At 38.1% G+C, this 57,671-nt stretch carries 48 protein-coding genes, 1 tRNA gene and 3 pseudogenes (1 of these 52 running past the window's edge); 44 read left to right on the top strand and 8 right to left on the bottom strand.

Annotation, left to right across the window (positions count from 1 at the left end; all coding sequences use genetic code 11):
- Window position 1 precedes the first annotated feature (1 nt).
- The 3 genes from spxA to LA20531_RS08920 all read left to right on the top strand — a co-directional run bounded on the left by spxA (window position 2) and on the right by LA20531_RS08920 (window position 2,178).
- On the top strand, window positions 2-400 hold the full coding sequence (spxA, locus tag LA20531_RS08910) for a transcriptional regulator SpxA (protein WP_056939462.1): 399 nt from the start codon (window positions 2-4) through the stop codon (window positions 398-400).
- A gap of 94 nt (window positions 401-494) precedes the next feature.
- Window positions 495-1,241: an adaptor protein MecA gene (locus LA20531_RS08915; RefSeq protein ID WP_056939463.1), complete on the top strand. Its 747-nt coding sequence runs from the start codon at window positions 495-497 to the stop codon at window positions 1,239-1,241.
- A gap of 76 nt (window positions 1,242-1,317) precedes the next feature.
- On the top strand, window positions 1,318-2,178 hold the full coding sequence (locus LA20531_RS08920) for a competence protein CoiA (RefSeq protein WP_056939464.1): 861 nt from the start codon (window positions 1,318-1,320) through the stop codon (window positions 2,176-2,178).
- Here LA20531_RS08920 and LA20531_RS08925 read toward each other — a convergent pair.
- Window positions 2,175-2,792, bottom strand: coding sequence for a DsbA family protein (locus LA20531_RS08925; protein WP_056939465.1), 618 nt, complete (start codon window positions 2,790-2,792; stop codon window positions 2,175-2,177). The two genes, LA20531_RS08920 and LA20531_RS08925, sit on opposite strands and share 4 nt — an antisense overlap.
- 85 nt (window positions 2,793-2,877) lie before the next feature.
- Entirely contained in the window at window positions 2,878-3,486 is a 609-nt protein-coding gene (locus LA20531_RS08930) for a CYTH domain-containing protein (protein ID WP_056939466.1), read from the bottom strand.
- Between the two features lie 73 nt (window positions 3,487-3,559).
- On the opposite strand from LA20531_RS08930, the gene yjbM reads away from it, so the two are divergent.
- The 4 genes from yjbM to LA20531_RS08950 all read left to right on the top strand — a co-directional run bounded on the left by yjbM (window position 3,560) and on the right by LA20531_RS08950 (window position 7,767).
- Complete coding sequence (gene yjbM / locus LA20531_RS08935) at window positions 3,560-4,192, top strand: GTP diphosphokinase (RefSeq protein ID WP_056939467.1); 633 nt, start codon at window positions 3,560-3,562, stop codon at window positions 4,190-4,192.
- Window positions 4,189-4,989 (top strand): NAD kinase, encoded by an 801-nt coding sequence (locus LA20531_RS08940; protein ID WP_056939468.1) that lies wholly within the window; start codon window positions 4,189-4,191, stop codon window positions 4,987-4,989. Before yjbM ends, LA20531_RS08940 begins: the two co-directional genes overlap by 4 nt.
- Window positions 4,982-5,887, top strand: a complete 906-nt coding sequence (locus LA20531_RS08945; RefSeq protein WP_056939469.1) for an RluA family pseudouridine synthase — start codon at window positions 4,982-4,984, stop codon at window positions 5,885-5,887. The genes LA20531_RS08940 and LA20531_RS08945 overlap by 8 nt, the downstream gene beginning before the upstream one ends.
- Before the next feature lie 104 nt (window positions 5,888-5,991).
- Window positions 5,992-7,767 (top strand): oleate hydratase, encoded by a 1,776-nt coding sequence (locus LA20531_RS08950; RefSeq protein ID WP_056939470.1) that lies wholly within the window; start codon window positions 5,992-5,994, stop codon window positions 7,765-7,767.
- A 37-nt stretch (window positions 7,768-7,804) separates the two neighbouring features.
- Here the strand turns inward: LA20531_RS08950 and LA20531_RS08955 are convergent, their stop codons facing one another.
- Entirely contained in the window at window positions 7,805-8,497 is a 693-nt protein-coding gene (locus tag LA20531_RS08955) for a TVP38/TMEM64 family protein (RefSeq protein ID WP_056939471.1), read from the bottom strand.
- Window positions 8,498-8,588: 91 nt separating this feature from the next.
- Window positions 8,589-9,617, bottom strand: coding sequence for a lactonase family protein (locus tag LA20531_RS08960; RefSeq protein ID WP_056939472.1), 1,029 nt, complete (start codon window positions 9,615-9,617; stop codon window positions 8,589-8,591).
- Window positions 9,618-9,767: 150 nt separating this feature from the next.
- On the opposite strand from LA20531_RS08960, the gene LA20531_RS08965 reads away from it, so the two are divergent.
- From LA20531_RS08965 to LA20531_RS09030, 14 genes are all read left to right on the top strand, one after another.
- The gene (locus LA20531_RS08965) at window positions 9,768-12,524 is read left to right on the top strand and encodes a cation-translocating P-type ATPase (RefSeq protein WP_056939473.1); all 2,757 of its coding nucleotides are present in this window, start codon (window positions 9,768-9,770) and stop codon (window positions 12,522-12,524) included.
- Window positions 12,525-12,604: 80 nt separating this feature from the next.
- Window positions 12,605-12,985 carry a PTS glucitol/sorbitol transporter subunit IIA gene (locus tag LA20531_RS08970; protein WP_056939474.1) on the top strand — a complete coding sequence of 127 codons (381 nt, stop codon included), beginning with the start codon at window positions 12,605-12,607 and terminating at the stop codon, window positions 12,983-12,985.
- 16 nt (window positions 12,986-13,001) lie between these two features.
- Window positions 13,002-14,204: an AI-2E family transporter gene (locus LA20531_RS08975; protein ID WP_056939475.1), complete on the top strand. Its 1,203-nt coding sequence runs from the start codon at window positions 13,002-13,004 to the stop codon at window positions 14,202-14,204.
- A 50-nt stretch (window positions 14,205-14,254) separates the two neighbouring features.
- Window positions 14,255-14,815 carry a tRNA (cytidine(34)-2'-O)-methyltransferase gene (locus LA20531_RS08980; RefSeq protein WP_013437462.1) on the top strand — a complete coding sequence of 187 codons (561 nt, stop codon included), beginning with the start codon at window positions 14,255-14,257 and terminating at the stop codon, window positions 14,813-14,815.
- Window positions 14,815-15,204, top strand: coding sequence for a DUF1149 family protein (locus LA20531_RS08985; protein WP_056939476.1), 390 nt, complete (start codon window positions 14,815-14,817; stop codon window positions 15,202-15,204). The genes LA20531_RS08980 and LA20531_RS08985 overlap by 1 nt, the downstream gene beginning before the upstream one ends.
- Window positions 15,205-15,224: 20 nt before the next feature.
- Window positions 15,225-17,660, top strand: a complete 2,436-nt coding sequence (locus LA20531_RS08990) for an FtsK/SpoIIIE family DNA translocase (protein WP_056939477.1) — start codon at window positions 15,225-15,227, stop codon at window positions 17,658-17,660.
- On the top strand, window positions 17,647-18,861 hold the full coding sequence (locus LA20531_RS08995; protein WP_056939478.1) for a M16 family metallopeptidase: 1,215 nt from the start codon (window positions 17,647-17,649) through the stop codon (window positions 18,859-18,861). Before LA20531_RS08990 ends, LA20531_RS08995 begins: the two co-directional genes overlap by 14 nt.
- Window positions 18,858-20,108 (top strand): M16 family metallopeptidase, encoded by a 1,251-nt coding sequence (locus LA20531_RS09000; protein ID WP_056939479.1) that lies wholly within the window; start codon window positions 18,858-18,860, stop codon window positions 20,106-20,108. The genes LA20531_RS08995 and LA20531_RS09000 overlap by 4 nt, the downstream gene beginning before the upstream one ends.
- 6 nt (window positions 20,109-20,114) lie before the next feature.
- Window positions 20,115-20,843, top strand: coding sequence for an elongation factor P 5-aminopentanone reductase (gene ymfI, locus LA20531_RS09005; RefSeq protein ID WP_056939480.1), 729 nt, complete (start codon window positions 20,115-20,117; stop codon window positions 20,841-20,843).
- Window positions 20,844-20,910: 67 nt separating this feature from the next.
- Window positions 20,911-22,026, top strand: coding sequence for a helix-turn-helix domain-containing protein (locus LA20531_RS09010; RefSeq protein WP_056939481.1), 1,116 nt, complete (start codon window positions 20,911-20,913; stop codon window positions 22,024-22,026).
- 22 nt (window positions 22,027-22,048) lie between these two features.
- The gene (gene pgsA, locus LA20531_RS09015; protein ID WP_013437469.1) at window positions 22,049-22,609 is read left to right on the top strand and encodes a CDP-diacylglycerol--glycerol-3-phosphate 3-phosphatidyltransferase; all 561 of its coding nucleotides are present in this window, start codon (window positions 22,049-22,051) and stop codon (window positions 22,607-22,609) included.
- Between the two features lie 188 nt (window positions 22,610-22,797).
- Complete coding sequence (recA, locus tag LA20531_RS09020) at window positions 22,798-23,892, top strand: recombinase RecA (RefSeq protein WP_056939482.1); 1,095 nt, start codon at window positions 22,798-22,800, stop codon at window positions 23,890-23,892.
- A gap of 116 nt (window positions 23,893-24,008) precedes the next feature.
- On the top strand, window positions 24,009-25,640 hold the full coding sequence (gene rny, locus LA20531_RS09025) for a ribonuclease Y (RefSeq protein ID WP_013641657.1): 1,632 nt from the start codon (window positions 24,009-24,011) through the stop codon (window positions 25,638-25,640).
- Between the two features lie 104 nt (window positions 25,641-25,744).
- Complete coding sequence (locus tag LA20531_RS09030; protein ID WP_056939483.1) at window positions 25,745-26,911, top strand: glycosyltransferase family 4 protein; 1,167 nt, start codon at window positions 25,745-25,747, stop codon at window positions 26,909-26,911.
- Between the two features lie 33 nt (window positions 26,912-26,944).
- On the opposite strand, the gene LA20531_RS09035 is transcribed toward LA20531_RS09030, so the two are convergent.
- On the bottom strand, window positions 26,945-27,607 hold the full coding sequence (locus LA20531_RS09035; RefSeq protein WP_056939484.1) for a YigZ family protein: 663 nt from the start codon (window positions 27,605-27,607) through the stop codon (window positions 26,945-26,947).
- A gap of 46 nt (window positions 27,608-27,653) precedes the next feature.
- Here LA20531_RS09035 and LA20531_RS09040 point away from each other — a divergent pair, with 46 nt between their 5' ends.
- The 20 genes and pseudogenes from LA20531_RS09040 (at window position 27,654) to whiA (ending at window position 51,402) form a co-directional block, all read left to right on the top strand.
- A complete protein-coding gene (locus LA20531_RS09040) occupies window positions 27,654-28,940 on the top strand; it encodes an ATP-dependent helicase ComFA (RefSeq protein WP_056939485.1) in 1,287 nt (428 codons plus the stop codon).
- The gene (locus LA20531_RS09045; RefSeq protein ID WP_056939486.1) at window positions 28,937-29,632 is read left to right on the top strand and encodes a ComF family protein; all 696 of its coding nucleotides are present in this window, start codon (window positions 28,937-28,939) and stop codon (window positions 29,630-29,632) included. Before LA20531_RS09040 ends, LA20531_RS09045 begins: the two co-directional genes overlap by 4 nt.
- Before the next feature lie 80 nt (window positions 29,633-29,712).
- A complete protein-coding gene (hpf, locus tag LA20531_RS09050; RefSeq protein WP_056939487.1) occupies window positions 29,713-30,258 on the top strand; it encodes a ribosome hibernation-promoting factor, HPF/YfiA family in 546 nt (181 codons plus the stop codon).
- Window positions 30,259-30,400: 142 nt separating this feature from the next.
- Complete coding sequence (gene secA / locus LA20531_RS09055; RefSeq protein WP_056939488.1) at window positions 30,401-32,800, top strand: preprotein translocase subunit SecA; 2,400 nt, start codon at window positions 30,401-30,403, stop codon at window positions 32,798-32,800.
- 56 nt (window positions 32,801-32,856) lie between these two features.
- Window positions 32,857-33,973 (top strand): peptide chain release factor 2 gene (gene prfB, locus LA20531_RS09060; protein WP_099202340.1). Its coding sequence is split into 2 segments (ribosomal slippage): window positions 32,857-32,928 and window positions 32,930-33,973, totalling 1,116 coding nucleotides; the frame shifts between segments, so codons are not numbered across the junction.
- An 8-nt stretch (window positions 33,974-33,981) separates the two neighbouring features.
- Window positions 33,982-34,260, top strand: a complete 279-nt coding sequence (locus LA20531_RS09065; protein WP_056939490.1) for a hypothetical protein — start codon at window positions 33,982-33,984, stop codon at window positions 34,258-34,260.
- Window positions 34,261-34,275: 15 nt separating this feature from the next.
- A complete protein-coding gene (gene hprK, locus LA20531_RS09070; protein ID WP_056939491.1) occupies window positions 34,276-35,244 on the top strand; it encodes an HPr(Ser) kinase/phosphatase in 969 nt (322 codons plus the stop codon).
- Complete coding sequence (lgt, locus tag LA20531_RS09075) at window positions 35,237-36,076, top strand: prolipoprotein diacylglyceryl transferase (protein ID WP_056939492.1); 840 nt, start codon at window positions 35,237-35,239, stop codon at window positions 36,074-36,076. The genes hprK and lgt overlap by 8 nt, the downstream gene beginning before the upstream one ends.
- 46 nt (window positions 36,077-36,122) lie before the next feature.
- Window positions 36,123-37,142, top strand: a complete 1,020-nt coding sequence (locus tag LA20531_RS09080; protein WP_056939493.1) for an NAD(P)H-dependent glycerol-3-phosphate dehydrogenase — start codon at window positions 36,123-36,125, stop codon at window positions 37,140-37,142.
- A 76-nt stretch (window positions 37,143-37,218) separates the two neighbouring features.
- The gene (trxB, locus tag LA20531_RS09085; RefSeq protein ID WP_056939494.1) at window positions 37,219-38,148 is read left to right on the top strand and encodes a thioredoxin-disulfide reductase; all 930 of its coding nucleotides are present in this window, start codon (window positions 37,219-37,221) and stop codon (window positions 38,146-38,148) included.
- 120 nt (window positions 38,149-38,268) lie between these two features.
- Window positions 38,269-38,490, top strand: a complete 222-nt coding sequence (locus LA20531_RS12020) for a hypothetical protein (protein ID WP_162252722.1) — start codon at window positions 38,269-38,271, stop codon at window positions 38,488-38,490.
- 58 nt (window positions 38,491-38,548) lie between these two features.
- Window positions 38,549-39,244, top strand: a pseudogene (locus tag LA20531_RS09090) (glycogen/starch/alpha-glucan phosphorylase); the annotation flags it as partial.
- Window positions 39,244-41,037: a glycoside hydrolase family 13 protein gene (locus LA20531_RS09095; protein ID WP_056939497.1), complete on the top strand. Its 1,794-nt coding sequence runs from the start codon at window positions 39,244-39,246 to the stop codon at window positions 41,035-41,037. The pseudogene LA20531_RS09090 and the gene LA20531_RS09095, both read left to right, overlap by 1 nt.
- Before the next feature lie 108 nt (window positions 41,038-41,145).
- Window positions 41,146-42,870, top strand: a complete 1,725-nt coding sequence (locus LA20531_RS09100) for a phospho-sugar mutase (protein ID WP_056939498.1) — start codon at window positions 41,146-41,148, stop codon at window positions 42,868-42,870.
- A 101-nt stretch (window positions 42,871-42,971) separates the two neighbouring features.
- Window positions 42,972-45,020, top strand: coding sequence for an excinuclease ABC subunit UvrB (uvrB, locus tag LA20531_RS09105; protein WP_056939499.1), 2,049 nt, complete (start codon window positions 42,972-42,974; stop codon window positions 45,018-45,020).
- Complete coding sequence (gene uvrA / locus LA20531_RS09110; RefSeq protein ID WP_056939500.1) at window positions 45,010-47,850, top strand: excinuclease ABC subunit UvrA; 2,841 nt, start codon at window positions 45,010-45,012, stop codon at window positions 47,848-47,850. The genes uvrB and uvrA overlap by 11 nt, the downstream gene beginning before the upstream one ends.
- A 58-nt stretch (window positions 47,851-47,908) precedes the next feature.
- Window positions 47,909-48,451: an HdeD family acid-resistance protein gene (locus LA20531_RS09115; RefSeq protein ID WP_056939501.1), complete on the top strand. Its 543-nt coding sequence runs from the start codon at window positions 47,909-47,911 to the stop codon at window positions 48,449-48,451.
- Window positions 48,452-48,539: 88 nt separating this feature from the next.
- Window positions 48,540-49,421: an RNase adapter RapZ gene (gene rapZ / locus LA20531_RS09120; protein WP_056939502.1), complete on the top strand. Its 882-nt coding sequence runs from the start codon at window positions 48,540-48,542 to the stop codon at window positions 49,419-49,421.
- Between the two features lie 8 nt (window positions 49,422-49,429).
- Window positions 49,430-50,467, top strand: coding sequence for a gluconeogenesis factor YvcK family protein (locus tag LA20531_RS09125; protein WP_056939506.1), 1,038 nt, complete (start codon window positions 49,430-49,432; stop codon window positions 50,465-50,467).
- The gene (gene whiA, locus LA20531_RS09130; RefSeq protein WP_056939503.1) at window positions 50,467-51,402 is read left to right on the top strand and encodes a DNA-binding protein WhiA; all 936 of its coding nucleotides are present in this window, start codon (window positions 50,467-50,469) and stop codon (window positions 51,400-51,402) included. The genes LA20531_RS09125 and whiA overlap by 1 nt, the downstream gene beginning before the upstream one ends.
- A gap of 50 nt (window positions 51,403-51,452) precedes the next feature.
- Here whiA and clpP read toward each other — a convergent pair whose 3' ends face one another.
- Window positions 51,453-52,037, bottom strand: coding sequence for an ATP-dependent Clp endopeptidase proteolytic subunit ClpP (gene clpP, locus LA20531_RS09135; RefSeq protein ID WP_056939504.1), 585 nt, complete (start codon window positions 52,035-52,037; stop codon window positions 51,453-51,455).
- A gap of 189 nt (window positions 52,038-52,226) precedes the next feature.
- Between clpP and LA20531_RS09140 the strand changes: the two genes are divergently transcribed.
- Window positions 52,227-53,855 carry an SH3-like domain-containing protein gene (locus tag LA20531_RS09140; protein WP_056939505.1) on the top strand — a complete coding sequence of 543 codons (1,629 nt, stop codon included), beginning with the start codon at window positions 52,227-52,229 and terminating at the stop codon, window positions 53,853-53,855.
- Window positions 53,856-53,914: 59 nt separating this feature from the next.
- On the opposite strand, the pseudogene LA20531_RS09145 reads toward LA20531_RS09140, so the two are convergent.
- Window positions 53,915-55,349: pseudogene (locus LA20531_RS09145) on the bottom strand (APC family permease).
- A gap of 463 nt (window positions 55,350-55,812) precedes the next feature.
- On the opposite strand from LA20531_RS09145, the pseudogene LA20531_RS09150 reads away from it, so the two are divergent.
- A pseudogene (locus LA20531_RS09150) lies at window positions 55,813-57,025 on the top strand (IS110-like element ISLhe4 family transposase).
- A 234-nt stretch (window positions 57,026-57,259) separates the two neighbouring features.
- On the opposite strand, the gene LA20531_RS09155 reads toward LA20531_RS09150, so the two are convergent.
- Window positions 57,260-57,331, bottom strand: a tRNA-Arg gene (locus LA20531_RS09155).
- Between the two features lie 239 nt (window positions 57,332-57,570).
- On the opposite strand from LA20531_RS09155, the gene LA20531_RS09160 reads away from it, so the two are divergent.
- Window positions 57,571-57,671 carry the beginning of a sugar-binding transcriptional regulator gene (locus LA20531_RS09160; protein ID WP_056940717.1) on the top strand. 931 nt of this gene lie beyond the right edge of the window, so only the first 101 of its 1,032 coding nucleotides appear in the window; the start codon lies at window positions 57,571-57,573; its stop codon lies off the right edge, out of view.

Below are 57,671 nucleotides of genomic sequence, written 5' to 3' on the forward strand. Positions count from 1 at the left end.
TATGGTAGATTTATATGTATCTCCTAGTTGTACTTCATGCCGTAAAGCCAGAGCTTGGCTTGAAAAGCACAATATTCCTTTTAAGGAAAGAAACATCTTTTCTGAGCCATTAACTAAGAAAGAATTGTTGAGAATCTTGCGCATGACCGAAAATGGTACAGAAGAAATCATTTCTACCCGCTCAAGAGCTTTTCAACAATTGAAAATCAATTTAGATGATTTATCAATTGATCAGTTACTTGATTTAGTAGAAAAGAATCCAAGTCTCTTGAGAAGACCAATCATCATGGATGATCGTCGACTTCAAGTAGGTTATAATGAAGATGAAATTCGTCGATTCTTGCCACGCAATGTGCGTCGCTTAGAATTGGCTGAAGCACAAAAAATTGCAGATTTATAAAATTTTCGAAAGTGTTAGTGTTAATGCTAACACTTTTATTTTAGACAAAAAGTACGCTACAATATACTATGATGATTCATGGAGGTGAGATCCTGTGCAAGTAGATCATATTAATGAAAATACAATTAGGGTCAGAATTGATAAGGAAGAATTAGCACGTCGCGGCCTTAAAGTCCTTGATCTTTTGGGTGATAAAGATAAGATTCAACAATTCTTTTACTCAATCCTTGCAGAAGTTGATACAGATCATACCTTTACCAAGGGTGTGCCTGTAACTTTCCAAGTAATGCCAAATAATGGCGGCCTTGATTTAATGATTACTAAAGTTCAACCCGAAGACGCAAATAATTTGCGTAAGATGATGGGTGATTCAATGAGCGATGATAGTGATTCAACACAGGCGGACTCCGATTCAAGAAGAAGCTTTTTCGATCTTGATCCAAAAGACGATTTAAATACCGAAGTTGATCCGCTAACGCAAGAAGAAAATGAAGCTAATGCCAGTGCAGCTGGTAATAATAATGAATATTGGAAGTTCCAAAGGAGTCATGCATATCAATTTACTGAGTTAGGCAATGTAATTGAACTAGCTGATAATTTGAGAGTGAGCGATTTGGCTTCAAGTTTGTATTATCAACGTGGTCAATACTATTTGGAATTGGCTTTTCTTGATGAAGATTATGCTGAATTAAAGCCTGCTGATGCTTGGGCAATTGCCAATGAATACGGCATTAAGATTGATGATGAAGAAATGAACACAGTTAAAGAAACTGGTAAGTGCTTGATGAGTCAAGACGCTTTAGGTCATATTCGCTATTACTTTCTTAAACAAGCTAAATAATTAAGAATTTATAAAGAAAAAGAGACGGAAGAAAAATCCGTCTCTTTTTTGCGTAATAAAACATGGGTGAAAAAATATGTATGCAGCCATGTTAGATAAAAAATTAGTGCTTGCGGTAAGTGAAGCTTACCTTGTTAATTCAAGACAAAAGAAATTAAATCAAGAAATATATCGTTGTCCGCACTGCAATAAGAAAGTAATTCTGATTGTTTCGGAGAAAAAATCTGCTTTTTTCAAACATTTGACTAGTTACACTAATTTAATGGGTGAAAAAGAAGAACATCATCAATCAAAAATGCTGTTTAAAGCGGCATTAACTGCTGCGGGATTTGATGCGGCAGTAGAAATACCACTAGCCGATGGTCAGCTTAGAGCAGATGTGTTAGCTGCTGAAAATTTAGCATTCGAAATTCAGTGTGCTCCGTTAAGTGATGCTGAATTTAAACATCGGCATTCTTTATATCAGAAAATTGGCGTAACTGATATTTGGGTCGTAGGACAGCTCCACTATTTAAAGCACAGTTTAAAACATACGCAATTGATCTTTTTTAGGAGAAACAAAAGATGGGGTAACTATTATTTAGAAGTTAATCCAGCAAAGAATTGCTTTTGTCTAAAATTTAATGTTTTGCAAGAAGCAGTTACGAAAAAGCTTCGCTATCAAACTAAATACTTCGTACTCGATGAAATAGGTATTAGACAGTTCTGGAATTTTAGGCCGAAGTTGAAAAAGTATGTGGGCAATCCCGTTAACCAAAGAAAATATGTCCAGCGTCAGATTAAGCAGAAAAGCAAATTGGGTTTAAAAGTAGCAGAGCTGCTTTATCAACAGAAATTAAGCTTAGAGGATTTACCTAATAGTATCTTTATTAAATATCGCAATCCTGGAGATGAGAATGTATTAATCAATTACTTACAAAAAAAGTGTCTTAATTAGATGAGACGCAAGTGATTTTGCAAGGGTAGAAAATCGGAAAAGTCTTTTTCACAGCCCGGCATTAGTAGGGTAACCAAATCTTGTTGACTAACTGGGCCATCCAATAGCACGCCGTTTTGATCATCATTTTCATCAAATAAAACGATGGTTGGCGTAGATTTAACGTTCCATTGGTTGGCTAGTTTTTGATCGTCTTCAATTGAGGCTTTTAGATAATCTCCCTGTTTGATGGCATTAATCGTTGACGCTTTAATGTTCAACTTGTCGATGATTTTTTGGAACAATTCCGGTGTATATACTGAAGCATCTTTACTTAGATGTTTTTGCAATTCGTATAAATATCTGCGTGCCTTCTTGTTGCCATAGCTTAATTTAATAGCATGGTAGTTGCGCAAAGCTTCGTAAGTTGCAGTAGAAATACTGCTGATATCCGATGATTTTTGGCCATCTTGGCGTCTGCGAATCATATCATCTTTAACTAAACAAACATTAGCAATGGGAATGTAGTGGTAGCAAACATCAATCCCTAATTCATCAACAGTATTGCGAATTAGTTTTTCTGTATCAAAACAGTAAATCCCTATTGGATTGATGAATAGAAAAATCTCAAACATACTCTCGACCTCTTTGTGGTTTATTCATTGTTACTTTAGCAAGAAAAAAAATCAGTGACAAAAAATATGCTTTATTTTCTATATACTATTTTCTGTGAGCGCTTGCGCGGGCAATTTTATTTTGATTAGTGTTGGCTTTTGTTTGCTTAAAGCCATAATCATGCTCAAGTTCAGTTTGCACTTGTTTGATTAAAGCCGGATCGGTGTTTTCAATTTCCAATTCAAAATCTTGATAGCCATCAGGATAAGATGTAGCATCTAAAGTTAGTTCACAATTTTGTAGGCCGTTCATTAAAATACGACGGGTTTTACTCCAAGTGAAAAGTTGTAGTTGCTCTTTTTGGTCAGAGAAGTGTTGGTCAAGGTAGTCTCCAATGTTGCCTTGAAAATCAACGTGTTCTTGTGCAACTAGCTTTTTGGCTTGGGCATGAGTTAAATTGTCGTTGATTTCGATAACTTCATGGAATTTCTTTTGGACAGGATTAAGGTCAGGCACCTTCATTGTTTGTTCCGCATGATCAGCGTAAATTCTAATTCTGAGGCTGATGCGATGATCTTTTAACAAGTCGTCTGGCGTATCAAAATAATAATTTTCCTGAACAAAATCTGCTTTAATGGGAAAACTATTGACGATTTTTTGATAGACATCTTGTGCTAATAACGTTTTTGCTTCGATTTCACGATTTTTACTCATAATTTTTCCTCCAAACTTACGACTTAATTATATGTTAAAATTATATTGTTTGCTAAGAAAGGGATGTTTTCTCATGGACATAGATTGGGATACTTTCTTGTGGCCTTATGATGAAGCAGTTCGCGAATTAAAGGTTAAATTTCGTTCCCTTAGACAAGGCTTTTTAACTAGGGGAGAACATTCACCAATTGAATTTGTAATTGGTAGAGTAAAAACAGTAGATTCAATTAAAGAAAAAATGACTCGAAGAGTAATCAGTCCTGACGTGATTGAGACTGACATGCAAGATATTGCCGGAATTCGAATCGTTACTCAGTTTGTGGATGATATCTACAAGGTAGTTGATTTGATTCATGCTCGCGATGACATGGAGGTAGTTGAAGAGCGTGATTACATTCAAAATGCCAAGCCTTCAGGTTATCGTTCCTACCATATGGTAATTAACTACACGGTATATTTGCCAGAGGGTCCTAAGACTTTAATTGCAGAAATTCAAATCAGAACTTTAGCAATGAATTTCTGGGCTACTGTTGAGCATACTTTGAATTATAAATACAAGGGTGTTTATCCAGACGATATTTCTAAGAGACTAAAGTCTACCGCTGAAGCTGCTTATAAGCTTGATGAAGAAATGTCATCAATTAAGGATGAGGTCCAAGAAGCTCAAAAGATTTTTACCAAAAACAAGGGTAAGGAAAAATCATGAAAGTAACAATTGCGCATAATAACTATGATAAGACGCTGCAAACAGTGGCCTATTTGAAAAAATTGCTTAAAGAAAAAGGCGTCATTTTTGATGCTAAATATCCGGATGTGGTAATTAGTGTTGGAGGAGACGGGACACTGATCAACGCTTTTCATCGTTATGAAAATCAAGTTGATTCTGTGCGCTTTGTTGGTGTTCACACAGGGCACCTAGGCTTTTATACTGATTGGCGTAATTATGATGTCGATAAAATGGTTGACGCATTGCTGTTAACTGATGGCGAAGTTGCTAAATATCCATTGCTTGAAATTAAGACGCTAACGGAATCTGGTGAAACGCGTTATCATCTAGCAGTCAATGAATCTGCCGTTAAAAGAGTATCGCATACGCTGGAAGCTGATGTTTATATCAACGATGAATTGTTTGAAAACTTCCGTGGTGACGGCCTCTGTGTTTCAACTCCTACAGGTTCGACTGCTTACAGCAAGTCGCTAGGTGGTGCGGTTATCCATCCTCGCTTAAAAGCACTGCAAATGACAGAAATTGCTTCAATCAACAACCGTGTGTTTAGAACATTGTCTGCTCCAATCGTGATTGCACCTGATCAATGGATTACAATTGTTCCTAACGCAGATCACTTTGTAATGACAGTAGACGGGGCCAGAATTGATGTTAGAAATGCCAAGAAGATTGAATATCGTATTTCACATCATTCAATTCAATTTGATCGTTTTGGTCACCATCATTTCTGGTCACGTGTACAAGACGCATTTATTGGAGACAGTAAAAATGACTAGTTTATTTAAACTAATTGTGCAAGAAAGAGACCCAAAAAAATTGGGCTCTTTTTTGTTAAAAAAAGGATTTTCACATCAAGCATTGAAACATGCTCGATACAATAATGGCTTAATTTTGGTCAATCATAAAAGACGATATACCAGCTTTCGCTTGAAAACGAATGATGAAGTGATTTTTGTGACTGGCGAAGAAAAGAAAAATGATTTTTTAAAGCCGTCTAATAATCCGGTAGAGCCAGTTTTAGAAACGAAGAATTATATTATTTTGAATAAACCAGCAGGTGTGTTGTCAATTCCATCACGCTATGAGGATAATGATGCCATCGTTAATCGTTTGATGGGCTATTTTACTTGCAAGGGAGCAAAAGATTTAAAGCCACACGTAATTACAAGGCTAGATCGTGATACGTCAGGTTTAGTGCTGGTCGGTAAAAATGCTGTAGCCCATGCCCGTTTTAGTAAGATTGGCAAAGAGCGATTTATCAAAAAATATCATGCGATTGTGCATGGCAACTTTGAATCTACTGAATTAACTGGTTTAATTGATGAACCAATTGGCAAAATCGATTCAGGTGTAAAACGAGGGGTAATTCCAGATGGTAAATCTGCTCAGACAGAGTACAAGGTGCTTAAACAAGTGCCGGGAGCTAGTCTAGTGGAATTGCGCTTATTAACTGGTAGAACGCATCAAATCCGTGTTCATATGGCCTATTTAGGTCATCCCCTTTATGGCGATCAATTATATGGAGTAAAGGATTCTTTTTCCCGTCAGGCTTTAAACTGTTTTTATTTAAGCTTTCCTGATCCTGTTAATAGCGAAAAAGATAAAACCGTTGAAATTTCTGATCCAAGTGATATGCAAAATCTCTGGCAAAAGCTAATTAATAAAAAATTCTAAAGCTATTAGAATTCACTACTAAAAAACTTGCATAAAGAAAACGTTTTCTTTAAAATTAGAAGTGTAATATAAAACTATTCGTGTACAGAAAAGAGGACATCTTTATGTATTATTCCAATGGTAATTATGAAGCCTTCGCAGATCCTAAAAAGCCTGAAGGTGTAGATAAAAAGTCTGCTTACATTATTGGTAGTGGATTGGCTGGTCTTTCTGCAGCAGTATTCTTAGTACGTGATGCCCAAATGAAGGGTGAACGTATTCATGTCTTAGAAGAACTTCCTGTAGCAGGGGGTTCGCTTGACGGTGCTGATCGTCCAAATGCCGGATTCGTTGTTCGTGGTGGACGTGAAATGGAAAACCACTTTGAATGTTTGTGGGATATGTATCGTTCAATTCCAAGTTTGGAAATTCCAGGTGCATCATACCTTGACGAATACTACTGGCTTGATAAAGAAGACCCTAACTCATCAAATTGTCGTTTGATTTACAACCGTGGTGATCGTTTACCAAGTGATGGTCAATATGGTTTGGGCAAATGCGCTAACGAAATTGTTAAATTGATCATGACCCCTGAAAAGGAACTTGAAGGAGAAACAATTGAAGAATTCTTCAGCGATGACTTCTTTAAGACTAACTTCTGGTCATACTGGTCAACTATGTTTGCCTTTGAAAAATGGCACTCAGTAGCTGAAATGCGTCGTTATGCAATGCGTTTTATCCACCACATTGATGGTTTGCCAGACTTCACTGCTTTGAAGTTCAATAAGTACAACCAATATGAATCAATGGTTAAACCACTTCTTGCTTATCTTAAAGATCATGGCGTTCAATTTGAATATGATTGCCATGTACAAAACGTCGAGGTAGATCACGAAGGCAATGAAAAGATTGCTAAGAAGATCATTATGACCCAAAACGGCAAGGAAACTGAAATTCCATTGACTCCAGATGACATTGTCTTCATTACCAATGGTTCAATTACTGAAAGTTCAACTTATGGTAACCAAAATACCCCAGCTCCAATTACTCACGCTAAGGGTAGTTCTTGGAAGTTATGGGAAAACTTGGCCAAACAAGATCCTGAATTTGGTCACCCAGATGTCTTCTGTGAAAACATTCCAGAACGTAGTTGGTTTGTTTCTGCGACGGCAACTTTGGAAAACAAGAAGCTTGCCCCATACTTTGAACGTTTGACTAAGCGTAGCTTGTACGATGGCAAGGTTAACACTGGTGGTATTATCACTATTGTTGACTCTAACTGGGAACTTAGCTTCACCATTCACCGTCAACCACACTTCAAGAGTCAAAAGCCAAACCAAATTGTTGTTTGGATCTACGCACTTTACTCAGACACTGAAGGTAACTATATCAAGAAGAGAGTTGTTGACTGTACTGGTAAGGAAATTGCAGAAGAGCTTTTGTACCACTTAGGTGTTCCAGAAAGTCAAATTAGTGAAATGGCTAGTGAAGAAAACATGAACACTGTTCCTGTTTACATGCCATACATCACTAGTTACTTCATGCCTCGTCATGATGGTGACCGTCCAGCTGTTGTTCCAGATGGTTCTGTAAACATTGCCTTCATTGGTAACTTCGCTGAATCACCAACCAGAGATACTGTCTTCACCACTGAATACTCAGTAAGAACTGCTATGGAAGCTGTCTACACACTTCTTAACGTTGATCGTGGTGTTCCAGAAGTATTTGACTCAATCTACGACATTCGTCAACTTCTTCATGCTATGTACTACATGTCAGACAAGAAGAAGTTGGTTGATCAAGACATGCCACTTCCTGAAAAATTAGCTGTGAAGACCGGGATGAAGAAGATCAAGAGAACTTGGGTTGAAGAATTACTCAAGGAAGCTAACTTGATTTAATTTGAAATAAACCATAAATAAAAAGCTTGAGCGATGCTCAAGCTTTTTTTGCGTGCTTTTTAAGACTTTTCATGATTAATAAAATTACTGCGGCAATCAAGGCAATGACGATAAACATGATCACGGCCTTGATGATACGGCTGCTGTCTAAGTGCAGGATAGAGTCGCCACCGTAGGCGTAAATATAAGCAAATGGGGCAACACCAATGACAATTGGAATGATTTGCTTCTTGAATTGGTTTTTGTTAATCATGACATTGACATAACTAACCGTCGCACTCGGGATGAATGGAATCAGATAACCAATCATTAAAGCAATCATTGGATATTTTTGCGTCGTTAGCAATTTATAAATCTTGCTGTGCGAGATGTCTCTCAGATCATATAATTTCCGCAATAGTTCCATCAGAATGATCTGACCTAAGATATCACTGATCCAATTAATAATAAAGCCAAATGCCGGTCCGTACAAAATACCGTTTAACACACAGAAGATACCATTGGATAAACCAGGAATGGCTACGCAAATAGTGTTTAAAACGAATAGAAAAGCTAGATCTTCAATACCATGGCTACGGACCATTTTTACTAGCAGCTCTTCATTGTGGTGATCAAAGTTAGTCAATAATCTTAATTCAGGCAGGTAGCTTAAATACAGTTTATATAAAAGAAGCAAACCTAATATGCCGCCTAAAATAAATAAACTAATACGAATAATTTTTCGTTTCACTTCGTCACCTTCTATACATAGTCTTTAACTCTATTCTACTTTAATTTTTGACAATAAAAAAGCTATGACGCTTTTGCCATAGCTTGAAAAATTATTTAGTGAATAAAACGCGGGTACCTTCAGGCACTTCGATATCTTTTTGAATAAGGGTTAAAGTTCCAGTACCGCCGTTTCTCAAATAAAGAGTTGCGTTATCAGAATTTTGGTTTGCGGCTACCAGGTATTTTTCGCTTTCGTCCCAGTTGAAGTCACGTGGGAAGTCGCCAAAAGTTGAAACGCGTTGAACTAAGCTCAAAGTATGATTATCGCTTACTTTGAAGACGACGATTGAGTTGTGGCCGCGGTTAGAAACATAAATGTATTTGCCATCGTTACTGATGTAAACGGCAGCAGCACCGTTATGGTCGGTAAAGTCGTCTGGAATAGTCTTGTAAGTAGCAATATCTTCGAAGTCCCAGGTGTCTTCGTTGAATTTAACTACATTAATCTTGCTGGAAAGTTCACCAACAACGTAGAAGTAGTTGCCATCTTTAGAAAAGACGATGTGACGATCGCCAAAACCAGCTTCGTTTTTGTATTGTGCCAAGTGCTTTAATTCATTATTTTCAAGGCGATAAAAATCAACGGTATCATTGCCCAAGTCGCAGCAAACTAAATTGCCGGCAGGAGTTTCGTCGAAGAAGTGTGGGTGAGGACCATCTGCTTGTTCTGGACGAGGGCCTAAGCTTTCAGGCTTGTGGGTAGTGGTAGTGATCAAGTCAAGCTTGCCACTGTCATTATAATGAAATACTGATAGAACTGCGGTGTGGTAGTTAGCAGTGTAAAGCAATTTCTTATCACGGTTGATGCCTACATAAGCTGGTGAAGAGCCAGATGTTAAGTAGCGATCAACTTCGTTTGAGCCGCCTTCATTTACTTTAAAAACGCTAATGCCGCCCTTGTCACCGGCATTATTGATTGCAAAAATTAAATCGCCATCTTTTTGGAAATAAGTAGGGCCGCCAACGCTGACAATGTTTTCAGCCTTGCCTAAACGAGCATCGTTATTTTCACCAGTAAAGGGCAATTCGTAAATTCCTTTTGAAGTTTTTTTAGTATATCCTCCGATTAAAACCTTCATATATGGCCTCCAATTTGATATAAAGAAATATTAACTAAAACAAGTATACCATGGGAAATGGAGGCCTGATTATGACTATTTCGAATAAAAAGTGATACAGTTAGAACTATAAGTATAAGCGAATAATTTTTGTTAGGAGGCGTATGTAGAATGGACGAAAAAAAGATCCGTGAACTATATGCTCAAACTGATATTAAAGACGTTTTTGACAATCTACATTCCTCTGCTGATGGTTTAACGTCAGAAGAAGCTGACAGGCGACTGAATAAATATGGTGAAAATACCATTAAAAAGGCTGCTGCAGAATCTGAATGGAAAACATTTTTTAAAAACTTTATTAGTACAATGGCAATTTTGCTTTGGATTTCAGGGCTGATTGCCATCATTTCAGGTACGGTTGAATTAGGTATTGCTATTTGGTTAGTTAATGTCATCAATGGTTTGTTTAGTTTTTGGCAGGAACGTGCTGCTAAGAAAGCCACAGATGCGCTGAATAACATGCTTCCAACTTATGTTGATGTGATTCGTGACGGTAAAAAAATACAGATTGATAGTAAAAAGCTGGTTCCGGGGGATGTGTTTGTCCTGCAGGCAGGTAATTCAATCCCAGCGGATGCCAGAATTATTTCGGCAAGTTCAATGCAAGTCGATCAAAGTGCATTGAATGGTGAATCAGTACCAGAATCCAAGACTACTAAATATGATCCTGGTGAAGGCAGTTATGCGGAAAGCAACTTGGTGTATTCAGGTACTACCGTTGGTGCCGGTACTGCACGAGCAATTGCCTTTGCGACAGGGATGAACACCGAGTTTGGTCGAATTGCTAGTTTAACACAAAAGCAAACTAAGACGACTAGTCCATTAACGGCTGAACTTAATCGTTTGACCAAGCAAATTTCAATTATTGCGATTACGATCGGTGTCATTTTCTTAATCGCGGCAATTTTCTTTGTTAAGTATCCTTTCGCTAAGGCTTTTATCCTTGCCTTAGGGATGATCGTTGCCTTTATTCCAGAAGGATTGTTGCCTACGGTAACGCTGAGTCTGGCTCAAGGAGTAAGAAGGATGGCCAAAAAACACGCTTTGGTCAAGGAGCTAAATTCCGTAGAAACCTTGGGTGAGACGACAGTTATTTGTTCAGATAAAACGGGTACGTTGACTCAAAATCAAATGACTATTCACTATATTTGGACACCAAGCAACGAATATCATGTAACAGGCAATGGCTATGTGAATAATGGGCAAATTGAACTAAACAATAAGCAATTGTGGTATGAAGAAAATCCAGATTTGCATAAATTAGTTCAAATTGCAGCTTTGGACAATGACACTTCTGTTCAACCCGCTAAAGATGGCGGCAAGCCAAAGATCTTGGGTACGCCAACAGAAGCTTCATTGATCATCATGGCTGAAAAAGCCGGTTTTGATAAGCAAAAAGTTTTGGTTAAATATCCACGTTTGCGTGAATTGCCATTTGATTCTGATCGTAAAAGAATGTCAACGATCCACCGCTGGAATGATACGCAATATATTATCTTTACTAAGGGTTCATACAGCGACACGATTAAGCAATGCGATCGTATCCAAGTTAATGGTAAAGTACGTGAGATGACTGATGATGATCGTCTGCGTTCTAAGAAAGCCAATGCGGATTATGCTTCTCGCGGTTTGCGTAGTATGGCTTTGGCCTATCGCGTAATTGATCGTGATGTTGATATTAATAAGATGCCAATTGATGAGGCAGAAAATCATTTGGTCTTTGTAGGTTTGACTACAATGAGTGACCCACCTCGCCCAGAAATTTATGATGCTGTTAAACGTTGTCACCAAGCTAAGATTAGAATCATTATGGTAACTGGTGACTCTAAGTTAACTGCTAAATCAGTTGCGGTTCAAATTGGTTTAACTTCAGATAAAGCTCGCGTTATTTCAGGAAACGAACTTGAAAAGATGAGCGATGATGAGTTGCGTAAGGCTCTGAAGGGCGAAGTAATTTTTGCCAGAGTAGCACCTGAACAAAAATACCGGATTGTTAAGAACTGTCAGGCTAATGGCGAAGTCGTTGCTTCAACTGGTGACGGGGTTAACGATGCACCAGCCTTGAAGCAAGCCGATATTGGTATTGCGATGGGCCAAACTGGTACGGACGTAGCTAAAGAAGCAGCTAATATGATTCTGACAGATGATAACTTTGCTTCAATCGTGGCTGCTATTGAAGAAGGTCGTGCTGTTTATAGCAATATTCGTAAGTTCTTGACTTACATTTTGACTTCAAATGTGCCAGAAGCTGTGCCATCAGTTTTGTTCTTGTTCTCAGCCGGTCTTATTCCTTTGCCAATGACAGTTATGCAAATTTTAACCGTTGACTTAGGTACCGATATGCTTCCTGCATTAGGATTAGGTGCTGAAGCTGCTGACCCAGATATTATGAATCAGCCGCCACGTAAGCGCAGCGAGCACCTGTTAAACAAGAGCGTAATGATTAAATCATTCTGCTGGTACGGTTTGTTATCAAGTCTGATTTCAACTGGAGCATACTTCTTTGTTAACTGGCAAAATGGTTGGCCAACCAAAGCTTTAGCGGCAAGTGGTTCAGTTTATATGCGTGCCACGACAATGGTTTTAGGTTCGATTGTCTTTACTCAGATTGCTAACGTTTTGAACTGTCGTACTGATAAGACTTCTGTCTTCAAGAAGGGCTTGTTTAGCAACAAGAACATCTGGTACGGTATTATCTTTGAAATCTGCTTGTTCTTTGTATTGACGGTAACACCAGGCATTCGTCAGTTGTTTAATACGACGCCATTATTCGCTTCAGATTGGCTATTCTTGTTCTTATTGCCAATCCCATTAGTACTTCTAGAAGAAGCAAGAAAATGGTTAATGTACCATAAGAAAAATAATTAAAAATATTCGCTTATTTTGGGCCGCCTAAGTTTTTAAGCGGCTTTTCTTATGCTAAAATTATTTTTAAGGAGAGAATTAATATGAAGTGGATTTCAACTATTAAAAAGATTGGTAAAAAAGCTGTCGATAACAAAGATGGCATGGTAATTTTATTTAGCGAAGGTGCTAACAAGGAATTGGAAGACGTTTCAGTCATCCAAAAGTTTGATGAAAGCACCCCAGTTAGCGGCTTTGTTTTTAAGAAGGGCGACACCATTACTGTTGATGGTCAAACCTATGTAGCAAATTATGTAGGTCCAATGGTTGAAAGCAACATGAAGGCCTTGGGTCACGCTACTTTATTCTTTAACCGTCCAGTATCAAAGGCTCCATTGGCTAATGCTGTTTACTTTGATCCAGATGTTGCTCAACCAATGCCTAACTTTAAGGTAGACGATGACATTGTTTACGAGCACATTTGATAATTAGGACAGGTAGATGGATTATAAACGAAATCATAGGGGCGGAACAGTATTTAAAAAATGGTTTTTAAATAACCGTTTTAGCATTGTTTTATTAAACATCTTATTGTTCTTGTTGATTATCTGGGTTTTCAACAAGATATCATTTGTCCTAAATCCAGCATGGGTTTTCTTTAGTGCGGTTTTGCCACCACTATTATTGGCGGTTATTCAGTACTATATTATGAATCCCTTGGTTGATTGGCTGGAGAGAAAGGCGAGGGTACCGAGAGTATTAACAATTGTTGTTCTGTTCTTATTCGTAATTGTTGTCCTGATTTGGATTATCAATATTTTGGTACCTATTGTTCAAAACCAGATCAATTCTTTGATTAAGAATTGGCCGCATATTTGGAATGATGCTGTTAATGCAACGCAGAATGCATTGAACGATCCGCGTTTGCATCCCATAAGAGGCAGCATTAAAAACATGATCGACAATACGCAGAAGACTTTATTTAAGTCAGGTCAAAGTGCAATTAACACTACTTTAGGCAATATTTCATCTGCCGTAAGTATTATTACGATGGTCGTGATGACTTTAATCACTGCACCGTTCATTTTGTTCTTCATGTTAAAAGACGGTCACCAGCTTCGTCCATACATTACAAAATTCGCACCAGAAAAATGGCAACCTAGTTTCAGCAAATTGCTTTATGACATCAACTATGCATTAGCATCATATATTCGTGGTCAGATTACTGTTGCCTTCTGGGTTGGCGTAATGTTTGCAATTGGTTATTCAGTTGTTGGCTTGCCTTATGGGACAGCACTAGCAATCTTAGCTGGTTTCTTAAACTTGATTCCATACTTTGGTACGCCAATTGCTTTGATTCCGGTAATCGTAATTGCGATCATGACTTCTGGCTCAATGCTGGTTAAAGTTTTAGTTGTCTTTGTAATTGAACAAACAATTGAAACAAGAGTTTTGAGTCCATTGGTGATGGGCAACAAGATGGCCATGCACCCTGTTACTACGATCTTGCTTTTGATCGGTGCAAGTTCCGTTTGGGGACTTTGGGGCGTAATTTTTGGAATTCCAATTTATGCAATCTTGAAGATTATTGTGTCTCGCGTGTACAATTATTATCGAAGAGAATCTGAAATTTTTAGCGAAACGGATGCTGCTTCTTTAACCACGGGGGATGCAGATAAAACAACGAAAAATACTGCTAAATAGTTTTAAAGCGTGGCTTAAAAGCACGCTTTTTTGATTAAGGAGCTTTTTGAATGACAAATCACGTAGTTTTATATGAACCATTAATGCCAGCAAATACTGGTAATATTGCACGTACCTGTGCTGGTACAAACACTGTCTTAGATTTGATTGAACCATTAGGCTTTCAAATTGATAATAAAAAGATGAAGCGTGCAGGGCTAGACTATTGGGATAAAGTTGAAGTGCATATGCACGATGACTTAAATGCATTTTTAAAGACATTGGGTCCAGACGATGAAATGTATCTTATTTCTAAGTTCTCATCAAAGAATTATTCTCAAGTGGATTACACTGATAAGAATAAGAATTATTACTTTGTTTTTGGTAAGGAAACTACTGGTTTACCTGAGACATTTATGCGTGAATATTACGACCGCAATTTAAGAATTCCAATGTCTGATAATATTCGCTGCTATAATTTATCCAATTCAGTGGCCATGGTTTTGCTTGAAGCACTTCGTCAACAAGGCTTTCCAAACATGGAAACAACCCACCACTATGAGAATGATAAGTTAAAAGACGATTATGACCGTCCAGAAAGATATGAACGTAATTTAGGAGAAAATAAATAATGGATTTTGAAAAACAAACACCCGTAACAGTACAATCATTTCACTATGATTTAACTGACGAAAATGCCAAAGCTAAGAGTGAAGTTAACCCAGGAATCAGAAAATTAGACGTCAGTGGTGATGATGAACACTCAGAAGAAAATGGTAGCTACTACGATGTTGCTGTCTTCTTTGACGTAATTCCTGAACCAGTTGAATTCGAAGTAAGCGGAGCAATTCACCAAATTGTTCAAATTAAGGATTATCACGGTGATGGTTCTGATATTGGTAACGCTGACTGGCAATTACTTAGCAGACCGCTAGTTGAATATATTGAAACTTTGACTTACGAAGTTACGCAAGTTACATTCGATAAACCTGTCAACTTGAACTTCAAGGCCAACTTTTAGTCACTAATTAAGGTGAGTACATGCCTGTAAAAAGGAAAAAGAGAAAGATAAAAACTAAAAGAAAATATAATAAAAGCAAGGCTAAAAAGCAGAGCTTAAATTGGAGCATTGTAGGACTGGTACTAATTTTAGTATCAGTTTTGGCGTTTATGAGGTTCGGCATTTTAGGCAAGCAAATTGCTAATGTGATTCGTATGCTTTTTGGTGACTCATATCTGTTTGCAAGCGGCTTATTGGCATTATTTGGCCTAGTAAACTTGATTTATAATCAGCCGATTCATTTAACCGTTAAGCGTTCTATTGGTCTGAGTTTAACTTTTATTGGGGTGCTGCTATTACAAAGCAATTTAGACTTTGAACATGAACTGGTTAATAGCGGTTTTTTGAACTCGTTTTGGCATGCAATGTCTGCAGAATTTGGCCGAGCTGGCGTAACTGAAAGCGTCGGGGGCGGTTTTGTAGGTGCATTAGGCTATCAGATTTTTTATCCATTGCTTGGGCAAATCGGCATCAACGTTTTTGCCGTGCTGCTTTTGCCGATCGGTGTTCTCATGTTCTTTGACGTTAAGTTCAGAACGATTATTGAGAAGTTTCAATCGATCAGTCAACTCTTTATTCAGAGAAATAAAGAAGCCGGAGCCAAATTAAAGGATAAGTATGGGGATGCCATTGAAAAGAGAAAGCAGGCGCATTTAGCTAAAAAAGAAGATGAGCCTGCCGATCCAGATAAGCCAATCTTTCCTGACGTAGCCGATTTTGATCCTGATGATGACGATGAAAAGGAGAACACGGAAGATACTACGCCAGCTGTACAAGATGTTGCTCCTGAACCCGAACCAGAGCAAGAACCGCAGATTCAAATTGCCCCTCAACACGGTGAGGCTGAAAAGGATTTGCCTAAATCTCATTCATTTGCCGATGAAGATAAAAAATTAGAGCAAGAATTAGGCCAGGTAGATCATGGGGAACTCAAGACAAACGAACCCGTTAATAAGGCATATAAAATGCCGCCGCTTAGCTTGCTTGATCCAATTAAGTCGACCGACCAAAGTGCTGATCGTGATTTGATCAAGAAAAATACGCAGATCTTGCAATCTACGTTTAAGAGTTTTGGCGTCAAAGTTATCATTAAAAAGGCTATTTTAGGACCAACAATTACGCGGTATGAAGTTCAGCCTGCCGTTGGTGTAAAAGTTAGTCGAATCGTTAACTTGGCAGATGATTTAGCCCTTGCTTTAGCAGCTAAAGATATCAGAATTGAAGCGCCTATTCCAGGCAAACCTTTTATTGGTATCGAAGTTCCTAACCGAGCAACTTCCGTAGTATCCTTTAAAGATGTAATGGAACATCAAGATAAAAAGGCTAAAAAAGTTCCAATGGATGTGCCTTTGGGTAAGGATGTTACAGGAAGCATCATTTCAGCTAATTTAACTAAAATGCCGCACTTGCTGATTGCCGGTTCTACTGGGTCAGGTAAGTCTGTAGCGATTAACACGATTTTAGCCAGCATTTTGATGAAGGCTAGACCAGAAGAGGTTAAGCTGGTTTTAATCGATCCTAAAATGGTAGAATTGTCGGTTTATAATGGCGTACCTCATCTGCTGATTCCAGTCGTAACGGACGCTAAACTGGCTTCTAACGCTTTACGCAAAGTCGTTAAAGAGATGGAGCGCAGATATAAATTATTCGCTGCTGGCGGCGTTAGAAACATGGATGAGTACAACCGCAAAGTTGCTGAAAACAACCAGGATAAAACTAAGCCAGCTATGAAACCATTGCCTTATATTTTGGTCGTGGTTGACGAACTTAGTGATTTGATGATGGTGGGTGGCCACGATGTTGAAGGAGCAATCGTTCGTTTAGGTCAGATGGCCCGTGCTGCCGGAATTCATATGATCTTGGCTACTCAGCGTCCTAGTGTTGATGTTATTACTGGTTTAATTAAGGCCAACGTCCCATCACGTATTTCATTTGCCGTTTCCAGTGGTGTAGATTCAAGAACTATTTTGGATCAAACTGGTGCGGAGAAACTACTGGGTCGTGGTGATATGCTTTATATGCCAATTGGTGCTTCAAAACCTGAACGTGTTCAAGGAGCTTATATTGCTAGTGATGAAGTTGAACGCGTGATTGATTGGGTTAAGAAACAGCAAAAAGTCGATTACGATGAAACAATGATTCCTAAAAAAGGTGAGAGTACATCAAATGATGTAGGCAATAATGACGAACCAGAAGATGAGTTCTATAATCAAGCTGTCGATTTGGTTCGTCGTCAGCAAACTGCCAGTGTATCAATGCTGCAAAGACGCTTTAGAATAGGCTATAACCGTGCGGCTAGAATCGTTGATGAGATGGAAGCCAAAGGAATCGTTGGCCCATCAGAGGGATCAAAGCCGCGCCAAGTATTGGTGCCACCAGTAAAGAATGAAGGTAACTCAAACAATGCTAACAACTAATATTGAAATTAGAAAAAATAAAAAATTTACAACAGCCGTAGTGGGCTGTTTTTTGCGTTTGCCACTTACTAGTCACAATCTTGCCTTTTCTAGTTTGCTTGCACGCTTGCAGATGAACACTTCATTGGCTTATCCAACGATTGCTACTCAGCAACAGAAGTTGGCCCAGCTGTATGATCTGCAATTTGATGTATTACCACAGCTTTTTGGTAAAGAGATCATTCTTACTTATTATGCTAATTTTGTAGAACCAGCTGAAATTCTTGATCCGGATTATACATATGACGAAATAATTGAGACGCTTAGTCAAATCATTAAGTCGCCTTCATATGATCAAAATCTACTTGCTTATGCAAAGCGCCAGCTGGAAGAAGATTATAATGAACTAATGGAACAGCCAGCTAATTATGCCATCGATCGTTTCTTTAAATTATGGTATCGAGATCACCCTGATTATGCGGAAAACTTTATGGGGCCAATTCAAGAAATCAAAGATGCTGGCTTAGACGAAATGAACAATTTTGTTAGCAGCTTGCGCGACGTGCCCATGGCAGTACTAGGCATGGCCCGCGACAATAATCAATTAACCAAATTGGTTAACCAATACTTTAGAGGTGCCGGCATTATCAAACAATTTGAGGTAGACGATTTAACTATTCCGGCAGAAAATAATCCACTTGAAAAGACGGAAGAGCAAGATAATGCTCAAGCACAATTATTAATGGGCTTTGGTTTTAAGCAAAAAATCACGTATCAAGGTCAAATTGCCGGTTTACTATTAAGTCAATATTTAGCTGGTGATCAATCTTCAAAGCTATTTAATCAAATTCGTGAAAAACTAGGCGCAGCTTATGATGTAGAAGCAAATAGTTTTGCTAATAACAATTTGTTTTTGATAAATGCTGGACTTGATCCGGCTAAAATCGAAGATGCTAAACGAATCGTATTTAATGAAATGCAACGGGTAGCAGATGGAGAGATTGATGAAGCTTTGTTTAAGAAGTCTAAAAAATCGCTTGAGCGTAACACTAAGATTGGCTTAGACGGACAAAACTGGCAGTTAGGACAGGTCCTGCGCAGTGCACTATTTCCTGAGTATACGAATTTTGATCGTGCAGCTGCAATTAAACGAGCAACGTCTCATCAATTGGTCGATTTTGTTAAAAATCTATTCTTTAATGAAAGCTATATTTTAAAATGATCATACCTAAGATAATTAAGAGAGAATATAAATCAGGCTTTAAGGCCGAAGTTATTTTAAAACCACATTTTTATCAACGTTTTTTTGGCATTATTATTGATTTTGGAAGCAGTGATCCACAAAAAGTTGCCGGTTCAGCCCATTTTTTAGAGCATAAATTATTTGCTAAAAAAGATGGTGACATTTCTCATAAATTTGAAGAAATCGGTGCAGATGTAAATGCCTTTACTTCGTTCAATGAAACAATGTTTTATTGCAGCGGCATTGACCATACGCCTAAAATGATTGATCTGTTGTTTGAACTAGTTGGCCAGCCATATTTCACCAAGCAAAACATCGCTAAGGAAGCACCAATTATTACGCAAGAGCTGGCAATGTATAAAAACGATCCTATTTGGGGCATCAATAATGCCATTATGACTGAGATGTTTGGTCATTCTAACTTAGGCGTCGAGGTAGTTGGTACAGAAAAATCAATTGCTAGCGTAAATAAAAGTAATTTAACTGATGCTTATAGTAAGAATTATGTCCCAGCAAAAATGCAGTTTATTGCATGTGGCGATTTCTCAGATAACCAAGTTAAGACGATCTTGAGACAAGTTGGAAAATTACAAGAAAAATACTTCCAAGCTGCTAAGGTAGAACTAGATCAAAAAGAAGCACCCGTGGGTGAAATGAAGGACATAGTTTTGCCTGTAAAGGGAAATTCTAGAGCGTTCGGAATTGGTATTCGTTTTGAAAACTTTAAGAAAGTATTATCAAGTTTTGATTTGACTCAAATTCTGCTTGAAATAATGTTAGAATCAAAATTAAGTGTGATGGGAACTTGGTTTGAAGAGATGCGAGATAAACAAATATTGACCAATCCGCTTCAAATCTCAGTTAATTACACTAGACAGGGCGATTTTACGACCATTTTTGGTGTAAGCCAACAAGCTGACAAAGCAATTCAAGAAATAAAGCGTGAGTTGACTAAGCCAGTAGCTAAGAATTCTGAAGAATATCATTTTCTTGAGAAGAATTTTGCTTTGCAAAAAGAAGAATGGTTAGCACGTACTGTTAGGACAATGAATGATCTTTCATCTTTGGCAATTGAAATGATTGAGGAAAATCTGGATCATGAAAATTTGGATTTGAATTTGAAGAAGCTACAAGTAATGGGCTTTGACGAATTTAATCAGTTATGCAAACAATTGATGAAAGATAGTACAATTTGTTCAGCTTATTTAGATCCTGATAGGGAGTGATATTGAATGAAGCGAGCAATTGTGTTTGGTGCAACCGGTGGAATCGGGCAAGAGATTTGCCGAGATTTAGCCGCTGAAGGCTGGTCGCTCTACTTGCACTACAATTCACATGAGCAAACGGCATTGGACCTAGGCAAAGAGTTATTTGATAAATATCCTAGTCAAGATTTTTTACCAATTAAATTGGATTTTGCATCAAGTGATGCTGAGCTGGCAGACTTTGTAAAAAAGCTTTTGCCAGTAAATGCAGCTGTCTTTGCTCAAGGAATTACCAAGTACGGTTTTTTAGGCGATGAAACACTTGATAACATTACTAAGTTAATCAATGTAAACCTTACTGTACCGATAAAACTGACTAAGCTGTTAGAACCGCAATTAATGCGGCAAGACTATAGTCGGATAGTTTATCTAGGATCCGTTTATGGCGGCGTAGGCAGCGCGCTTGAGGCTGTTTATAGCGCAACTAAAGGCGGGTTAACGCGTTTTGCCCAGGCATATGCTCGTGAAGTCGCATCTAATAATTTAACGGTTAACGTGATTGCTCCAGGTGCCGTTAAAACTAACATGAATGCCATCTTTTCTGAAGATACGATTCAGGAAGTACAAGATGAGATTCCTATGGGACGTTGGGCTAAAGCAAATGATATTTCATATTGGGTAACGACTTTGTTAAATAAGCGTAGCGGCTACTTAACAGGGCAAACTATTTATGTAACTGGCGGCTGGCTTTTATAACTAAGACGTTGCAAGTGAATTTTTATGGTATACTCAATTTGTTAAACTTAATTTTGAAGAGGTAAATATGGCAGACATCGGAGATAAATTAAAGAGCGCCAGAGAGGCTAAAGGACTTTCAATTCAAGATATCGAAAAGGCAACTAAGATTCAAAGCAGATATCTTGAAGCAATTGAAAACAATGAATTTGATAAGCTTCCAGGTGATTTTTACGTTAGAGCATTTATTAGACAATATGCTCAAGTTGTTGGCTTAGATGGTAAGGAACTTCTTAGCGACTATCATGAAGATATTCCTGAATCCAAGCCGGATGAATACGTAGAAAACTCGATTGACAATAAGAGTGAAGAAGTACGTGAGACTACTGATAATAAGAAGAATCTGTGGAAGAATTACTTGCCACGGATTGCGATCGGCCTTGGTGTTATTATCGTAATCTTGGTTGTATATGTCTTATATGCACGCTTATCATCTGGTGGTCAACAAAATGAAGCAGATAATAGTGGTGTAACTGTTTCATCACAAAAATCATCATCTTCTTCATCAAAGAAGCCAGCTAAGAAGGTGGCTGTAAGTCAAGTTAGGGTTAAGAAGATCAGTGATAACGAATACCGTGTTACTGGTTTGAAGAATAACCGTCGTTTAGTTGTTCGTGCAGGCTCAACTCAAAATATTTCTGCTAGCGTATCTACTGACGGCAATACTATTTGGCAATCAACTTTAATCGCTAAGCAAAAGCATACTGTGGCTCTCCCATCTAATGTACAACGAGTAGTAATAACTTTAGGTAACGACAATGGTACTTCAATTACCATCGGTGGCAAGAAGATTCCTTATGCACCAAACAATGCATACCGTACCATTACTTTGTTGATTGGTAAGGCTAAGAGAACTTCACATAATTCTAATACCCAAAACGATTCAAACAACACAAACGATAACAATTCTACTAACAACGGTGGTTCAAATACTCAAAGCAGCCAAACTCAAAGTAGCAAAACCACTACTAGCAGAACTGAAACTCAAAGTAGCCGTACGCAATCATCAACTACTCAAAGTAGTCAAGCTAATGAACAAAGCAGACAAACACAACAATCATCTGCTGCGCAATCATCAACTACTACCCAAGGTAACGCTGGTGGTAACAACGGCGGTGGCAACAACGGAAACAATGGTAATTAAGGCTTAGGAGAAGTAAAGAATAATGAATTTACCTAATAAACTTACTGTATTTAGAATCTTTTTGATTCCAGTATTTATGTTAATTATAATTTTTGGTGGGGATGCACATACGGTAGCTGCAGGTTACACCGTTTACTGGAGTAGAGTAATTGCTGCGATCGTATTCGCAATTGCTTCAGCAACCGACTGGTTTGACGGTCATATTGCTCGTTCACGTAACATGGTTACTAACTTTGGTAAGTTTGCTGACCCATTGGCAGACAAGATGCTAACTATGACTGCATTTATTTACTTAGTTGACTTAAAGCTTGCTCCAGCATGGGTTGTAGCAATTATCGTTTGCCGTGAATTAGCAGTTACTGGTTTGCGTTTAATCTTGGCAGAAAACAAAGGCCAAGTTTTGGCAGCTAAGATGCCAGGTAAGATTAAGACCACTTGCCAAATGCTTTCAATCATTTTCTTGTTGATTGGTAACTTCTGGTACATTGGTACTATCTTACTTTACTTAGCATTGATCTTTACTATTTACTCAGGTTACGACTACTTCCACCAATCATGGGGCGTATTCAAGGGTTCAATGTAATAGATTATTAATAATTGATTAAAAGAAGCAAGTTTTTGCTTCTTTTTTTATTTTCTCAGAAAAAAATGAGCCTTTTTTGCGTAATAAAAAGTGTAGGGAAAATGGTTTGAACATTCGTTTGCATTTTGCTTGCAAATTGGTTGTTGAACAAAGTATAATTATTAAGTACGAAAATTTAGGAGGTAGCAATGGCCAAAGATGAAAAGCAAGCTGCATTAGACGCAGCTCTTAAGAAAATTGAAAAGAACTTTGGAAAAGGTGCCGTTATGCGTATGGGTGAAAAAGCAGATACGCAAATTTCAACAGTGCCAACCGGTTCACTTGCCTTAGATGCCGCTATTGGTGTTGGTGGTTATCCTCGTGGCAGAATTATCGAAATTTATGGTCCAGAATCATCTGGTAAGACTACTGTAGCCCTTCATGCAGTTGCTGAAGTGCAAAAACGTGGCGGAACAGCTGCTTATATCGATGCCGAAAACGCAATGGATCCGGCTTACGCAGAAGCTTTGGGCGTGGACATTGATTCATTGATTCTTTCACAACCTAATACTGGTGAAGAAGGTTTGCAAATTGCCGATACCTTGATTTCCAGTGGTGCGATTGACATTGTGGTAGTTGACTCTGTAGCTGCCTTAGTACCACGTGCCGAAATTGAAGGTGAGATGGGGGATGCTCACGTCGGCTTGCAAGCTCGTTTGATGAGTCAAGCTTTGCGTAAATTATCAGGTACCATTTCTAAGACTAAGACAATTGCGATATTTATTAACCAGATCCGTGAAAAAGTTGGTGTCATGTTTGGTAACCCTGAAACCACACCAGGTGGTCGAGCACTTAAGTTCTACTCAACTATTCGTCTTGAAGTAAGAAGAGCAGAACAAATTAAGCAATCAGGTGATGTTCTTGGTAACCGCGTTAAGATTAAGGTTGTTAAGAACAAGGTTGCTCCACCATTCAAGGTTGCCGAAGTTGATATCATGTATGGCAAGGGTATTTCACAAAGTGGTGAATTGCTTGATATGGCTGCCGACAAGGATATTATTGATAAGGCTGGTTCATGGTACTCATACAAGAATGACCGAATTGGCCAAGGGCGTGAGAATGCCAAGAAGTATCTTGAAGATCACCCAGATATTTATCAAGATATTCAAGAACAGGTTCGTAAGGCTTATGGAATTGACGAAAAGTCAATTGCTGATCGCGAGAATCCTGAAAAGATCAAGGAAAAGCGTGAAGAAGCACAACAAGAAGAATCTGATGCCAAAGATGCTGAAAAAACTAAATAATATTAGTCTTTACCTTGGAATTTATTCCAAGGTTTTTTTATCATGATTGACATGGACTCATAGGTTCTTTATCATAAAAGTTGTGTGAATAATTCTAAAAAAAGGCGATAGTAATCATGAATACAATAATTATGATTCCCGTCGCAACTGCCATTGTTTCACTTTTGGTGGGTACAGGTATTGGTTATGCAATTCGTAAGCATTCTTGGGAACAAAAGGCCCAGAATGCGCAAAATGATGCAGACCATATTTTGGCTGATGCTAAAGCACAGGTAGCTGCCGCTGAAGCAGAAGTCAACGCACAAAAGCAAGCAGCAGAAGCTGTTAAGCAAAGTGCTGAAAATACTAAGAAAGAAAAGATTCTTGAAGCTCAAGAACAAATTCGTGATTTTAGGCAAAAAACCGAAGATGAGTTAAATGTCAAAAAGGACAACTTAGCTCGGGAAAAGAACCGTTTACAACAACGTGAAGATACCTTAGATCATAAGACTTCTTTGTTAGATGAAAGAGAAACTGGACTCACGCAAAAAGAAGATCAATTAAAGCAGCAAGATGCTAGCTTACAGGCGAAGTTAACTGAGGCTGATGAATTAGTTGAAACCAGACGGCAAAAACTTTATGACGTAGCTAAATTAGACAAGGAACAAGCTAAAAAGATTGTTCTTGATCAATTATCTGATGAATTAGTTAAAGAACGGGCTGAAATGATCAGAAACAGCAATGAAGAAGTTAAAGCTAAAGCTGATCATTTTGCCAATCAAGTCATTGTTGATGCCATTCAAAGCAGTGCAGCAGATACTGTAGCCGAGACTACCGTATCTGTTGTTGACTTGCCAAATGAAGAAATGAAGGGACGGATTATTGGTCGTGAAGGTCGCAACATCCGTTCATTTGAGGCTTTAACTGGAATCGATCTAATTATCGATGACACACCAAAAGTTGTCACACTGAGTGGTTTCGATCCTATTAGACGTGAAATTGCCAAGAGAGCAATGGAACGATTAATAAAGGATGGTCGAATTCACCCAGCTCGCATTGAGGAAATGGTTGATAAGGCCAGAAAAGAAGTAAACGACGATATTTACGAAGCTGGTGAAAGTGCCTTGATGGAATTAGGTATCCATCGAATGAACCCTGAGTTGGTTAAGACACTTGGTCGCTTGAAGTATCGTACTTCATATGGACAAAATGTTTTGTCTCACTCAATTGAAGTCGGCAAGCTAGCAGGTACTATGGCTGCGGAACTTGGTCTAGATGAAAAACTAGCGGTTCGCGCGGGATTATTACACGATATTGGTAAAGCCATCGATCATGATATCGAAGGTTCCCACGTAGAAATTGGGGTTGAATTAACCAGAAAATATCATGAACCCGATGTTGTAGTTAACGCGATTGCTGCTCACCACGGTGATGTGCCTAAGTTATCGTTTATTGCTGAACTTGTTGTTGCAGCAGATACGATTTCTTCAGCTCGTCCAGGTGCAAGAAGCGAGAGTTTGGAAAATTACATTAGACGTTTAACTGAACTAGAAAAAATTGCTAAGAGCTATCAAGGCGTTAAGCAAGCTTATGCTATTCAAGCAGGGCGTGAAGTTCGAGTTATGGTTGAGCCTGATGAAATTTCAGATGATCGAACAGTAATTTTGGCACGTGATATCCGTAATCAAGTAGAAAAGGAACTGGATTATCCAGGAAATATCAAGATTACCGTTATCCGTGAAAAACGTGTTGTAGCAATTGCTAAATAAAGAAAAAGGTTTGGAATGCAAAGTTCCAAACCTTTTTTCGTTATTTGTACAAAAGCTTGTCTACTTGTATAATTAGAACAAGTATATAAGGAAAGTAGCCACATATGTTTAAAATTATTGTTGAATTATTCTTATTAGTAATTATTTCAGCGGCCATTACACCTTTTATTAGGCGTCTTGCCTTTGTACTGGGTGCCGTTGATAATCCTAATGCTCGTCGTGTTAATAAGAAACCAATGCCAACTATCGGGGGACTAGGCATTTTCGTTACTTTTAACATTGGCGCTTTTGTGCTTTTAAGAGAGCAGTTCCCTACTCATGAAATTTTTTCAATTCTGCTAGCTTCCAGTGTAATCGTGCTGACAGGATTAATTGATGATATTTTGGAATTGAAGCCTAGACAAAAAATGTTTGGTATTTTTATTGCCGCGCTGATCATCTATTTCTTAGCGGGCATCAGAATGAACGTGTTGAAGCTTCCTTTCATTACACATGAAATCAATTTGGGCTGGTGGAGTTTTCCAATTACCATTTTCTGGATATTAGCGTTAACTAATGCTGTTAACTTAATCGATGGATTGGATGGACTAGCCGATGGAGTTTCGATGATTTCTTTAACCACAATGGGAATTGTCGGATATTTCTTCTTGCACACGCATCAGCTTTACGTGCCAATTGCTTGTTTCATGCTGGCAGCTTGTTTATTAGGCTTTTTGCCATATAATTTCCACCCAGCTAAGATCTTTTTAGGCGATACTGGTGCGCTCTATATCGGTTTTATGATCGCGGTTTTATCGTTAAAGGGCTTGAAGAACGTCACCTTTATTTCATTGCTCGTACCAATCATTATTTTAGGTGTGCCAATCACCGATACGGTTTATGCAATGATTAGACGTAAGCTTAATAAAAAGCCGATTTCAGAAGCTGACAAGCACCACTTGCACCACCAGTTAATGCGAATGGGGTTAACTCATAGACAAACAGTGTTAACTATTTACGCATTATCATTAGTCTTTTCATTTATTTCACTATTATTCTTGCTTTCACCAGCTTGGGGTACTTGGCTCTTGATCATCGGCTTGCTATTTGCTCTTGAGTATTTCGTGGAATCGATTGGATTATTAGGTGAAAAATATCATCCTTTGATGCATGTAATTCAAAAGATTATTAACCAAAAGATTAGAGTAGATCCTACTGTTGAGGTCTGGCACTTAGGGGATGAAAAACCTGATCAATTGAAGAGCAAGAAAGATCAAGATAAAAAAGAATAAAATAAAAGGTTTAGCATCGTTGCTAAACCTTTTTTATTGCTCATGGAAATTATTATCTTTGACAGGAATTTCATTGTAGCGTTTTTGTCCCTTAGTAAATTCAATTTGACCAGATAATAAGTTAGTCAGATCAGTCTTAGTTTTTTCTTGATCGTCATCATCTAAGAAAATATGAATTTTTACATCTACGCCATATTCAGTATCGGCAATAAAGACGTCATTGGTTTTTAGATAATGATCTACCTCGTCAAAGCGGTTATAAGGAACGCTAAAAAGTAATTCTTGTTGCAGTACGCGTTTAATTACACCAACTTTTTCTACAGCATTAGTTACGCTGTTAGAATATGCACGAATTAAGCCGCCCGCACCTAATTTAATGCCGCCAAAATATCTGGTGACGACTACGGTAACGTTCTTTAGCTTCATCAGCTGCAATGCTTTTAATTCAGGAACACCAGCGGTACCGGAAGGTTCACCGTTATCACATTCTTTGACTTGATCGTCGTTTAAACCGATCGTGTAAGCAAAGGTATTGTGGGTAGCATCGCGATATTTCTTCGAAATTTCTTGAATAAAAGCATTTGCTTCTTCAACGGAATTGGTTCTAGCAATGCTGGCAATAAATCTACTCTTTTTAATGATCAATTCGCCGCTGCCGTTTTCTTTAATAGTTAAAAAATTTTCTTTTTCTGACAAAAAAATCGCCTCTTTTTGCGTAATAAATAATAGAGGGGTGAAAACAATGGAAGATTCAACTCTATTATTTGGTCGTCAATGGGTTGTTAGTCAAAAGGATTCTAGCATACTTACGCTTTCTAGCAAAATTCCCGCAATTGAAAACGAAAAATGCAACCGATGCGGCACGAAGGTTGAACATAAATTACCGAGTGACAAATATTATTGCCGTGGCTGCATTGGAATTGGTCGGATTGTTGAAGGTTGTTTTTTAGTAAGACAAAACGAAAATTATGAGTATCCTGAAAAAAAGAAAGGTGGCCTGACCTGGGCCGGACAATTAACGCCACTGCAGCAGAAAATTTCTGATGAACTAGTCAGTAATTTTAAACAGAGGAAAAACAGTTTAGTTCATGCAGTAACTGGAGCAGGTAAAACGGAAATGCTGTTTCAATTAATTGCCGAATGTATGAAAAACGGCAAAAGAGCCTGCATTGCTACGCCAAGAATTGATGTGGTTAATGAGCTGTTTCCTCGTTTTCAAGCCGCTTTTGCAGAAATTGAGATTGGTAAATATCATGGCCGAGAATTTAAAGAGCCAGGACTAGAACAGCTGACGATTTGTACCACGCACCAGTTAATGAAATTTTATGAAGCATTTGATTTATTGGTTATTGATGAGGTGGACTCGTTTCCCTATGTAGGCGATCCGCAACTGCATTTTGCGGCTAAGGCAGCCGTTAAGAAGACTGGCGTGAGGGTTTATCTAAGTGCAACGCCAACCGAAGATCTGCTGGAAGAGGCAAAACAAGGAAAGATTCAAATTTTAAAGTTAAATCGACGCTTTCATGGCGGACTTTTACCAGTACCGCGAGAAAAATTATTTATTAAACCATTCTTAGATAAGAAAAATCAGATTCATCCAAAATTGTTGCTGGAAATAAAAAAGGTGATTAAAAGTGGACACCCATTATTGGTCTTTGTCCCGAGAATTGAAGAGATCTCTGTTTATTTACAAATTTTGCAAAAAAGTTTAAAGGATAAACAAATCAAAATTGCTGGTGTGCACGCTCAAGATCCTCAGCGACTAGAAAAAGTACAGGCATTTCGCGAGAAAAAAGTTGATTTGCTTTTAACGACGACTATTTTGGAGCGAGGCGTAACTTTTAAACACGTTTGGGTAATTATTATTGCGGCAGATGATCCGATTTATACGGCCGCAAGTTTGGTGCAGATTGCAGGACGAGTAGGTAGAGCTAAAGACGATCCTAGTGGACTAGTGCTGTATTGTTACCATCACTATACCAAGAATATCCGCAGCAGCATTAAGCAAATTAAGGAGATGAATAAATGAGAAAGTGCCTGCTTTGTGAACAGGTTTTTACGCCTGATATTTCCTTTGCCGAGATTTTTTCGCTAAAAAAGTATCGAGAAAGAAAAATCTGCCTGCACTGTCTAAAACAATTTCGACGTTTGACAGATAAAAAGTGTGCCATTTGTTCCAAAATGCTGGACAAAGGAATTATCTGCACTGACTGCGTGAGATGGAAAAAGATCTATCAAGGAGATGTTTTACGTAATCATGCACTGTATCGCTATGATGCGACTTTTCATGATCTGATGGTTTCTTATAAGCGGCGTGGCGATTATGCGATGCGCGAGATTTTGCAGGAATTATGCTATGAATATTTGAACAAAAATAAATACGATTATTATGTTCCAGTACCTACATCGCCTGAGCATCAAATGAGACGGCAATTTGATACAATTTCTGCCATTTATGGTGATATTTTGCCGCTTACGCCGGTTTTAATTAAGAAGGAAGGCAGTCATGCCCAGGGGGAGAAAAACAAAGAAGAAAGGCTAAAAACGCCGCAAGGGTTTTTAATTGATAAAAATATTAATATAAGAGAAAATATACAGACAGGGAAAGTATTAATTTTGGATGATATTTACACTACAGGACGAACGCTTTATCACGCACGGGACTGCTTAAAAGAGGCTTTTCCAGGGATGCAAATTGAAAGCTTTTCAATTTGTCGATAGATTTGTTGTGAAACGCTTTCATTTTTTGGTATAATGAAAGAGTAAAGAAAAACCGTATAACGGTGAAAGGAGAATCTTATATGTTAAAGTACAATGTTCGTGGAGAAAATATCGAAGTAACTGACGCTTTAAGAAGCTATGTTGAAAAACGTTTAAACAAATTGGAAAAATACTTTGAATTGAATCAAGACGTGCTCGCACACGTAAACTTAAGAGTTTACCGTGATCACTCTGCCAAGGTCGAAGTCACTATTCCTTTACCATACTTGGTTTTGAGAGCTGAAGAAACCACGGATGATATGTATCGTAGCATTGACTTCGTTTCAGAGAAACTTGAACGTCAAATCAGAAAGTACAAGACTCGTGTTAACAGAAAGAGTCGTGAAAAAGGTTTACAAGATTTCTTCGTGGAAGAACCTCAAGAAGAAGAAAAGAAGCCTGGTCAATTCGATATCGTTCGTAACAAGCGCGTAAGTTTGAAGCCAATGGATCCAGAAGAAGCAATTTTGCAAATGGATATGTTGGAACACGACTTCTTCGTATTTGAAGATGCTGAAACTAACGGCACTAGCGTTGTTTACCGTAGAAACGATGGTCGTTACGGCTTGATTGAAACTAACGAATAATTGAGTTGAAATACTCGTTACATAAAAAACCTCGCGTTTGTTTGAGCGTGGGGTTTTTTATTTAGAATATTTTTATTTTGTAGATAAACATGTTAAAATTATTCTGTATTTTTAGACTTTACGACATATAAGGACCGATTTAATGGTAAACATTTTAAAGAAACTATATAACGACGATAAAAGAGAACTTAAGAAATTTGAAAAAATCGCAGCTAAGGTAGAATCTCATGCAGATGAAATGAGCAAGCTATCTGATGAACAATTGCAAGCAAAGACGCCAGAATTTCGTGACCGGATTAAGAAGGGCGAAAGCTTGGACGATCTTTTGCCAGAAGCATTCGCAGTTGCTCGTGAAGGTGCTAAGCGTGTCTTAGGCCTTTACCCATTCCACGTACAAATCTTGGGTGGTATTGCACTTCACTATGGTAACATTGCCGAAATGATGACTGGTGAAGGTAAGACTTTAACAGCAACCATGCCTGTATACTTAAATGCGCTTGAAGGCAAGGGTGTACACGTTGTTACTGTTAACGAATACCTTTCAAGTCGTGACGAAGAGGAAATGGGTCAACTTTACAAGTGGCTTGGTTTAACTGTTGGCTTGAACTTGAACTCAATGTCACCAGATGAAAAGCGTGCAGCTTACAACTGTGATGTTACTTACTCAACTAACTCAGAACTTGGCTTTGACTATTTGCGTGACAACATGGTTGTTTATAAGGAACAAATGGTTCAACGTCCATTGAACTATGCAATCATCGACGAAGTTGACTCCATCTTAATTGATGAAGCTAGAACTCCATTGATCATTTCTGGTGAAGCTGAACAAGCAAACAGCGACTACATCCGTGCTGACCGTTTTGTAAAGACTTTGACTGAAGATAAGAGCGATGATGACGCCGACGATGATGAAGATCACGGCGATTACAAGATTGACTGGCCAACTAAGACCATTTCTCTTACTAGAACTGGTATTGAAAAGGCTTGTCAACACTTCGGCTTAAAGAACTTGTACGATGTTGAAAACCAAAAGTTAGTCCACCACATCGATCAAGCTCTTCGTGCTAACTACATTATGCTTAAGGATATCGACTACGTTGTCCAAGATGGCGAAGTTTTAATCGTTGACTCATTCACTGGTCGTGTAATGGAAGGCCGTCGTTACTCAGATGGTTTGCACCAAGCTATTGAAGCTAAGGAAGGCGTAAAGATTCAAGAAGAATCAAGAACGCAAGCTACTATTACTTACCAGAACTTCTTCAGAATGTACAAGAAGTTGTCAGGTATGACTGGTACTGCCAAGACTGAAGAAGAAGAATTCCGTGAAATCTACAACATGCAGGTAATCACGATTCCAACCAACCGTCCAATTGCCAGAAAAGACATGCCAGACATCTTGTACCCAACTTTGGATTCTAAATTCCATGCTGTAGTTGAAGAAATCAAGAAGCGTCACGCTAAGGGACAACCTGTTTTGGTTGGTACTGTTGCTATTGAAAGTTCAGAACGTTTGAGTAAGATGCTTGATGAAGCAGGCATTCCTCACGCAGTTTTGAACGCTAAGAACCACGCTAAGGAAGCTCAAATCATCATGAACGCTGGTCAACGTGGTGCTGTAACTATCGCTACTAACATGGCCGGTCGTGGTACTGACATTAAGCTTGGGCCTGGTGTTAAGGAACTCGGTGGTTTAGCAGTTATTGGTACTGAACGTCACGAATCACGTCGTATTGATAACCAGCTTCGTGGTCGTTCTGGTCGTCAGGGTGACCCAGGTTACACTAGATTCTACTTATCACTTGAAGATGACTTGATGAAGCGTTTCGGTGGAGACCGTGTTAAGGACTTCTTGGACCGTTTGTCAGACAATGATGAAGACAAGGTCATTGAAAGTCGTTTGATTACTCGTCAAGTTGAGTCTGCTCAAAAGCGTGTTGAAGGTAACAACTACGATACTCGTAAGCAAACTTTGCAATACGATGATGTTATGCGTATTCAACGTGAAATCATCTACGGCGAAAGAATGCAAGTTATTGAAGCCGACAAGTCATTGAAGAATGTTTTGATTCCAATGATTCACCGTACAATTAACAGTCAAGTTGACATGTTTACGCAAGGTGATAGAAGTCAATGGCGTTTGGATTCATTGCGTGACTTTATTTCATCAAGTTTAACTTCTGAAAAGGTAACTGATTCAATTGACTTCAAGACTATTAGTGTTGAAGATTTGAAGAAGAAGTTATACGACATCGTTGAAAAGAACTTTGAAGACAAGGAAAAGGCTTTGGGTGATCCAAGTCAAATGCTTGAATTCGAAAAGGTCGTTATCTTGCGTGTTGTAGATGATCGCTGGACTGATCATATCGATGCAATGGACCAATTGCGTCAATCAATTGGTTTACGTGGTTATGGACAACTTAACCCACTTGTTGAATATCAAGATTCTGGTTACAGAATGTTTGAAGAAATGATTTCAAATATTGAATTCGATGTAACTCGTTTGTTCATGAAGGCTGAAATTAGACAAAATCTTAGTCGTTAATAAAGAAAAAGGGGAGTTAACAGCTTCCCTTTTTTGTAATAGAAAAAGGAAAAACTATGGAAATTAGTGAAATTCAAAGTGTGTTAGACGAGTTGAAAAAGCGTCTAAATCACTTTAGGGGGTCTCTTTGACCTTGATGCGATTGATGAAAGCATTGAAATAAACGAAGCTAAAATGGCCCAGCCTGATTTTTGGAATGATCAGGAAAAAGCGCAAAAGCTGATCAGTGAAAACAACGTTTTAAAAGAAAAACGTGACTCTTTTTTGAAACTGCAAAAAGGCTATGAGGATGAAAGCACCGCAGTTGAGTTATTGCGTGAAGAGCCTGACCCAGATTTGCAAAAAGAAACAGAAGAAGACTTGGCCACTCTGCAAGATGAATTCCACAATTATGAGCTAGATTTGTTGCTATCAGGCAAATACGATAGTCATAATGCGCTGATGGAAATTCACCCAGGTGCAGGGGGTACAGAAGCGATGGACTGGGGTCAGATGCTTTTGCGGATGTACCAACGTTATTGCGATAGTGCAGGTTTTAAATTTGAGATCAATGACTATGAACCTGGTGAAGAGGCAGGACTAAAGAGTGTAAGTGCCAGAATTGTCGGCAAAAATGCTTACGGGATGCTTAAATCTGAAAATGGTGTCCATCGGTTAGTCAGAATTTCGCCGTTTGATGCAGCTAAGAGACGGCACACTTCTTTTGCTTCCGTTGAAGTGATTCCAGAAATCGATGACAGTATTAAAATTGATATTGATCCTAAAGATCTGCGAATCGATGTTTATCGTTCAAGTGGTGCCGGTGGTCAGCACATTAACAAGACTTCTAGTGCCGTTAGAATTACGCACTTGCCAACTGGAATTGTGACAACCTCACAAGCTCAGCGTTCACAGCTTCAAAACCGCGAAACTGCCATGAATGAATTGAGAGCCAAGCTTTTCCATTTGGAAGAAGAGAAAAAGCGTAAGCAAAAACAAACTTTGAAAGGCGATCAAAAGGAAATTGGCTGGGGTTCGCAAATTCGGTCATATGTTTTCTATCCTTATAATTTGGTAAAAGATTTGCGTACGGGCTATGAAACTGCCGATGCTAATGGTGTAATGGATGGGAAGCTACAATCATTTATTTATTCATATTTACAATGGCTGCTTAGTCAAGAAAATCCGGAATAGGTGAAAAAATGAGTTTTTTAGGAATTGTAACACTTGTTTTAGTAGCATTAATTATTTTGAGTTTGTTGTTTGTATTTTTTAAAGCATTTATTTTGCTTTTGCCGGTAGCTTTAATTGCCATTGGAGTTATGTGGTTGGTTCTTTGGATTTCAGGTAAGAGAAATAAAAATAGAGTACCAGCTAGTGAAACTTACTTTGATTGGTTTAAAGCTAGTGAGCCTGAACCAAAAAATACTAGAAAACGGGCTCGTAATGTGACTATCAAAGATATTGATGATGATAAATAGTTAGGAGGCATTATCATGGCCAGTGAAGTTAAGTTAAGCAAATTAGTTCAAGATAACAGAAGCATTCTTGAGATTTATCAAGGCGAAGAATACATCAAGGATAAAGATGTTTTGGTTTCAGATATTTATCGTCCAGGTCTAGAATTAACAGGCTATTTTGATTTTTATCCTGCACAACGTATTCAACTTCTCGGACGGACTGAAATTTCTTATGCGGCTCGACTTGATCATGATATTAGAAAACATGTATTTACTAAGATGGCTACTAAAGCCACTCCTTGTTTTTTGATTTCACGTTCACTTCCAGTTCCGGAAGAATTATCGGATGCAGCAGAAAAAGCACACATTCCAATTTTGCAAACTAGTGAATCAACGACCTATATTTCTAGTGTCATGACCGAATACTTGCGTGCCCGTCTTGCAAAAAGAACTATTATCCACGGTGTATTGGTCGAAATTAAGGGTATGGGTGTCCTTTTAACAGGTGCTTCTGGTGTTGGTAAATCTGAAACCGCCTTAGGTTTGGTTCAAAGAGGCCACAGATTAATTGCGGATGACCGTGTAGATGCCTTCCAAAAGGATCACAACACAGTTGTTGGTGAAGCACCAAAGATCCTAAAGCACCTAATGGAAATCAGAGGAATCGGTATTATCGATGTTATGAACTTGTTTGGTGCTGGTGCCGTTAAGAATAGAACCGAAATTCAACTAGTCATTAATTTGGTTAACTGGGATCCTAAGGCTAACTACGACCGTTTGGGCTTCCAAGAAAATACGCGTGAAATCTGCAACGTAGCTATTCCACAAGTTAATATTCCAGTTAAGGTAGGACGCAACATCGAAATTATCATCGAAGTAGCAGCTATGAACTTCAGAGCTAAGAAGATGGGTTACGATGCAACTCAAACCTTTGATAATAATTTGACTAGCTTAATCTCAGAGCACTCTAAAGAAGATACAAATAAGGTGCATCACGATGACTAAACTAGTGATTAACCCGGTGGCATTTCAATTAGGAAATTTAAGTGTCAAATGGTACGGCATCATTATGGCAGTAGCCATTATTTTAGCCGCTTTTATGGCGATTAATGAAGGTAAAAAAAGACACATTATCCCTGATGACTTTGTAGATCTACTTTTATGGGCCGTGCCGTTAGGCTATGTTGGTGCACGAATTTACTATGTCATCTTTGAATGGTGCTATTATTCGCAGCATCCTGATCAAATAATCGCTATTTGGAATGGCGGAATCGCCATTTATGGTGGTTTGATCGCGGGTTTGATAGTGCTGCTGGTCTTTTGTTATAAAAGAGAATTGCCACCATTTTTGATGCTCGATATTATCACGCCAGGAGTGATGGCCGCCCAGATTTTAGGACGCTGGGGCAACTTCGTTAACCAGGAAGCTCACGGTGGTTCTACAACCTTGCACTTTTTACAAAGTTTGCACTTACCAGAATTTATTATTCAGCAAATGAAGATTGGTGGAACCTATTATAAACCAACATTCTTATATGAATCATTTTTCAATTTGATTGGTCTGATTTTAATTTTATCCTTGCGTCATAAAAAACACGTTTTTAAACAAGGTGAAGTTTTCATGACGTATCTTCTTTGGTATAGTGTAGTTAGATTCTTTGTTGAGGGGATGAGAACGGATAGCCTATACATTTTTGGTATAATACGTGTATCACAGGCATTAAGTTTAGTCCTATTTATTGCTACAATTATTTTATGGATTTATCGACGCAAAGTTGTTAAACCTAAATGGTATTTAGAGGGTAGCGGGTTAAAATATCCGTATACAAGAGATTAGTTAGATTATTAAAGGTACTAGTTTAGAAGGATAGAGAGATAAAAAAATGACAAAGATTGCAGTTTTAGGTAACGGTTCATGGGGTTCAGTATTAGGCTCAATGTTGGCCGACAATGGCAATGACGTAACTTTTTATGGTAATATTGAAAGCGTTAATGAAGAAATTAATGCTAAGCACACTAACAGTCACTACATGAAGGACTGGAAGTTAAACGAAACTACTAAGGCAACTGGCAACTTGGAAGAAGCACTTGACGGTGCAGAATTGGTATTATTTGTTTTGCCAACCAAGGCTGTTAGAATTGTTGCTAAGCAAGTACGTAAAGTTTTAGACAAGACTGGCAACAAGCCACTTTTAGTAACTGCTACCAAGGGTATTGAACCAGGTACTAAGAAGCTTATTTCAGAAATTTTAACTGAAGAAATTTATCCTAATGACCAAGACAAGATCGTAGCTATCTCTGGTCCAAGTCACGCAGAAAACGTAGCTCAAAAGGACTTAACCGCTATTTCATGTGCTTCAACTGATGAAGAAAATGCTAAGAAGGTTCAAAAGATCTTTTCAAATGATTACGTTCGTTTCTACACTAACGATGATTTAATAGGTGTTGAAGTTGGTGGTGCCGTTAAGAACGTTATTGCTATCGCTGCTGGTATTTTAGTAGGTCAAGGCTATGGCGATGATGCTAAGGCTGCCCTTATGACTAGAGGTTTAGCAGAAATTACTCGTTTAGGTGTTAACTACTTTAACGCTAAGCCAATGACTTTCAGTGGTTTGTCAGGTATTGGTGACTTGATCGTAACTTGTACCTCAGTTAACTCACGTAACTGGCGTGCTGGTAAGCAAATTGGTGAAGGCAAGACTCTTGACTACGTACTTAAGAACATGGGTCAAGTTGTTGAAGGTGCTACTACAGTTAAGGCTGTCCATGAACTTAGCGAAGAAAAGCACATCGATATGCCAATCAGTGAAGCTATTTACCGCGTTCTTTACGAAAATGCAGATGTAGCTACTGAAATCAAGAAAATGATGGGTAGAGCACCAAAGCCAGAAATTAGTTTATAATTTGTAAGCAAAACAATTGCAAAAATTTAAATCTATAGTATGATTTACTTATAAAAAGTAAGTAAAGGAGAAAATTATGGCTGATAAATATGATGCAATTGTTATTGGTGCGGGCCCTGGTGGTATGACAGCTGCCTTATATGCTACGCGTGCCAACTTAAACGTATTAGTACTTGACCGTGGTCCATACGGCGGCCAAATGAACAATACTGATGCAATTGACAACTATCCTGGTTTCACAGAAATTAAGGGACCAGAACTTAGTCAAAAAATGTATGATACTTTGATGAAGTTTGAGCCAGATTATAAGTACGGCAATGTCCAATCCGTTGAATTGGATGGGGATGAAAAAGTTGTCAAAACTGATGATGACAAGGAATACCGTGCACCTATTTTGATCATTGCCACTGGTTCAGATCATCGTCATTTGAATGTCCCAGGCGAAGAAGAATATTCAGGCCGAGGCGTTTCATACTGTGCTGTCTGCGATGCTGCATTCTTTAAAGATGAAGATGTAGTTGTGATCGGTGGTGGTGACTCAGCTATTGAAGAAGGAATCTACCTTTCACAATTAGCTAAGAGCGTTACTGTAGTTCACCGTCGTGACAAGTTACGTGCACAACCAACTTTGCAGAAGCGTGCTTTTGCTAACAAGAAGATGAAATTTGTTTGGAATGCTCAAACAGAAGAAATTCTTGGTGATGGAACTCGTGTAACTGGCATTAAGTATCGTGATAAAGAAACTGGCGCAGAAAAAGAAATTAAAGCTGCTGGTGTATTTATCTATGTTGGTGTTTTGCCACAAACTAAACCATTCGAAAACTTGGGTATTTTGAATGAACAAGGTTGGATTCCTACTAACGAGCATATGGAAACCAAAGTTCCTGGTATTTTTGCTTTGGGTGATGTTCGTGAAAAGGATTTGCGTCAAATTGCTAACGCAGTTGGTGAAGGTAGCGTAGCTGGTCAGGCTGCTTACAATTACTACCAAGACTTAAAAGATTAACTAAATCTAGTAAAAGATAAATAAGAGTTTACTAATAATATAGTAAACTCTTATTTTTTTGCTTAAAAGGAGGATAAGTAGTTTATAATAGAAGTCGAAGTGATAACTTATTTTTTTGCAATGAAAAGTAAGCGCTTTCTGAAACTTAACATTTATTTTAACGATTCTGGAGAAAGCAGGATGAGGAAGATGGTGAAAGTTAAACAACGAATTGAGGATTTTGCTTCGGGTCATGAGCTAAAATTGCAAGAAATTTTAGGTTGCCATCGTGAAGATAGCGGCTATGTTTTTAGAGTTTGGGCTCCTAATACACAAGCAGTATGGCTAGTAGGCGTGGAATAAGACGCTGGCGATGCAGCTCACGAGTAATGGAGTTTGGCAAATAAAAACTGATTTGCCACAGGCAGCTCCAAGTTATGTATTTGCTAAGCAAATTATCAAGGTAATCAATGAAACAGCCAATATGATCAACAATGATCCAGATATTCACGGCAAGCTAAAAGTTGTTTTCCTTGAAAACTATAACGTTTCATTAGCTGAAAAAATTATTCCTGCGGCAGATATCAGCGAACAGATTTCTACTACAACTAAAGAAGCTAGTGGTACCAGCAATATGAAATTGATGGCTAACGGTGCTTTAACTGTAGCCACAATGGATGGTGCAAATATCGAAATCAAAGATGCTGTTGGTGAAGAAAATATCTTCACGTTTGGTTTGAACAAGGATCAAGTTTACAAGTATTATGCCGAAAAATCATATCATCCTAGAAAGATGTATGAGGAAGATCCTGTAATGAAGAAGGCCGTTGATGCGTTAATTGATGGTACGGTTCCTAACTGCTCATCAGAAGGACAAGCTTTGGTAAATAACTTCTTGTCAGATAACGAGCAATTCTTGGTATTAGCTGATTTTGAAGCTTACTTGAAGGCACAAGAAAAAGTTGAACAAACTTGGGCACAAAAACGCATATGGCAACAAATGAGCTTAGTCAATATTGCGCACTCAGAACGGTTTGATTCAGATAAAACAATTGAACGCTATGCTCAAGATATTTGGCATTTAAAGAAACTAAAGATTGAAAAAGTTGATCGCTGATGAAAGTAACTTATGATTCTTGGCAAAAACAATATAAAACTCCTTTTGGAGCAATTCAGGCCAATACTTTAGTAACGTGGGCAATCGCAATCGATCAGCCAGTGCAAGAAGCAGATCTGTGGCTAACTAAACTTAATGAAGATCCAGTCGCCTATCCCATGAATTACAATGATGAGACTCAAAAGTATGAGACTCAGGTAAGAGTTGGCAGCTCCGGTCTATATAATTATTATTTTGCCATTAAGCAGAATAATCAGATGTTTTATGTAGATCAAGGGCTCTTCGGCCAAGGCAGATTAAGGCAGGATGATCACAACTTGAAGCAATATCAATTAATTTGTTATGAGCGCAAGGTACCGCAAGTTGATTGGTATGATCAGGGCATAGTTTATCAGATTTTTCCTGATCGTTTTGCTAATGGTAATCCTTATGGTGAAGTCACGGGACGCAAGAAGAATAGTTTCTTGTATGCAACTGAAGAAGATACGCCATATTACGTCAAGAATAGTCGAGGAGAAATTACGCGTTGGGACTTTTTTGGTGGCAACTTGGCCGGAATTCGAAAAAAGCTGCCGTACCTAAAAAAGCTAGGCGTAAATACTATCTATCTGAACCCGATTTTCTTAGCTACCAGCAATCACCGCTACGATACGGTTGATTATATGAAGATCGACCCCATGCTTGGGGATGAAGATGATCTGCGCGGTTTGATTCATGATTTGCATCAAAATGGCATGCATCTTTTACTAGATGGCGTGTTTAATCACGTAGGACAAGAGAGTATTTATTTCCAAGAGGCTATTAAGGATAAGAGCAGTCATTATTATTCTTGGTTTAACTTTATTGATTATCCTGAAGAATACCAATCATGGTGGGGCGTATCGTCTTTACCTGAAGTTAATAAGAGTAATCCAGAATACCAAGATTTTATATATGGTGATCATGGCGTATTAGCCAAGTGGATGAAGGATCAAGTAGATGGTTGGCGCTTAGATGTCGCCGATGAATTGCCGATGGACTTTTTACGCAATATTCGCAACCGTCTGATGAAGGAAAATTGTCAGGTGATGATTGGTGAAGTATGGGGAGATGCCTCAGACAAATTCGTAAATAGTGAGTATCGGCCGTATACTTTCGGTGATAATTTAACCGGAGTTATGAATTACCCCGTACGTAACTTTATCGTTGGTCTGTTAACAAGTGAAAATAATGATGCCGAGATAGCGTTGATGAATAAGCTGGCTTTATTAGTAGAACACTATCCAACTAACTTTTTAAGAAACTGTTTGAACAACATTGGTACGCATGATACTGTGCGGATTAAAACAGCACTGCAAAATGATGAAAAGCTGGTGCTATTGGCCTTTGGCTTAATGTTTATGCTGCCAGGCGTACCTTGCATTTATTATGGGGATGAAGCCGGATTAATTGGTGATAAAGATCCTGATAATCGACGCTTCTTCCCATGGGGACGCGAAAGCCGTAGTCTAATTGCACAAGTTAGCAAATGGATTAATGTGCGAAAACAAAATCCGGTGCTGGTAAAAATTAAGATTGGCTTTTTGCATATAGCAACAGGAATTAATGCAATTGTCAGATATGATGAAAAAGTCATTATGGTTTATTGCATTAACAAAAATAAAGCAGAAACTGTTTTAGCTAAAGAAAACTTTGCTTTCTATTGTTTGCCTAAAACTATTGCAGAAGAAGTGGCAGCTGAGTTAGATCAGACGAAACTCTCCGGTGAAGATAGCATCCTTAGGAAAATATCAAGAAAATCAAATATAGGTTAAACAAATAAATTTTTAGTTTTATAATTATAAGAGATAATAGAAAACATTGATAGTAAAAAGACAGCGTTAATCCATCAATTATGTAGATTTAATGAAATAGAGGACAAAATGGACGCTAAAGAAATTTATGAAGAATGGCAAAATGCTACTAACTTACCTGATTATTTAAAGGATCAATTAAATAAATTGGGCAAAGATGAAAAATGGATTGAAGATGCCTTTGGTCAAGATATTAATTTTGGTACTGCAGGGATGAGAGGACGCCTTGAACCAGGTACCAATAGAATCAATTTATTCACTGTAGGCCGAGTTACTGAAGGCTTGGCACGTTTAATTGAAGAGAACGGTGAAGAAGCTAAAAAACGTGGTGTCGCAATTTCCTTTGACTCAAGATATCACTCAAGAGAATTTGCAGGACATGCAGCTCGCGTACTTGGAGCACATGGCATTCACGTTTACTTATTTGATGACTTAAGACCAACCCCTGAACTTTCATATGCGGTTCGTCATTTACATACTTTTGCAGGGATTAACATTACTGCTTCTCATAATGCTAAACAATACAATGGTTACAAAGTTTATGGTGAAGATGGTGCACAAATGGCACCAGAACATGCTGATCGTTTGTTTAGCTATGCTCAAAAAGTTACCGATATTTTTGGTGTTAAAGCTGCACCAGTTAAGGAACTTCGTGCAAACGGCACTTTACAATTAATCGGTGAAGACGTCGATGAAGATTACTTGAACGAATTGAAGCAAGTTACTGTTGATAAGGACATGGTTAAGGCAAATGCCGATAAATTGAAGATTATCTACACACCACTTCATGGTACTGGTAAGATGCTTTACGACCGTGCCTTTAGACAAGGTGGTTTTGATAACGTCATTCCTGTTCCAAGCCAATCAATTATCGACCCAGAATTTCCAACAACTATTAAGCCAAACCCAGAATATCGTGATGTATTTGAGCCAGGATTCAAGCTTGCTGATAAAGTAAATGCTAATGTCATTATTGCTACTGACCCAGATGCAGATAGAATGGGTGCTGCAGTTAGAAAAGCTGACGGCGATTTTAAAGTTTTAACTGGTAACCAAATCGCTACTTTGATGGCTTACTACTTACTTGCTCACCTTAAAGAAAATGGCAAGTTGAGTAGCAACTATGAAATTGTTACTTCAGTAGTTTCAAGTGCTTTGCCATTTAAGATTGCAAAGGACTTTGGAATTAAGACCAAACATGTTTTGACTGGTTTTAAGTATATCGGTGAAGAAGTTGACCGCATGAACAAGGCTGGCGATGCTAAGTTTTTGATGGGCTTTGAAGAAAGTTATGGTTACTTGTTCAAACCATTTGCACGTGATAAGGATGCTATGCAAGGCGCATTGATGTTTGCCGAAGTTGCTAGCTACTACGCTTCACGTGGCATGACTGTCTTCGATGGTTTACAAGAAATCTGGAAGAAGTATGGTGTCGCATACGAAATCACCAAGGCCATTGAAATGCCAGGTATTGGCGGTCAAAAGAAGATGGCAGAATTGATGAGCAAGTTGCGTAATGAACACTTGACCGAAATTAATGGTCACAAGGTATTCAAGATTCAAGACTTCTTGAAGAAAGAAACTGTTGAAGATGGTAAGGTAACTCCACTTGAAGGTTTCCCAGAATCAAACGTTTTGAAGTACTTCTTGGACGATGAAACTTGGGTTGCACTTCGTCCATCAGGCACCGAACCTGTTATTAAGGCTTATGTAGGTGTCAACAAGAAGGACATTGCAACTGCAGAAAAGGCTGCTGAAGATTACCAAAAAGCTTTGGCTGAACTTCTTAAATAATTAAGCATATTTAGTGCGAAAACACGTTCGCAGTAGTAAAATATAAATACTAGTTGTAAAGTTGGACAATCAAGTCCAACTTTTTTCTTGAGGAGTAACTTATGATTAAACGACAAAAAGACCGGAAATTTGAATTAGTATCTAAATTTAAGCCCGCTGGAGACCAACAGCAAGCTATTGATAAATTAACAGCTGGTTTTAAAAAAGGTTATAAAGAACAAATTCTTGAAGGTGCAACTGGTACTGGTAAGACTTTTACTATGGCCAATATTATTGCAAAGCTTAATAAGCCAACTTTAGTAATTACACATAATAAGACTTTGGTAGGACAGCTTTACGGGGAGTTTAAAGGCTTTTTCCCACACAATGCTGTTGAATATTTTGTATCTTACTATGATTACTACCAACCAGAAGCCTATGTGCCACAATCTGATACTTATATTGAAAAGGATTCATCAATCAATGATGAAATCGATCAGTTGCGTCACGCTACTACTTCAGCCTTGATGGAACGTAACGATGTAATTGTCGTAGCTTCAGTTTCGTGTATTTATGGTTTGGGTGATCCTAAGGAATATGCCCGTAGCGTACTGATGATTCATGAAGGCCAAGAATATGAACGCAATACATTATTGCGTGACTTGGTTAATCTGCAATATGATCGTAACGATATTGATTTCCAACGTGGACGCTTCCGTGTTCGTGGGGATGTAGTAGAAATCTTTCCTGCCGGCAACTCTGAACGTGCTTATCGGATTGAGTTCTTTGGTGATGAAATTGACCGAATCGTTGAAATAGATTCCTTAACTGGTGAGGTAATCGGCGAACGTGAAAGTATTTCTTTGTTCCCAGCTACGCACTTCATGACTAATGATGAACAAATGAGACGTGCGCTTAAGGCTATTTCTAAAGAAATGAAAGTGCAAGTTAAGAAGTTCGAAGGCGAAGGTAAGCTACTTGAAGCTGAAAGAATTAAGCAAAGAACGACTTATGATATGGAAATGATGGGAGAAGTTGGTTATACCAATGGTATCGAAAACTATTCTCGTCATATGGAAGGCAGAAAAGCTGGTGAACCACCATATACTTTGCTTGATTTCTTCCCTGATGATTTCTTGATTTTAATTGACGAATCTCATGCTACTATGCCAGAAATTCGTGCCATGTATAATGGTGACCGTAACCGTAAGAAGACTTTAATCGACTATGGTTTCCGTTTGCCATCAGCCTTGGATAACCGTCCGCTTAAGTTGTCTGAATTTGAAAAGCATGTAAATCAAATTTTGTATGTATCTGCTACGCCTGGTGATTATGAGCTTGAAAGAACAAATCATAAGGTAGAGCAGATTATTCGGCCAACTGGTTTGCTAGATCCAAAGATTGAAGTAAGGCCAATTGAAGGGCAAATCGATGACCTGGTTGGTGAGATTAACAAGCGAATTGATCGCAACGAGCGTGTATTTGTTACTACTTTAACCAAGAAGATGGCTGAAGATCTGACCGATTATCTGAAGGATTTAGGAATAAAGGTCCGTTACTTGCACTCAGATATTAAGACGCTAGAACGAATGCAAATTTTGCGTGATCTGCGACTAGGCAAGTTTGATGTCTTAATCGGTATCAACCTTTTGCGTGAAGGGATCGATGTACCAGAAGTTTCCTTAGTGGCAATTCTAGATGCGGATAAGGAAGGCTTTTTACGTGCATATCGACCATTGGTTCAAACGATGGGACGTGCTGCTCGTAATGCCAACGGTGAGGTAATTATGTATGCTGATACGATTACTGATTCCATGAAGGCAGCGATTAAGGCCACTAAGAGACGGCGTAAGATTCAGGAAGAATTTAATAAAGAGCATGGTATTACGCCTAAGACGATTATTAAACCAATTCAAGATGTAATTTCGGTTACTAAGCCTGCTAGAGATGCTAAGGAAGAAAAATCCGATAGCTTTGCAGATTTGAACTTTGATGAGTTAACAGCCAAGCAAAAGAAGAATATGATCAAGAACTTGCAAGAGCAGATGAAGGAAGCTGCCAAGAAGCTTGACTTCGAAGAAGCTGCTAACTTGCGAGATGCAATTATGGAATTGCAGTCATCATCAAGAAAGCCGAAGACAAGAAAAGGGAAGAATTTTAATGACAAATGATAAAATTATTATTTGCGGTGCACGTGAACATAATTTAAAAGATATTAATTTAACCATTCCTAAAGACAAGTTAGTAGTAATTACCGGTTTGTCTGGTTCTGGTAAAAGTTCTTTAGCATTTGATACGTTGTATGCCGAAGGTAGACGTCGTTATGTACAATCACTGTCTAGTTATGCTAGACAATTTTTGGGCCAAATGGATAAGCCAGATGTTGATTCAATAGATGGCTTAAATCCTGCTATTTCAATTGACCAAAAGACTACTTCACATAACCCTCGTTCAACTGTAGGAACGGTTACTGAAATTAACGATTATTTGCGTCTTCTTTGGGCTAGAGTGGGTCACCCAATTTGTCCTAATGATGGCACTTTAATTGAAAGACAATCCGTTGATCAAATGGTTGATCGAATTATGGCGCTGCCCGAAAGAACCAAGATTCAATTACTAGCTCCTGTAGTTCGTGCTAAACGCGGTGAACATAAGGAAGTCTTCAAGCGAGTTCAACGTGCCGGATATGTCCGTGTCATTGTTGACGGCGAAATGCATGAGATTGGCGAAGAATTTAATCTTGAGAAAAATAAGCGTCACTCAATCGATATCGTGGTTGACCGTTTAATCGTTAAAGACAGTATTAAGTCTCGTTTATTTGATTCAGTTGAAGCCGCATTGCGTTTGTCAGATGGTTACATGAACGTTGATGTCATTGGCGGCGAAATGATGAACTTCTCTGAATACTATGCTTGTCCTAAATGTGGTTTTACAGTTGGTGAAATGGAACCAAGATTGTTCTCATTTAATGCGCCATTTGGTGCTTGTCCTGACTGTGATGGCTTAGGAGTAAAGCTTGCCGTTGATGAAGATTTGGTTGTTCCCGATAAAAGTCTGACTTTAGCTGAAGGGGCACTTGCTCCATGGAAGACTTCTAATTATTATTCAGAAATGCTTGAACAAGCTTGTACCGCATTGAAGATTCCAATGGACAAGCCATTTAATAAATTAACTAAGCGTCAAAGAGACATCATTTTGCATGGTTCTACTAAATCGGTAAAATTCCATGTTACTGGCGATTTTGGTGTTAATGATACAACGCAACCATTCGAGGGCGTAATGGCTAATGTTGAACGACGCTACAGACGACCAATGTCTAAATTTATGCGTGACGTAATGGGCAAGTACATGACTGAATTAACCTGTGCTACTTGTCATGGCAAGCGTCTTAATGAAAAGGCATTGGCAGTCAAAGTTATGGGCAAGGATATTGCCGAAGCTTCAGATTTGTCTATTAATAAAGCATTGGCATTCTTTAAGAGCGTAAAGTTTAGTGAACAAGAAACTGTGATTGCCAAGCCAATTCTAAAAGAAGTAAAAGATCGTCTTTCATTCTTGGATAGTGTTGGACTTGATTATTTGACCCTTTCTCGTTCAGCAAATACTTTGTCTGGTGGAGAAGCTCAGAGAATTCGTTTGGCTACGCAGATTGGTTCTAACTTGTCTGGTGTTATGTACGTCTTAGATGAACCTTCAATTGGTTTGCACCAACGTGATAATGATCGTTTGATTGCATCACTTAAACGCATGCGCGATTTAGGCAATTCACTGATTGTGGTTGAACACGATGATGAGACTATGCGCCAAGCCGATTATTTGGTAGATATGGGACCAGGTGCCGGTGTCTATGGTGGTAAAGTGATGGCACAAGGTACGCCAGAAGAAATAGAAAAGAATCCTAATTCACTAACGGGTCAATATCTTTCTGGTAAAAAGTTCGTGCCAGTGCCATTAAAACGTCGTAAGGGCAACGGCAAATTTATTACAATTACTGGCGCACAAGAAAACAATTTAAAGAATATTGATGTTAAATTCCCATTAGGTAAATTTATTGTAGTTAGTGGCGTGTCTGGTTCAGGTAAATCAACTTTAGTTAATATGATTTTGAAGCGAGCTTTAGCACAGAAACTAAATAATAATTCCACTAAACCTGGTAAATATAAGTCGATCAAAGGTTACAAGAATATCGAAAAGATTATTGATATTGATCAAAGTCCAATCGGTAGAACTCCTCGTAGTAACCCTGCAACTTATACCAGTGTCTTTGATGATATTAGAACGCTTTTTGCTCAAACCAATGAAGCAAAGATGCGTGGTTATACCAAGGCACGTTTCTCATTCAATGTTAAAGGCGGACGTTGTGAAGCCTGTCACGGTGATGGTATCATTAAAATTGAAATGAACTTTTTGCCAGATGTTTATGTACCTTGTGAAGTGTGCCATGGCAGCAGATATAATTCAGAAACACTTGAAGTAACCTACCGTGGTAAGAATATTGCTCAAGTGCTGGATATGACGATCAATGAAGCATGCAAGTTCTTTGAAAATATCCCTAAGATTCAACGCAAGTTGCAAACGATTGTCGATGTAGGTTTGGGCTATGTTAAATTAGGTCAGTCTGCTACGACACTTTCTGGTGGCGAAGCTCAAAGAATGAAGTTGGCCGCAGAACTGCAAAAATTATCTACAGGTAAAAATTTCTACATTCTTGATGAACCAACTACTGGTTTGCATACAGATGATATCAAACGCTTGCTTAAAGTATTGCAACGCTTGGTTGATGAAGGAAACACCGTTTTAATCATTGAACATAATCTTGATGTAATTAAGAATGCCGACTGGTTAATCGACTTAGGTCCTGAAGGCGGTGATGGTGGTGGTCAAGTTGTTGCCACAGGTACACCGGAAGAGGTCGCTCAAGTTAAGGAAAGCTATACTGGTCAATACCTTAAGCAAGTACTCGAGCGTGATACGAAGTTAACCGAAGAAGCGCAAAAATAAATTAGAAGTTATCTTTTATCCTCAAATAAGTGTAAAATATGTAGCAAGGAGGATAAAAATGGATATTTTTTCAAGTTCTAGAGATAACCGCAGTTTTGACTGGGGTGCCTTTATTGCAGGTATCTTAATGGTAGTTACTTCATTTATTCTTTTGAGACACCCTGCTAAAGGTTTACATGCATTCGTTTTAATTTTTGCAATCATTTCAATCGTACAAGGTTTAGTATGGCTTGCCGGCTATTCACGTTTTAGAAGCTTTTTCTCACGTAGCTGGGTAGCACTTATTTCAGGTATTTTGGACATTATCGTTGGTATTTTGTTCTTATGCTCATACGAAGTAGGTGGCTTAACCATTGCATACTTGTTCGCAATTTGGTTCTTTGTAGACTCAATTGTGGGTATTGCCTTTTCATGGCACTTACGTGATTTCTCAGGTGGCTATTTCATCTTTAACCTAATTTTGAATATCATCAGTTTGATCATCGCAATTTGCTTGATCTTTAACCCAGTTTTAGCAGCATTAAGCTTGGTATGGCTTGTTGCCTTCTGGCTTTTGGTATTCGGAATCAACGAAATCGTTTTAGCATTTATGCATCGTTAATATTAAAAGAAGCCGTAAGGCTTCTTTTTTTGCTGTCAAAATGAAACGCCCGGGTGTATGATATAATTTATGCAAGGAGGAACTAACGATGGCTGATGAGAAAAAACAATTATTAATTGTCACGGGGATGAGTGGTGCAGGTAAGACTGTTGTTGCTCATGACCTTGAAGATATGGGCTATTTTGTAGTCGATAATCTTCCTCCCACATTGCTAGGAAGCTTTTGGGATTTAATCAATAATTCCAATGATTTCCATAAAGTAGCAGTAGTAATTGATTTACGAGTAAAAAGTTTTTACACAGATTTATTAGATGAAGTTAATTCATTAGAGGATAACGGCAATGTCCAAGCAACTATTCTCTTTTTGGATGCTTCAGATGATGTTTTAGTAGCTAGATATAAAGAAACAAGACGTTTGCCTCCATTAGCTAATAATGGTAAGGGACGATTGCTTGATGGTATTCAAGAAGAACGTCACATTTTAACCCCAATTAAAAATCGTTCTAACTACATTATTAATACTTCTAACTTGTCTACTAAGGAATTAAAGCAAAAGTTAATTAATACTTTTAGTGATCGTAAGCGACAACCATTTTCAATTGAAGTTATGTCATTTGGTTTTAAGTATGGGATGCCAATCGATGCAGATATTGTAATGGATGTACGTTTTTTGCCTAACCCATTTTATATTCCAGAATTGCGTCCATTTACAGGACTAGACAAACGTGTCTTTGACTACGTAATGAATAAAAAAGAAACGCAAGTCTTTTATCATAAGTTGTTAGACCTGCTTGAGACGGCGATTCCTGGCTATATCAAAGAAGGAAAAGAGAAACTTACAATTGCAATTGGTTGTACAGGCGGTCAACACCGTAGTGTGTCAATTGCTCAACAACTTGCTCGCGATTTAGCTAAAAAGTATCCAGTCGATATTACTCACCGTGAAGTGAGTCGCTATATTAGAAAGTAGGCATGACAATGTCATACGGAGAAACAAGAATCGTTCGCGTTATTAAAGGCAGACGCCCACGGATAGTCGTAATTGGTGGGGGAACAGGCCTGCCAGTTATATTAAATGCCTTAAAAGATCAAAATGCGGAAATTACTGCAATCGTTACTGTTTCAGATGATGGTGGCTCATCTGGCTCCATTAGAAACTTTATTAACGTTGTTCCGCCTGGTGATATTAGAAACGTATTGGTTTCATTAAGTGATTTACCACAAGAAGAAAAAGATATTTTCCAATACCGTTTTGATTCCTCTGATGCATTCTTCTCAGGTCATGCGATTGGTAATTTGATTATCGCTGCCTTGAATGAAATGCACGGCAATATTTTTGATGCGGTTCAATCTTTATCTAAAATGATGCGAGTAGATGGCCATGTTTTCCCTGCTTCAAATGAACCATTAACCTTGAATGCGGAATTTATCGATGGCACTACTCAGTCCGGTGAAACCGAAATCACTTCTAAAGATAAGCGAATTAAAAGAGTATGGGTTACCGATACTGACTCATATGCAAAACCTAAGGCAGTATTACCGGTTCTTGCTTCAATTATGCAAGCCGATGCCGTTGTTCTAGGACCAGGTAGTTTGTTTACTTCAATTTTGCCTAACTTGATGATTTCTAACTTGGGTGAAGCTGTTCGTGAGACTGAAGCAGAAGTTATCTATATTTGTAACATTATGACTCAGCGCGGTGAAACTGATCACTTTAGTGATGCAGAACACGTAGAAGTAATCAATAATCACTTAGGTGGTCACTATATCAATACTGCTTTGGTTAATGGCGCTAAAATTGATATGAGCAAATTCCACCCTGAAGATTATGATGCTTATCTTGAACCTGTAAGAAATGACTTTGAAGGTTTAAGAGCACAAGAATGTCGTGTAATTACCGATGACTTTATTGATCAAAGACATGGTTTAGTCTTCCATGATGGTGAAAAGGTAGCTAAGGAAATTATTAATCTGGCATTTGAAGCAATGTCACGAAAGAGAATGAAGGAAAATTAATGGCTAGTTATGCTAGTGAGGTCAAAAAGGAGCTAACTTCGCTTGAGGTGCATCCAGAGCATGCAAAAGCAGAGTTAGCCGCTTTTTTGCGGATGAATGGAGTTTTAAATCTTCATGATCATCAATTTAGTTTAGATATTACAACAGAAAATCCTGCGATTGCGCGACGCATTTTTAAATTAATCAAAGTAGCTTACGGTATTGAGCCATTGCTGATTGTTTCGCGCAAGATGAAACTAAAGAAAAATAATCAATACTTAGTTCGTCTTAATCAAAAAGTGCAAGAAATTCTGGAAAATTTGCAAATTTGGGATCCTGAAAAGGGATTAGTAACCAGAATTCCTGAACGAATTCGTAAGTCTCGTGAAGGGGCAATGTCATACTTGCGTGGTGCCTTTTTAGCCGGTGGTAGCGTCAATAACCCTGAAACTAGTCGTTATCACTTAGAGATTTATTCAACTTATGAAGATCATAATGAAGATCTAGCTAAGATTATGAATGAATATTTCTATTTGAATGCTAAAATGACTAAGAGAAGAAGAGGCTATATCGTTTATCTCAAAGAAGCTGAAAAAATTGGCGACTTTTTGCATATTGTAGGTGCATTAAATGCCATGCTTAATTTTGAAGATTTGCGGATTATGCGTGATATGCGTAACTCAGTTAACCGTTTGGTTAACTGCGATACCGCAAATATGAAAAAGACAGCTTCTGCCTCGGCTAAACAAGTTGAAGATATTCAAACAATTCAGGCAGAAAAGGGCTTAGATGATTTGCCAGAAAAATTGCAAGTGCTAGCTCGTTTTAGACTGGCCCACCCTGAATTAACTTTAAAAGAAGTAGCGGATCAGATTCCCGATGGTCCTATCTCTAAATCAGGAGTAAATCACCGCTTTAAAAAATTACATGAAATTGCGGAAAGTTTAAGAGCATAAAAAAGATCACTTCAATCGAAGTGATCTTTTTTTGCGTAATCAGTTAATGATTACTTCTTCTTGTTGACCATAATTTCGTCAATTAAACCGTATTCCTTAGCTTCTTCTGCAGTTAAGTAGTTGTCACGTTCAGTATCCTTTTGAATCTTGTCCAAAGGTTGACCGGTAGTTTCGTGTAAGATTTCGTTAATCTTCTTACGACTCTTTAAAATTTCGTTAGCTGCAATTTGAATATCAGTTTGTTGACCTTGTGCACCACCTAATGGTTGGTGAATAAGGACGGTTGAGTTAGGAAGTGCGAAACGCTTGCCCTTAGTACCACTAGTCAAAAGGATGGAAGCCATTGAAGCAGCCATACCAATTGCAATAGTAGAAACATCCGACTTGATAAAGTTCATGGTGTCCATGATAGCAAGACCAGAGGTAATAACACCACCAGGAGAGTTGATGTAAAGTGAAATATCCTTAGTGTTGTCTTGAGCATCTAAGAAGAGCAATTGAGCAATGATTGAGTTGGCCATTTGGTCATTAATTTCACCACCCAGCATGATAATTCTGTCTTTAAGCAAACGTGAGTAAATATCGTAAGCACGTTCGCCACGAGCAGTTTGTTCAATAACTGTAGGTACTAGCATAAATTTGCCTCCTAAATTTTTCGTTATATTTAATTAGCACTCATTCAAGCACAGTGCTAATTAAATCACTTCGTAATAAAAGTGTCAAATAATGAGACTTACTTGTATTGAAATTGTATTTTTGCGAGTGAATCTTATATATTATAATTACTATGTAAAACCAAAATTATGTAATATCGGAGGATAGGCTTGAAGTATACAAATAAAATTTTAACCGCTACATCTGCTGTAGCACTTAGTGTAGGTTTGTTAATGGGCTATGCTAAACCTGTTTCTGCTGCTGACGCTAACTCAGCAAGTAAGACAACAGATACTAATAGCTCTAGTGATAGTAAAAAAGCACCAGTTCAAACCAGTACTTCTTATGATTTGATGGTTAAAGTGGGTAGTGGTAGACGCTACAATGTTTACAAGAAGATCAGCAATGGTAAGCCTTCTGGCAAGATCGCTGATGCAAGTGACTACCAATACGCTCATATTCAATCAGATCAAAGTATTAAGACTAGAGATAATGGTACTTATTGGCGTATTTACGTAGACGGCCGTAAGGTTGGTTACGTAAACCAAAACTATTTCACTAGAAACACAATTGCTGTTCCTAAGACTGTAAGTTTGGTTAGAAATAGCAACTACCTCTTTGATCCTACTGATGCAATCAGTTATGTAACCAACAATATGGGTACTGTGATTGATAACCAAGATGTAGATGTATCTGAAGATATGATCGACTGTACTGATCCAGGTACTTACAATGTTAAGTACAGCTATGGTTCTGCTAAGGCAACAGTTAAGGTAACTGTTAGAAAGAGCACCAAGGAAGGTATTGCCGACGCAAGCAAGGTTCAAGCTAAGTCATTTGACGGTAACTTGAAGTCTTGGAAGACTTACTATGGTAGTTCAGCTAACTATGTAACTAAGACTGACTTTGCTCCTGATAAGTCTAAGCATACTTATACTAGTGATGGTGGTAATTTAACCTTTAAGACTCGTTTCTTCCAACCAGTTTTATTGAGTGTTGCTAGAGACATTAAAGATGACGACTACATTAACCGTGTAGGTCACATTCCAGAAGGTATCACGATGTCAAACGGCTGGCTTTACACTAGCTTGCTCAGCAGTACTACTATTACTGACGGTCACATTGTGGGTTACAACTTGAACAACTTGACTAACGCCTTTAATGGTCAATACTTACTTGATATGTCACAAAGCAAGTTTAACTCATATGTTAAGAACATTAAGGTAAGTCCTTATATTCCAATTGGCCACGGTCAAGCTATGGGTTCTACCGACAAGTACGTCTATGTATTGAACAACAATAATAAAGTTTCATACAAGAGTAACTTCTCAACTGAATTAGTTCAAATCCGTAAGAGCGACATGTGCATCAACAAGATCTGGACTATTAAATGCTGGAACGGTAGTGAATCAGAAGGTCGTTACTTCCAAAACGGCGTAATCGTAAGTGATAACAAGATGTACACTACAACTTACAACAAGGATGACGATCAAACTGAATACTGGGAATTCAACCGTAAGGGTGACAACTGGTATCCAACTATTGTAGGTGCAACTAAGGGTGGCATTGTTTCAAACACTTACACTCAAGGCTTCACTTATGATCCTAAGAACAACAACTTCTACATTGCATTTAACGATGTAATTGCTAAGATTGCCAAGAACGGTGAAGTTAAGGATACTTACCAATTCCACACTGGTCGTGAAATTGAAGGTATCGCAGTAGCCAACAACAGACTTTACACTAACTTGGCACAACGTGCAGAGTTGCTTGAAAGTAGTCAAACTTTGACTAAGTAAAATTTAAGATATAAAAAATAGCGATGATTTTAATCATCGCTATTTTTTATGCTTTAGTATTAGTTGGCTTGAGCATCTTGATGTTTCTTAATTGTTGGAAGGATTAAACCTAATGCAATTAAAATGATTGGAGTCAAGATGTTTAAGAGTAATGTGAATGGATCTGGTGAGTAAATACCAAAGATACAACATGCAGCAGTAACTACGAAACACCAAATACCAGCAGTGTAAGCTAAACCTTGATGTTTAGTCATTTGATAAGTAGTTTCAAACTTTTCTTGGTGCTTTCTTAAAGCAATGTAAGCTGTGAATACCCAAAGGTAACGAAGTGGCATAGTAGTTGAGTTTAACTTAACCAATTGAGCCATAACAGCTTGTGCGTTAGGTACAAGGGCTTGAATTGCGATCAAACCACCTGACAAGATAACTACCATCCAGATACCGTTGATGTAGGCACCGTGTTTGTTAAGCTTGAGCAAACTCTTTGGAATAAATTCCTTAGCTTCTTTACTACCTAGAAGCATTCTAAGTGGAGCATCGATACTAATTACCAAAGTTGAGAATTGGCCGATTACGTTACACCATGAATAAATGTACATGAATAAGCCACCAACATGGTAATATTCACCAAGCTTTTGGAATGCCATGTAAGCACCGTTTGAAATGTATTCGTTAAGGTTAGCGTTAACTACCTTAGGATCAAACATCAATGCCATGGCAAAAGTACCTAAGATAGCTGAAACCATAACCATGATTGCAAGAGCCATCATTGCCTTAGGGAAGTTCTTTGATGGATCCTTAACCTTATTTACATAAGGAGAAATCTTTTCACAACCACCAACGGCAAATACCAAAATTGAAAGTGAAGTAAAGTACTTAACATTAAATGTTGGCATTAAGTTCTTCCAATTGAAGTTGATGCTGTAAAAACCAGCATGTGGGTTGATAGCTGGAGCTGCGAACATCATGATAATGAATAAGATTGACATGATGAACATTGAAGAACCGGCAACAGTAGCTAAGCCTTTTAAAACTGGAATACCACGACTGGCAACCCAGCAGAAGAACAAGAAGACAACTAAAGTTGCAAATTGAGTCCAAGCAGTAGGTAAACCATCGTACCAATGAGTATTACCAAAAATACCCCCAGGCCATGGCTCTCAAACCACCGGTACCCTTACTTGAAATATAAACAACGTGGCAGGCCCAGTAAGTCCAACCAGCGTAGTAGGCCCATTTGGCACCCATTGTGGCGTTAACCCAAGATGAAACCCCACCTTCAGCGTTTTTGAAAGTGGCACCAAGTTCACCAACCATCAGTGCATAAGGAACAAAGTAGAGAAGGAACATTACGATCCAACTGAAGATGACCTTTGTTCCATCAAAGTAGACGTAGCCGTTAACAACGTTACCAAATCCCCATACGGTAGAGAAGGCCATCATTGCCAAGGTCGTCCACATCATCTTTTTAGGATTGTTTTGTGATTCAACCATAAACTATATCTCCTGTATTACTAAAATATTTATGTGAACTTTTTAATTATATAACAATAACGTTTGCAAAATTTTAATGTTAATGCTACTCTCATAAGAATTTAACGCCTTATTTTTGGGTAGCTGGTCACTTATAAAGGTGCTTTTATGAATATTATTTTTTAATGTAAAAGATATTATATATTTACTTTATTTTTATGGGAGAAAAGAAAACATACTAATCTAGTGTTGGATTATGAATCGACGGATTCATGATCTGGCACTTTTTATTTTGTCTAAAATAGAAAGTGAAGATAAAGCAAATAAAGTCTTGGTTCTTTTGGACGTGTAACGTCGCAAAGAAAACGGACTGCTTTACCGCCTATTTATAAGTCTCTTCGAAGTCTGTGGGCACTTGATGCCGAGTTCAGAAAATGAGAATTCATAGGTTGATAAAACTGTTTGTCTTCACTTGGAGGTTAGAATGATGAAACAAAATATTATCTTTGGCATTGATGTTAGCAGTAAATCGTCTACAGTTTGTGTAGTAATTGATCGAATTAAGCAAGGTGAAACCTTTAAGATTACTAATGATTCCTTTGGCTATCAAGATCTATTGGATCGTTTAAATCAATACTTGATCACGCCTTTAGTAGTTTTTGAAGCTACGGGAGTTTATTCATTGAGTTTACAGGCTTTTTTAGAAGATTATCATATCAAGTATTTAAAGCTTAATCCCTTAAAGGCTAAGAAGCTGATGGACAATAATCTAAGGCATAATAAAACCGATAAAGTTGATGCTTATCGGTTAGCTTTAATTCAATTCAATGCGCCACAAAAATTGCGTGCTCCTCAACCTAAGGAATATCATGAACTGCAAAATGCGAGTCGTTATTACGAAGAGCTTACTCAAGCCCTGATAATCAATAAAAATCAGCTCCATCGTAATTTGCAGTCTACTTTTCCTCAGATAGAGAGTATCCTTTCAACTTCATCTGGCAGAGTTTATTGGACGATTGTCAGCTTATTCCCGCATGCCCAATATGTTTTAAATCACAATGAAAACCAGGTCTTTCAAAGTTTGTTGGCCATTTCAGGAATTGGCAGACAAAGAGCTCATTATTTAACAACTAGGCTCTATGCCTTAGCCAGACAAGCTTATCCATATGACAATGAAAGCAGTATTACTATTCGAGCAATTCAGCGTAATATTGCCAATTTGCTTTCTCTAAGTGCCGAAAGAGATAATGTGATCAATTATATGGAAAAGCTTGCTATGCAAGCAAATGCACGGTCTTTGAATATCTATGAGAGTATTCCTGGCATTGCCAAAACTACTGCTGTTAGGTTGGTAGCTGAATTAGGTGATTTAAGACGGTTTGATACTTCAGCCCAAATTGATGCCTTTGTTGGCATTGATCCAGGCCGCTATCAATCAGGTGAGAATAACCAAACATGGCAATCACTTAGCTAGAAAGATTCTTTATCGAACAATTACTCAAATGGAAACTGTCAAAGCTACTCAGCCTTGTCATATCACTGATTATTATGATAAGAAAAAACGATCTTCAAATAGCCGGGGCTATAAGAAAATCGCCATTGCATCAGTTCATAAACTGATACGTACAATGTTTGCTCTTATCAAACATGATCAATTATATGATTACAACGTAGCCACACATAACCAAAGACTTTAGTTGAAATCAAATGATCAACTTCAGTATAACAACCTATGAAAAAACTACAAGTACTCATAGGCTTATTTGTGTTACATATAATTATTAATAAATTTAGTTTTCTAACTTAATTAGCTTCATTCGTACCAATAATTCTAATAAAATAATCTATTAAATTATTGATATTACTTGACTTAAGGTAGAAAAAAAGAGCGATGAACTATCGAAATAATTCATCGCTCTTTTTTCTTAAGATGGGTCCCCTGGGAGTCGAACCCAGATTTTAAGAACCGGAATCTTACGTGCGATCCATTACACTAAGGACCCGTATAACTCTTTCAGTATAACAAAAAAAGATAGCAAAGAAAAATGATTTCACTTAACTTGTAATATTTTTAAATTCGCACATCTTTTTCTTGAATTACGAAAAATACATTGTTATACTAACAGTGTCGATTGGGAAATGTATGGATGTTGGATGTACGTTTCTCTTATATTTTTAAGTATTCTGGGACAGAAATCGACACAGGCATGGTCACAATTCGTCCCAGGGAAAGGAGGGAACGATGGATTCGGACTTTTCTTTGCTCGAAGCGCTCGTTCCCGACGTCTTAAAGATTCTTCGACAAAGGCATCTTGTCCTTGAGCAGATCGCGTTACATGCGCC

Source organism: Lactobacillus amylovorus DSM 20531 (assembly GCF_002706375.1).
GTDB classification, from domain to species: Bacteria; Bacillota; Bacilli; order Lactobacillales; family Lactobacillaceae; genus Lactobacillus; species Lactobacillus amylovorus.

Coding starts and splice junctions, on each gene's coding strand:
- spxA (WP_056939462.1), top strand. CDS start 2: ATGGTAGATTTATATGTATCTCCTAGTTGTACTTCATGCCGTAAAGCC.
- LA20531_RS08920 (WP_056939464.1), top strand. CDS start 1,318: ATGTATGCAGCCATGTTAGATAAAAAATTAGTGCTTGCGGTAAGTGAA.
- LA20531_RS08925 (WP_056939465.1), bottom strand. CDS start 2,792: ATGTTTGAGATTTTTCTATTCATCAATCCAATAGGGATTTACTGTTTT.
- LA20531_RS08930 (WP_056939466.1), bottom strand. CDS start 3,486: ATGAGTAAAAATCGTGAAATCGAAGCAAAAACGTTATTAGCACAAGAT.
- yjbM (WP_056939467.1), top strand. CDS start 3,560: ATGGACATAGATTGGGATACTTTCTTGTGGCCTTATGATGAAGCAGTT.
- LA20531_RS08940 (WP_056939468.1), top strand. CDS start 4,189: ATGAAAGTAACAATTGCGCATAATAACTATGATAAGACGCTGCAAACA.
- LA20531_RS08945 (WP_056939469.1), top strand. CDS start 4,982: ATGACTAGTTTATTTAAACTAATTGTGCAAGAAAGAGACCCAAAAAAA.
- LA20531_RS08950 (WP_056939470.1), top strand. CDS start 5,992: ATGTATTATTCCAATGGTAATTATGAAGCCTTCGCAGATCCTAAAAAG.
- LA20531_RS08960 (WP_056939472.1), bottom strand. CDS start 9,617: ATGAAGGTTTTAATCGGAGGATATACTAAAAAAACTTCAAAAGGAATT.
- LA20531_RS08965 (WP_056939473.1), top strand. CDS start 9,768: ATGGACGAAAAAAAGATCCGTGAACTATATGCTCAAACTGATATTAAA.
- LA20531_RS08970 (WP_056939474.1), top strand. CDS start 12,605: ATGAAGTGGATTTCAACTATTAAAAAGATTGGTAAAAAAGCTGTCGAT.
- LA20531_RS08975 (WP_056939475.1), top strand. CDS start 13,002: ATGGATTATAAACGAAATCATAGGGGCGGAACAGTATTTAAAAAATGG.
- LA20531_RS08980 (WP_013437462.1), top strand. CDS start 14,255: ATGACAAATCACGTAGTTTTATATGAACCATTAATGCCAGCAAATACT.
- LA20531_RS08985 (WP_056939476.1), top strand. CDS start 14,815: ATGGATTTTGAAAAACAAACACCCGTAACAGTACAATCATTTCACTAT.
- LA20531_RS08990 (WP_056939477.1), top strand. CDS start 15,225: ATGCCTGTAAAAAGGAAAAAGAGAAAGATAAAAACTAAAAGAAAATAT.
- LA20531_RS08995 (WP_056939478.1), top strand. CDS start 17,647: ATGCTAACAACTAATATTGAAATTAGAAAAAATAAAAAATTTACAACA.
- LA20531_RS09000 (WP_056939479.1), top strand. CDS start 18,858: ATGATCATACCTAAGATAATTAAGAGAGAATATAAATCAGGCTTTAAG.
- ymfI (WP_056939480.1), top strand. CDS start 20,115: ATGAAGCGAGCAATTGTGTTTGGTGCAACCGGTGGAATCGGGCAAGAG.
- LA20531_RS09010 (WP_056939481.1), top strand. CDS start 20,911: ATGGCAGACATCGGAGATAAATTAAAGAGCGCCAGAGAGGCTAAAGGA.
- pgsA (WP_013437469.1), top strand. CDS start 22,049: ATGAATTTACCTAATAAACTTACTGTATTTAGAATCTTTTTGATTCCA.
- recA (WP_056939482.1), top strand. CDS start 22,798: ATGGCCAAAGATGAAAAGCAAGCTGCATTAGACGCAGCTCTTAAGAAA.
- rny (WP_013641657.1), top strand. CDS start 24,009: ATGAATACAATAATTATGATTCCCGTCGCAACTGCCATTGTTTCACTT.
- LA20531_RS09030 (WP_056939483.1), top strand. CDS start 25,745: ATGTTTAAAATTATTGTTGAATTATTCTTATTAGTAATTATTTCAGCG.
- LA20531_RS09040 (WP_056939485.1), top strand. CDS start 27,654: ATGGAAGATTCAACTCTATTATTTGGTCGTCAATGGGTTGTTAGTCAA.
- LA20531_RS09045 (WP_056939486.1), top strand. CDS start 28,937: ATGAGAAAGTGCCTGCTTTGTGAACAGGTTTTTACGCCTGATATTTCC.
- hpf (WP_056939487.1), top strand. CDS start 29,713: ATGTTAAAGTACAATGTTCGTGGAGAAAATATCGAAGTAACTGACGCT.
- secA (WP_056939488.1), top strand. CDS start 30,401: ATGGTAAACATTTTAAAGAAACTATATAACGACGATAAAAGAGAACTT.
- LA20531_RS09065 (WP_056939490.1), top strand. CDS start 33,982: ATGAGTTTTTTAGGAATTGTAACACTTGTTTTAGTAGCATTAATTATT.
- hprK (WP_056939491.1), top strand. CDS start 34,276: ATGGCCAGTGAAGTTAAGTTAAGCAAATTAGTTCAAGATAACAGAAGC.
- lgt (WP_056939492.1), top strand. CDS start 35,237: ATGACTAAACTAGTGATTAACCCGGTGGCATTTCAATTAGGAAATTTA.
- LA20531_RS09080 (WP_056939493.1), top strand. CDS start 36,123: ATGACAAAGATTGCAGTTTTAGGTAACGGTTCATGGGGTTCAGTATTA.
- trxB (WP_056939494.1), top strand. CDS start 37,219: ATGGCTGATAAATATGATGCAATTGTTATTGGTGCGGGCCCTGGTGGT.
- LA20531_RS12020 (WP_162252722.1), top strand. CDS start 38,269: ATGAAAAGTAAGCGCTTTCTGAAACTTAACATTTATTTTAACGATTCT.
- LA20531_RS09095 (WP_056939497.1), top strand. CDS start 39,244: ATGAAAGTAACTTATGATTCTTGGCAAAAACAATATAAAACTCCTTTT.
- LA20531_RS09100 (WP_056939498.1), top strand. CDS start 41,146: ATGGACGCTAAAGAAATTTATGAAGAATGGCAAAATGCTACTAACTTA.
- uvrB (WP_056939499.1), top strand. CDS start 42,972: ATGATTAAACGACAAAAAGACCGGAAATTTGAATTAGTATCTAAATTT.
- uvrA (WP_056939500.1), top strand. CDS start 45,010: ATGACAAATGATAAAATTATTATTTGCGGTGCACGTGAACATAATTTA.
- LA20531_RS09115 (WP_056939501.1), top strand. CDS start 47,909: ATGGATATTTTTTCAAGTTCTAGAGATAACCGCAGTTTTGACTGGGGT.
- rapZ (WP_056939502.1), top strand. CDS start 48,540: ATGGCTGATGAGAAAAAACAATTATTAATTGTCACGGGGATGAGTGGT.
- LA20531_RS09125 (WP_056939506.1), top strand. CDS start 49,430: ATGTCATACGGAGAAACAAGAATCGTTCGCGTTATTAAAGGCAGACGC.
- whiA (WP_056939503.1), top strand. CDS start 50,467: ATGGCTAGTTATGCTAGTGAGGTCAAAAAGGAGCTAACTTCGCTTGAG.
- clpP (WP_056939504.1), bottom strand. CDS start 52,037: ATGCTAGTACCTACAGTTATTGAACAAACTGCTCGTGGCGAACGTGCT.